Below are 57,671 nucleotides of genomic sequence, written 5' to 3' on the forward strand. Positions count from 1 at the left end.
TCGTTAGACAAATTTACTAGCAGTACTTTCACTTCGCCTCGATAGTCGGCGTCGATAGTGCCGGGGCTATTCAATACGGTAAGGCCGTGTTTGTAGGCTAATCCGCTACGGGGGCGCACCTGAGCTTCGTAGCCCACCGGAAGTTCCATGAAAAACCCAGTGCTGATTAACGCTCTTTCTAGCGATTGTAGCGTGACCGGAGCGTCGATGGCCGCGTGTACATCCATACCGGCAGCATGTTCGGTCTGGTAAGCGGGGAGGGGATGTTCAGATTTATTGACAATTTTTACTTGAATCATAGGTGGTTAGGCTTTACTGTAGGTCTGTAGGCTCTTCTTTTCTCGCAAGAAAACGATTAGGGTAAATAACAGGGTTAGTCCAATATTCAAACCGTTTTCCCCGAGAACTGACGTTAAATCTACGGCAAATGATAGATAAATCAAGCCAATACCAGCAATTAGGTAAGTCAGTGACGGGCCAAAGAAGTAGGGAATAGGGTAGTACTTTCGTCCGTAGTAGTAACACACGGAGCACATTATAAAATAGCAAGAAATACTGGCTACGGCACAACCCAAGTAACCCAGTACGGGAATGAGACCGATATTGACTACTAAAGTAACTACCGCACCCACGCTGGCGATGATTGTTCCGAAAATAGGTCGATCAGTGATTTTAAACCATACCGAAAGATTGATGTATATACCGTAAAGCATTTTTCCAAACAGCAGAAACGGGACGACATACAGTGCGTCCCTGAAACCTTCACTTCGCAGAAAAATAGTCCCGATAAGCTCTACATTAATACTTACGGCTACCAGAATAAGGATACTGAAGACCGTAAAATAGTGCATTACTTGGGCAAAGAGTGAGGGTGCATTTTTGTCTTCAGCTCCCGAAAAAAAGAAAGGTTCACCCGCGTAGCGAAAGGCTTGTACCGCCAGCAGCATGAAGATACTTAGCTTCACACTGGCTCCGTACGTACCTAAAGCTTGTAGTGAAGTTTTATCCGGGTAGAAATTTTCCGGTAGTAGATCGGCGAACAAAATAATATCAATCCGCTCGTTAATCATACCGGCTAAGCCCATGAGCAGAATAGGAGAAGCGTAGGCAAGCATAGGCTTAATAAAGCGATGATCCCAAACCGGCCGAAATTTGATCAGCCATTGCCACAAAAAAAGTGGGGTTACTAAGCTAGCGATTAGGTTGGCCAGAAATACGTAACTCACGCTGATTACTCCTTCTTCGCTGGCAAACCAAACCGAAGGGTTCATAAGTTGGGGTAGCAGCAGCAGAAAGAATAACTGAAGCCCGATCTGCAAACCAAGATTGGACAGCTTGGTAATAACAAACCATTTTGCCTTGTTCTCCAAGCGTAGTTGGGCAAACGGAATAGCGACAAACGCATCTAGCAGCATAATGATGGCTAGCCATCGAACAATGTGAGCATCCTCCGGGTAACCTAGCCACTGGGCAATAGTGGGTGCCTGCCAGAATAGCAAAGCTGATACTGTAAAGCTAATTAATAAGACCCAGGTAAGTGCTGATCGGAAGATTGTGATTTGGTCGGACTGATACTTTTTCTGAGAGGCAAAGCGAAAATAGGCGGTTTCCATGCCGAAAGTATACAGTATATTAAATAGAGCTACGTAGGCGTACAGTTCGCTCATCTTCCCGAATTGCGACTCGGTAAGTATACTAGTATGAATTGGAACAAGAGCATAGTTAAGAACCCGCCCCAGAATGGTGCTAACCCCGTAAAGGGCGGTTTGTCCGGCTAATTTTTTGAGTGGATTCATACGGTGGTGTTCTCAGCCAGCAGGCAGCAATGATCGTACCGAGTAGATCGGGTTGCGTAAACCGAATTAGGTGAACTCCACTGAGCAATCCGTAGGGGAAATCCGCAATTTGCTATTCGCCGGTAAATTGGGGAGCGCGCTTCTCTAAGAAGGCTTGGGTTCCCTCCACAAAGTCGCGCGACTTGCAGCAGGCGGCAAAGCTATTGGCTTCGGTTTGATAGCCGTTCTCTTCGGCTTCGTAGGCAGCGTTTACACAGTCTACCACCATACCAATTGCTAGTGGAGCTTTAGAAGTGATTTTTTTCAGTAAACGCTCGCAGTAGTCTACCAACGCGGCTTTATCTTCTACCAGTTGATTAACCAAACCAATTTCGTAGGCCCGCTCCGCTGAGATTGTATCGCCGGTCATCATTATTTCCAAAGCTCGCCCTCGGCCCACCAAGTTCGGCAGCCGTTGGGTTCCCCCGAATCCGGGAATCAGACCTAAATTAACTTCTGGCTGACCGAAAACAGCACTTCGGGAAGCAATCCGGATGTGGCAGGCCATCGCCAACTCACAGCCTCCGCCTAAGGCAAATCCGTGAACCGCAGCCACCACCGGTTTATCACATTTCTCGATAGAAGCAAATACTTCTTGCCCCACCTCGGCAAATTTGCGTCCGTTTACTTCATTGAGTTCAGAGACTTCTGCAATATCGGCTCCGGCTACAAAGGCTCGCTCGCCCGATCCGATAATAACCACCGCTTTTACATCGCTATCGTCGTAAATTTCCTGAAAAGCTTCGCCTATTTCTTCTAGCGTTGCCTTATTCAATGCATTCAGCTTATCTTCCCGATCGATGGTAAGCGTTAAGATACCATCCTTCACCTCGGTGTCGATATATTTATAATTTGCCATACTACCTTATTAAAACGTAAACTGTGTGCCCGCAACCGTAAAGCCAGTCAGGGACATTTATAAGAAGCTCTGTTTGAGCGTTCGCGCTTTTGAGGTGCAAATATAACAGGTGGGGTAGTATTCTCAAAAACCTGGAATATGTGCAGTTTTTTTACTATAAAATGCAGCTAAACTGCTTTAGTAATTTGAAACAAACATCTTGATTGCTAACGACGTTAACCATTCTTATTACATTCAGTTCAGCAAACTCAAAGCTGGATATAAATACTCATATTTCTTATTCATAAAGCACACACTATGTCAGAAAAACGGAAGATTACAGTTGCTCACGGCGACGGAATTGGCCCAGAAATTATGAAAGCCACTTTGGCCATTTTAGAGGCTGCGGGAGCAGCCATAGAACCGGAGGTGATTGAAATTGGGGAGCAGGTCTACCATCGGGGCGTGAGTTCAGGTATTGAACCTTCCTCCTGGGATTCGTTACGAAGTACCCAAGTTTTTCTGAAAGCACCTATCACCACTCCACAAGGAGGAGGTTTTAAATCGTTGAACGTAACTACCCGGAAAACACTGGGGTTGTACGCCAATGTACGTCCCTGCCGATCGTATAATCCGTATGTACCTACCCGCCACGATGAAATTGATATGGTGATTGTGCGGGAAAACGAGGAAGATTTGTACGCAGGTATTGAGCATCAGCAGACTGAGGAGGTAGTGCAGTGCCTGAAATTGGTGAGTCGCCCCGGATGCGAGAAAATAATTCGCTATGCCTTCGAGTATGCCGAAGCCTACGACCGCAAGAAAGTGACTTGCTTCTCTAAAGATAATATTATGAAGCTGACCGATGGCTTGTTTCACCGAACATTTGATGAGATAGCCAAGGAGTACCCCGATATTGAGAATGACCACATGATTATTGATATTGGCTCAGCTATTCTGGCGGATAAACCCGAGACGCTAGACGTTGTTGTTACCCTTAACCTCTACGGCGATATTATTTCTGATATTGCAGCTCAGATTGCCGGATCAGTAGGCTTGGGTGGCTCGGCGAATATTGGCGAGAGCTGCGCAATGTTTGAAGCTATTCATGGTTCAGCCCCGACCATTGCCGGAAAAGATGTTGCTAATCCTTCGGGATTAATTAACGCGGCTATTATGATGCTAGTTCATATTGAGCAACCAGAAGTTGCAACGCACATTAATAACGCTTGGCTCTACACCTTAGAATCAGGAGTGCATACGGCAGATATCTACCGAATTGGTAGGAGTAAGGAACTGGTAGGCACGCAGGCTTTTGCCGAAGAAATAATTAAAAATTTAGGTAAAACTCCCAAACGTCTGCATCCGGCTGATTACCACCAGATAAAAGGAAGAAAATTGCATTACAGTACGCCACCTAATCCTGACCGCCAGAAAGATTTGGTTGGGGTAGATGTATTCATCGACTGGAACGAAAGTGACCGTAATCCCAACGTTATTGGCGAAGGGCTATCAGCGATTAGCGGTGATGATTTTACGCTGCGAGTAATCACTAACCGCGGGGTAAAGGTATATCCTGATGGTTTGCCCGAAACGTTTTGCACTGACCACTGGCGTTGCCGATTTGTGGCGGAGGAAGGTAAAACTGTTTCTCACCAGCAAATCATTAGGTTGCTGAACCGCCTAGACGAGAACAACTTCGATTTTATTAAGACAGAGCAGTTGTATAACATTGATGGCCAGCGAGCGTACTCATTAGCGCAAGGGCAATAAATGAAATGATGACTAATGATTAATGACGGATGAATGGTGACAGATGATTTGTTTATCATTCATTTATCATTAGTCATTCTCTTCTGGGGTGGTTGGCTCCGGGGCTACTTCAACTTCCTCTGAATCTCCCTTTTCTTTTTCTTGGAGCTCATCTGGTGGTTGAACAGCCTCTGGGGCGTATTTCAGTAGTATGCTGTACCAGTTAACGAGCTTTTTCATGTCCGAGACGTATACGCGACTTTCGTCGTACTCGGGTACTACGTGTTTGAGGAACGCCTTCAGTTCTTCACCGTCCGAGGTATCTACGCCGGGGTCGTCGCCAAATTCTTCGTGAATCTTTTGAAATACATCTTCCAACGGAACGGCACCCTCGGCATCAGTAGTGTAGATAGATACTTCTTTGAGCACTGAGACCCGCTGGTTCATATTCACCATCATTTTCTTCTTCTGCTCGTCCAGTGATTCTACAATCATACCGGAACGGGAAGGCTTTAGTACGTGAAATAATCCGCCTTTCCCCGCAATTGCAGCAATTTCGCTTAAATCCATAATTTAGTGTTCTGTAATTAACGTTTAGGTAACGGGCACACCGCTTTTCTGTTACAAATAGAAGGCAAATATAAAGGTAATGTGTTATAGTGCGAAGTGTTATGGTACTGGGTGTTGAATTGTTCTGGATTTAGAGTTTAAAGTTCACGCTAATAGCACTTAAAGCTTATGACTCTGAATTTTAGAACATTATAACACGCAAACGCTATAGCACCAACAAACCACCTAAATACTCTAGAATATCCTCCCGTCCGGCTTTAGTTACAGATGAACTGGTTAGCATGGGGGGAAGTTCTTCCCAGGTTTCGCGCATCGCTTCTTGAAAGGCTCGGATAGATTTTCGGGTCTTCTTCTCGTTCTGCTTGTCAGCCTTCGTAAAAATAATAGTAAAAGGAATAGCGTGTTGACCGAGCCAATCAATAAAAGACAGGTCAATATTTTGGGGTGGAATGCGGGAGTCAATCAATACGAACAGGTTGACCAGTTGCTGGCGATTGAGTAAATAATTTTCAATCATCTTTCCCCAGTCATCTCGGGTAGTTTTACTTACTTTAGCGTAGCCGTAACCGGGTAGGTCTACCAAGTACCATTGCTGATTAATCAGAAAGTGATTGATAGTTTGGGTTTTACCGGGAGTATTGGAGGTTTTCGCTAGCTTCCTTCGCTCGGTTAGCATGTTGATAAGCGAAGATTTTCCTACGTTGGAGCGTCCTATAAAAGCAAACTCCGGCAATGTTCCTTCCGGACACTGATCGAGCTCCACACTACTCTTTACGAACTCCGACTGCTTAATCTTCATTGCTTTTCTGGTTCCTGGTTGGCCGGTGGATCACTCACTAGCTTAAACATCGGCCGTTTAATCACTGGGCGGTCGGTGCTATCTAATGACGACATCAGTTCTTTATTTTCTTCAATAAAACGATTGAAGGCTTGGCTTACATTGTCGTAGTGCAATCGGTACAGTACTACTCCGCTGTTTTCGCTCACAATCTTATCCGTTAGGTACAGCAAACGGGGGTTATCGGTCACTTCAATAATCCGGTCGGTGAGCGACAGCAGCGAATCACTTAGCTGTCCGGTAAGGCTATCGTATTGATAAATTTGGCGGGTATTGGCCATCGTGACCGAATCGAAGCGAGATGCCCGGAGCTTTTGCACCATTTGCTCTAGCAATGCCAGGGTATCAGAGCCAATCAACGATTTATGGGTTAATTCATCTAGAAGTTCATTAAGATACAGTAGTTTCTGCTCGTCGCTCTGCTTCACGGCAGTCCAGGCATAATTCAGGCTATCGTTCAGGTGATAGTATGTGCTGCGGAGTGAGTCGAACCGCTCAACCGATATTTGCTCCGCTTGCTGAGTAATTGCCGTACTACAACCCACTAGCCAGTAGCCCATTATAATCAAACCAAATTTGAGCAATACAGGCCGATAGCGCATAGAGAAGTATCAGTTTGTTTTATAGGGTAGAAACAAATACAATGATGGCTACGAATATAAGCCATTTGAGAAAGGAATTCGTACTTTGGCTGCAAATTGTTGTACACTGGTATGCCTGCTTCTGATAAAAAATATTTACAAAACGCCTACGAGTATTTTCATAGGCTGAATGTTACGTTCTATTTATTAATTGCCGGTCCGCTAGTAGGCTTTTGCTACGCCTATTTGCAACAAGAAGCCGCCGGTGGATTACAGCCTACGGTATATCTTTCGTGGGTACACTTGGCTTTAATGATAGGGGCAGCGTTGGTTATACTCTTAGGTTACCGCAACTATCAACGAGCATTACAAACCATAGATACAGATTGGTCTTTTCAAGAGAAACTGGCGTTTTTTTACCACAAAAGCCGGGAGCTACACCTGTATTTCATGCTAAGTAACGCCCTGGCAGCTTTAGGGTTGTACTTAACGGGCGAGCATTTATTCGCCGGGGTCTACGCTATTGTGCTAGTTGTGTTCTCGCTATTTCGCCCCACCCCTCGCCGAATTGTTCGTGACTTAAAATTGACCAAAGCTGAAAAAGAAAAACTAGTCGGTGGTCAAGATTATGGAGAGAGTAACCCAGAAGAGAGTTAAATTTGAATGTCAAAGAATACTCGCCGCAGCTAGTATTTCATAGGTGGGAATACTTATTAACTGCAACAATGTTAGCTGTAGCAAGCTTACACAGAATTGAGAATAGTGGTATTTTACTATTTTGTCTTTCCGCTTCATTTGTTGGTTATGTCTCAACCTTCTTCCTCTCAGATACAAGATTGGTTTCCCAACCTGTTTATCCCCGGAGCAGGTAGATCAGGTACTACTACTTTACACTACTGCCTTAATCAGCATCCGGAGATTTATATGGCGCAAGACAAAGAACCTCATTTTTTTAGTAATGATCGCACTTTTCAGTTATTACACGAATACTATGAGCCGTTATTCAGAAAAGGTATAGGATGTCGCTATCGAGGCGAAGCTAGCGTGGCCTATATGAGTAGCACAAAAGCTATTAAGCGAATAGCTGTATGGACTCAATACCCAAAGTTTATTTTCATACTTCGTAATCCTATTGATAGGGCTATCTCTCATTACTGTTATCGAGTAGGCCAAGGCTTTGAGAACAAAAGTTTTAAAGAAGCATTCAGCAGTAGCTCGACTATACAGAATAAAGAAAATATACATGCATCTTACTGTACGGAAGGATACTACGGGCAATGGCTAGAGCGCTACTATCATGCCTTTGGAAAAGATGCTATTCATGTTATTACCACTGAGGAGCTGTCTCGACACCCAGAAGAAGCAATAGCTTCTTGTTTCCTATTTTTAGGCTTACCCAGTTTAGTAGACGTAGTAATTCCCAAGTTAAACCCAAGTATACAGTTAAAAAAACCGCAGCTATACAAGAATATAGTGGAAATGATGTCTGAAAAAAGCGAGAGTTGGTGGAAAAAGAAGTATCAAGAATTAGTGCCTAGTCGTAGCAGAATTACTATCCGAAGAAGCGTAGTGCGTTTATTAGAATACAGTAAAAACAAAATGTTTGCTACTAAGGAACCGCCACTTTTTGATGAAGAAACAAGAGAATGGATAGCGAACTACTATCATTCAGATGTCAGCAACCTTAAAAAGGCTACGGGGCGACAGTTTAATGAGTGGAAAGAGTTTTTGGTTTAGTGATCATATTTTGTATGGTATTAAATAATAAAATACTAAATAAATAAGCTGTTTTCCAATGTTTCTTAAAGATAGCGGGCTTTAACTCAAAAAGTATTCTCATCAGTAGAGATCGACATTCCTGTGTAGTCTCAGTCATTTTCAAGGCTTTTCGGCAAACTAAATACGTTGAATGCAATTTCGGATCGCCGGGGTGGTATTGTTGAGCTGACATAGAATCTACGTGTTTACGCACCTGCGTAGTACATATGTCTAGGTAAGCATACTTCCACGTTCGGGCCGAACGCACCCAGAAGTCGAAATCTTCGTAAGCCAGTTGTTCGTCGTAGCCACCCAATTCGTCTAGCACCTGTTTTCTTATCATCATAGTCGGAGCCGAAATGAAATATTGAGCTAGTACGTCAGCGTACACATCACCTACCGGAATAGGGCGAACGTGCTTTAGGCGATCTTGGTAGTGGTACCAGAGGTGTCTTCCGCCTTCGTCTACATACTCGGCTTCGGTAAACACAACTCCGTAATCGTTTGATAAGCTTTCAAAGTACGCCACCTGCTGTTCAATCCGTTGGGGAAGCATGCTATCGTCGGTAGCAAAATCAATAATGTACTTACCGCTGGCTAAAGCTAGCCCTCGGTTAAAAGCGGTGCAGTTCCCTGCATTTTCGGACAAAAAAAGCGTCTTTATCGGGTAAGTAAATGGATTCTTTTCCAAGTATCTTTTTGCAAGGTTAACACTAGCATCAGTGCTGGCATCATCTACTAAAATAACCTCTATTGCCGAATATGTTTGTTGAGCTATTGAAGATAAGGCTTCTTCTAAGAATTGGGCGTGATTGTAGCAGAGGGCGATCACCGATACCAACGGTTGGCCTACCATTTTAGTAGATAGCTTTTTTTATAAGAAGCTACTCCGCCCATTCTTCTTTTGAAGTTCTGGATGGATTCAGATCCAATCCCCAAATCTAATAAGGCAAGCTCGTTAGACTGACAATAGCGGTAAATATGCGATAACAACAAGACAGTGGGACTATAAGAGCTATACGTAAGTAAAGCTGTATAGTAAAAGGTATACACGATGGAATGAGATACCTGTACGGCAATGCAGGAGGCAACCCGGTCTTGTGAACGACATACTGAAAAAAGCAGATAACGATCAGGAAAAGCCTCAGCGTACTTCTGTAAGTCGCGTAGAGGAATCGATAGTTTCCGTTGACGGGTTTGGTAGCTCATCTCTATGAATCGGTAAACCTCACACAGTTTCTCAACTGGTTCTTTAACAACAATAAATTCAGCTTTAATAGATTTTGCTAATCTTCCTTTTTGCCCAGCCTTCATCTTGAGCAGTAAGCTATAGCTATCAACTGAGATGTGGTAATTCACTTGTTCATCTTTCACAAGAAAACCCAATTCTTGCAATACCTGATAAAATATTTTGATATCAGTACGGTAAGACGGAATACAATCCCTAATTTCTATTGATCTGACCTGTTGCTGAGTTAATTGCTCGCGGACAAAGGCTAAAAAATCTGACAACTGCTCATTGGTAAGCGAAGTACTGTACTCCAGTGAGCCAAACGGAAGTTCCGGTAAGCTGATAGCTTGGAGTGTACCATCTTGTTGTTCTCGGATAGTGAAATGGATGCGGGCTTCAATACTACGCTTCTGATGATTGATAGCATAGAACGACTGAATTGGATAGTCTTTCAGTGCCAGAAATGCTTCCTGATTATACAAAAAAGGCTCAAAAGCTAGCAAGTACCCCGTAGGCCGTGATCCAATACTGTATTCTAACTTTGGTAGGGGCAAAATTATTAGAATATTATAGTTGTTACCATTTGTATGCTTAAAGGTAACGTAATTCTATAATAAACGGCAAACCTACAGTACTGTTGAACAACAGAGGTATATTCTTGAATAATCAATCTACTTAAAATAGCAAAAAAGAACGGCAGGTACTTCATTCAGCGAAGTGGTGCCGTTCTGTAATTAGAAGTAAAATAGGTAGTACTGGAAAGTAATGGAGAATGAATAATGGTTAATGAATGGTGAGTGATATTTGATTCATCATTAATCATCACTCACTAGTCATTGTGGCAAAGTGTGCTTTATCTCTACTGAGCCATGTAGCCACCGTCAAGTGGGTAGTAACTTCCGGTAGCAAAGGAGGCTTTTTCGCTGCTGAGCCAAATCACCATTTCAGCTACTTCTTCTGGGGTGCCTAACCGACCAATAGGATGTTTCTGGCGAAGTTGATCTACCGCTTCTTCGCCCAAAACATCTAACAGTGGGGTTTGAATAAAGGCCGGACCCAAAGCGTTAATTCGTATTCCTTGAGCGGCATACTCCAGAGCAGCACTTTTTGTAAGCCCGATGATACCGTGCTTAGAAGCCGAGTAGGCAGCAGCGTAGGGCATACCCAACTGCCCCATAACCGAAGTAATATTCACAATACTCCCTCCGGTTTTAAGCAGTTCGGGAATTTCGTACTTCATACTGTGAAAAATGCCCGACAAATTAATTTGGATAACGTGCTGCCAGTTTTCTTCAGTGCAGTCGGCCAGGGGCACCAGGTCACCGCTAACTCCGGCGTTATTACAGGCGTAGTCTAACTGCCCGTACTTTTCAACTACAAATTTAATCAGGCTTTCCACCTGATTCGCTTTTGAAATATCTACGGCATACGCGGCCGCCTCACCGCCTGCTTGGCGAATTTCAGCTACAGTTTCCTCGCCCTTCTCTTTACGTCGGTTGGCTACTACTACTTTGGCGCCCTGTTTAGCGTAGGCTAGGGCTACGGCTTTTCCAATTCCGGAAGATGCTCCGGTAACTAATGCTACTTTATTGTTCATTGGTATGTAATATTTACGCAACAAACAAGAAAGATGCAGAACAGTTTATAATTTATCTATAAATTATCAGTGATTTCTAGATTTGTTATTAGCATAATCAGCTAAGAAATCATCACAAGGATAGCACGATAGAAACTTAGTTTGCATTCACAGTAGGTCTGCGGATAGAGCAAATTTTAATGAGCGGGTGCTCACGACCTATCATACCATCCTTAGCTATTATTAAGAGACAACTGCCGACTTGCTTCGTTCAAACCAAGCCAGTGTGCCTTCTAAGTTGGGGAAGTTTTGTACGGGCAGATTAGCCTCATTAGCTGCTTTCTCCACACTATTCATACTTGCATTGGTAAAATGTTTCTCACCAACGATAATACCAACGTGTTTGACGGGAGTGGTAGTAAGCAGTTTAGGAACGAACTCTTCTTTAATCCAACTTTGATTTTCCGCAGAAAGCACCTCTAAGTTACGATGGTCAGACACCCAAAAGCGTAAGTCTTTCTGGCGAATAAGATCGTAGGCCATATTCATTGCTTCGGTGAGCGCTGCGTAGTTCTGAAACCCGCTCCAGGTGAGTAGCATCACCTGCTGTTCAGGCGAATACTCAATCTTGGCGTTCTTCTGTTCCCAGTGTGTAATTGTGTTCATATTGCTTTTGTTTAAATAGAAGATGATATAATCTAATACAAAAGTAGTGGGTTTGGGGAAGAGCAAAAGTGAGCCTTAATGATAAGCTTACCTGTGTAATATAGTATCCGGCTAACAAAAGAAAACCTTCTTCTTTAAACGTAAAACCGTCCTGATGCTGCTCATTCGTACCTTGGCGGTATAGTCAGCAGCAAAAGGCTCAATCGGGTGGTGCCTCCGATCGTATCAGGTATTTATCATTTTCGCCCAGAAACAAAGCAGTTGATCACCCTTTACTTACATCATTCGTTCCGTAGTGAGTCAACTGGATTGGCCACCGCTGCCCGAATAGACCGGAAACTGACTGTAACTAAAGCGATTAGCAGACCAACCAATGCCGCTATTAAAAACATCCACCAGGCTAGGTCAATTTTGTAGGTAAAATCAGCCAGCCACTGTTGCATAAAGTAGTAACCCAGTGGAGCGGCTACCACGAAGGCAATTCCCACCAGCAGTAGCAAATCTTTAGTGAACAGATATACAATGTGTAACACGGTAGCCCCTAGCACTTTTTGAATGCCCATCTCCTTAGTTCTCTGCGCGGTGATAAAACTAATGAGTCCGTATAACCCCAGACAGCCAATAAAAATGGCAATACCAGCGAAGAGAGAAAGTAAGCGGGAGGTTCGCTGCTCTTTTTCGTACAGCGTAGCCAGGTCTTCATCCAAAAACTGATAAGTGAAGTAGTACTCAGGAAAAATCTCTTTCCACTGCTGCTCAATATGGGCAATAGCTTCTGAGGCTTGTAGCATATTGATCTTGAAAGATGCTTGTTGAAACATATTGGGAAATCGCGCCATGACAACCGATGGAATCTCTTGCTGGAGCGAGAGCGAATGAAAGTCCTTAACCACCCCAGTAATCGGCGCTTTTAATCCGTAGAAGCTCACTATCGTACCCAAAGCATCTTGTGGATTCTGAATACCATTATCCTTTAGGAAGGTTTCATTCACTAATATTTGCGTAGAGTCACTACTTTGTAGGTTACGACCAGCCAACAACGGAATATTGTACAGATGTATATAATGTTCGTCAATAAGCTTTATCTCGGTTGACTGTTCTTCGTTCGGAGTTTTCTCAAAGGTGTAGCCTGTCCACCATTTGTTAATTGTAGCCGAAGGAGCGTTCAGGGAGAAACTAGTCGCTTCAATAGCCGAGTTCTGGGCGGTAGTATTTCGGAGGGCTTGCAACGTTGAGGGATTGCTTTCTGGGATTTCAACTACAACTACCGCCTCTTTGTCGAAGCCTAAAGCGGTGGTGTTGAAGTAGTGCATTTGACTGACTACTACAATGGTGCAAATAATAAGCATTTGCGATAGAGCAAACTGAAAAATAATGAGTCCGCGGCGTAAGTTCACCCCCCCAGTTTGCTGATTGGTCAGCGTATTTTTGAGCGTGGCTGCCGGACGAAACCGCGCCAGTACCACAGACGGATAAAAGCCAGCTAGTACGCCTACTGCGAGTGATATACCGAAAGCGATGAGTAAGGTCAACGGTTGATACAACCAGGATATGTCCAGTGTAACTCCTAATAAGTTAGGCAGGTAGGGAAAAACCATAACAACTATCAGATAGGCCAAAAGGAGGGCAATGAGAGTGAGCGTAAACGTTTCGCTCATAAACTGACCAATCATTTGATGGCGAGTGCTTCCTAACACTTTGCGTATGCCTACTTCTTTGGATCGCTTTACGGCTTGGGCAGTGGCTAAATTCACAAAGTTAATGCAAGCGGTTACCAGGAGAAAAAAGCCGATAAGAGATAAACTTGTAATAGTAGACTTACTAATAGAGCGTTTAGAGAAGTTCGTGCTACCTATATCGCCGTTATAGTGAATCTCAGACAGAGGCTGCAAAACATGAGTAGTTTTTTCATCGGCTACTTCCTGACTAACGTACTTGCTAATCGTGGCGTGAAACTGCGTTTCTACTTCGCTTGGATTAGTGCCTTCGTTGAGAAGTACGTAGGTGTGATGGTAAGAGTTAGTACTTAAGTCGTACTCAGCTTGGTAACCACCTTTTTGCTGAAAGGTAGCGTAAGAAACTGCTATCTCAATCGGCATGTCGGTGTTCAGTGGCGTATCTTGAATAATACCACTCACAATGAGATCGTATTCATTATTCAACTTCATTCGTTTTCCTAGCGCATCTCCGTCGAAGTACTTATCGGCTAAGGCCTCGCTAATGGCTACCTGCCCGGATTCCGATAGCGATTTTTTCGGGTCACCTACCTTCCAGGGGAAGTGAAAGATCTCAAAGAATGAAGGAGTTATAAAGTAGATATGCAACTCGCGGGTCAGCTCTTCGTTTATTTTAACCTGGGTTTGGGCCGGGTTTAGTCGGTAGGCTACGGCTACGTTCTCTATACCAGTGAATTCGTTTTCTATCACCGGCATCAGCCCGGTCGGCGTTCCGGTATCGCCCTCCTCCCGCACTTCATCAGGATTCCCCGTTAGCACTCGGTAAATGCGATCAGCCTGAGGATGAAAGGTATCGAAACTCAGCTCAAAGCTCACCAACAAAAAGATAACAAGTGCTCCGGCAATACCCAGCGTAAGTCCGGCAATATTGATCGCTGCAAAGCTTTGGTGCTTCTGAATATTTCTGAGAGCGATGGTAAAATAGTTTTTGAACATAGCGGTGTGATTTGTAGGATAGTATTTTCTTTTTCGGATATAATCAGGGTGCAGAAACATCAGTACATTGAACCAGTAAAGTAATTGAGCTCGTCGTAGCCATTTTGCTTCCACTCTCCGTCGGAACAACTCGTACAGATCGCCTTCTACCTCGTCCAGCAGTTCGGGGCGACAGTACCAGCGAAGGAAGCGGGTAGCCCAGAGAGGCGGGGATTTACTATCTTTACCACCCTTACTCATTGCGTAGAGAATCTACCGGATTGGCCAGAGCGGCTTTGATGGATTGGAAACTGACGGTTAGCATTGCAACGAATGTAGCTGTCAACCCAGCCAGCGCAAATACCCACCAAGGCATCGGCGTTCGATAGGCAAAGTCGGCTAGCCATTGCTGTAGCACGTACCACGCAATAGGAGTAGCAATGATGAAAGCAATGAGCACCAGCACCAAAAAGTCTTTGGATAACAAACGCACAATACTGCTTTCGGTGGCTCCTAACACTTTACGGATACCAATTTCTTTGGTACGTTGCACAATCGTATAAGAAATTAATCCCAGTAATCCGAGGCAAGCGATGAAAATAGCTAAACCCGCAAAGTAGACGAAAAGCTGCCCGAAACGAACTTCCGCCCGATACTGTCGGTCAAAAGCTTCATCAAGGAAGAAGTAGTTAAACGGACGCTGCGGAGCCAGGTCTTGCCATTGCTGTTCTAATTCAGATACTGTCGCAGACAAGTTTTCGCTACGTAGGTTGAGCGAAATATACTGAGAAACATAAGGTACCCAGCGAATAGTCATGGGCTTTACATTTTCTTGTAGTGAGCGGAAATGGTAGTCTTGTACTACTCCCACAATTTCTCCTTCTACTCCCCATTGCGAGAAACGCTTTCCGATAATATCTTCTGACTTAGCATAGCCGCAACTTTTTGCCAAAGCCTCATTTATGATCAATGTAGAGCTATCGGTTGCAAACTCCGGTGAGAAGTACCGACCCGCAGTAAGCTCTATTTCGTAATGACTGAGAAAGTTATGGTCTACGTAGAACTGGTTGACATTGGTGGCTTGCATGTCGCCATCAGGATTTTCTATTTCGGTAAACGCGTGGTTGTTGGCCCGGCCGGGCACACTGGATGAGGTAGATAGAGATTGCACGGACGGGTGTCCACTGAGCTGCTGTTTAATCGCTTCTATATTCTTTTGTACGGCTGGGTCACCTCGGAAATCAATCACTAACATCTGATCTTTTTTAAATCCTAGTGACTGGCTTTTCATGAAGTCTAATTGAGCGTATACTACCATTGTACCAGCAATTAGTACAATAGAAATGGCAAATTGGGCAACCACTAGCACTTTTCGTAGTACAATCCCTCGCTGACTGCTACTGAAACGTCCCTTCAAAATAGTAGCTGAACCGAAACCAGAAAGCACAAGTGCTGGATAGATACCGGCCAGTAAACCAATCATCAGTGTGAACACCGTAAAAATGGGTAGATAGTAGGTCTCCTGAAAAACACTATCGGCTACGGTCTTACCTGCTAACTGATTAAAAGTAGGCAGTAACACCTCACCTAAAAGTAGTGCTATTGCAAAAGCCGTCAGGCTAAGCAGCACCGACTCCAGGAGAAATTGCGTAGTTAGCTGACGACGAACCGCACCTGCTACTTTTCTAATACCCACTTCCTTAGCTCGCTCGGTAGCCCGGGACGTAGCCAGATTCATGAAATTAATACAGGCAATCAACAGGATGAAAACGGCAATCGCTGAGAATATTCTCACGTTGGTTAAACTACCGATGATAAATCCGCCCCGATCCGAGAAGTAAACTTTCGATAATGGTTCTAGAAACAATGTGTAGTTCATTCCATTATTAAGGTTATCCTCGCTGATGTACTTTGATAGAAAGTTGGGCAGTTTACTTTCTAGCACTTTCGGATCAGCTCCCTCAGATAATTGTACGTACGAAGTGTAGCCGAAATTACCCCACTGCTCCGATCGAGTAGGGTTAAGTTCTTCTAGCTCACTAGAGAGCGAAAGAAACACTTGAGCGTCAAAACTTGAGTTCTTGGGTATATCTCGCATCACTCCGGTTACAGTGCAATTATACTCTTGCTCTATCAGCAACTGTTGACCTAGTGGGTCTTCATTGCCAAAATACTTCTGAGCACCTTTTTCCGTTAGCACGATGCTAAATGGCTCTTTTAATGCAGTTTTCGGATTGCCTTGTAGTAATGTGAAGCTAAAAACATCAAAAAAGGTAGAGTCCACCAGCATCGCTTCATCTTCCTCAAACGTTTTATCATCCGTTTGCAAAAGAAATGCAGCGTCATCTATGCGCACCATATTTTCTACTTCGGGAAAGTCAGTCTTCATATAAGCTGCCATAGGAGATGAAGTACCTTTCTCGTAGATGATCTCTGTAGGAGTTTTAATATCAACCACGACTCGGTAGGTGCGATCCGCTTTAGAATGGAAGTTATCATAGCTTAATTCATGGTTGACATAGAGAAAGATCAGCAAGCAGCAGGTCATACCGATGGCTAAGCCTAACACGTTAATGGTTGCGTAAAATTTATGCTTCACCGCATTGCGGGCGGTAACTTTCAGATAGCTTCTAAACATGGCAGTGTGATTAATTGAGTTATATTGTTTTCGTTTTCGGATATAGTCAGGGTGAAAGAACATTAACACATTGAGCCAGTAGCGTAACTGCGCTCGTCGAAGTCCTTTCGCTTCTACTCGTCGCTGAAACAGCTCATACAAATCCCCTTCTATTTCATCTAGTAGCTCTGAGCGGCAGTACCAGCGGAGGAAGCGAGTAGCTAAGCGGGGTGGGGATTTACTATCTTTGCTGTCCTTACTCATTGCGCAGAGAATCTACCGGATTGGCCAAGGCGGCTTTGATGGATTGGAAGCTGATGGTAGCAATGGCGATCAACAATGCTGCTCCACTGGCCAGGACAAAAATCCACCAGCCCAACTCAGCCTGGTAGGCAAAGTCTTGCAGCCAGTGCCGGGCTGCCCACCAGGCTAAGGGCCAGGCAAACAGGTTGGCAATCATAATCAACCACAAAAAGTCTTTGGAAACCAACCTTACAATGCTACTGACCGAAGCACCTAATACCTTACGGATACTAATCTCTTTGACCCGTTGCTGTGCCGTAAAGGTAGCCAGTCCGAACAATCCCAGACAAGCGATAAAGATAGCCAGACCGGAGGCTGCCGTAAACACCTGCTGATATTGCTGCTCCGCCTGATATTGTTGGTTGTAGCGTTCATCGGCGAAAAAGAACTCAAAGGGGTTGCCCGGAAAATATTCTTCAAAGCGCTGTTCCAGTTCGCTAACCTTAGCCGGTAGCTGGTCTGTGGTGAGTCGCACCGTAAAGAATACGCCATTATTACGCGGCATGAAGATCATAGGAGTGATGGCCTTTTTGAGCGACTGATGGTTATAATCATGCACCACACCGATAATCTCTCGTTCTCTGCCGTACAGTATCTTTTGTCCAATGGCTTCCTGGGCGGAGGCAAAGCCAAGTTCCAGTGCCGCTTTTTCGTTTACCATCACCTGGTCTACCTGATCGGGCGGGCTTTCGCACATTTGTGGCGTAAAGTTTTTTCCGGCGATGAGCGTAATGTCGTAGGTATCTAAGTAACGATGATCAATATTCAGAAAATCATACACCTTCTTCTCATCTTCCGGTGCCGGATGAAGGCTAGTCACGCCCGACGTACTGAAGTTGTAATACATACCCGGTACGCTGCCGCTGTTGGTATAGTTCTGCACAAAAGACAATTGTTCCAGTTCGTTTTGGAAAGAGGCGGTTCGCTGCGCAAATGAATCGTCTTTGCCTACCGAAGGCGCATAAAAAGTAAGCAGTTGCTCCATGTCCATATGTAAATCGCGATTTTGCATAAACTGCAACTGACGAAACAGCACCAACGTACCGATCATAAGTATCACTGAAACCGAGAACTGGAAAACTACCAGTACCCGGCGAAGCAGCACCCCCTTGCCGGCTTGGCCCAGTGCGCCTTTCAGTACCCGGAGTGGCTTGAAGGAAGATAGTACAAAAGCAGTATAGCTGCCTGATGCCACAGAGCCGGCCAACAGCAACAAGACGCCTAACATCCAATCATGTTGCGGCGCCAGGCTGGCCAGCGAAAGCGTTTGCCCGGTGAGTTGGTTGAAATAATCCTGAACGAGCATAACAAGTAGCAAAGCCAGTCCGAACGCCAGGCTGTTCAATAGAAAAGATTCTCCCAAAAATTGCCCGATCAACTGCTTCCGCCGAGCTCCTACGACTTTGCGAACGCCTACTTCTTTGGCCCGCTTCATCGCACCAGCCGTAGAAAGATTGATATAGTTGAGCCAGGCAATGAGTAAGATCAACAAAGCAATACCGCTCAGCATATACACAAAGGGCAGCTTGCCAAACGTAGGATCGGCATCGCCCAGGGATTGAGCCAAATGGACATATCGGAAAGGCTGCAGGCGAATGAGATCCTCGTCATCCGGCTGTAAGGTCATTTTATAGTCGGTAAGTTGCCCTTGCAATGCTTTAGGGTCGGTGCCGTCTTGGAGAAGCAAATACGTGTATACATATTGCGCATCTACATTGTCTAACCTCGCCCAATCGTTGCCATTACGGTTAGCCGGGTTAGCCAATGTCTGCAAAGAAAAGAGCATATCATACCGGATATCGGAATTTTCGGGCATGTCCTGGTAGACGATGCCTACCGTATAAGCCGTATTGCCAAACATATTATTCAGCGTCAGCACCTTACCGATAGGCTCTTGGTCGCCAAAATATTTCTGGGCATACGATTGAGATAGGGCAATCGTATTGGGTGATTGCAGCGCGTTCGGGCTGCCTTGCAACACCGGAAACGAAAACATACGAAAGAAGCTACCGTCGGCATACGCGATAGGCTCCGCTTCCAAGTGCGATTGCAGGTACTGACCCAGGCTATCGTCGTAATACGTGACCGTCCCCCGGGCAACGCCTTGGGCGAGGCGGCAAAAGTCGGCTACCTCCGGAAAATTTTCTTGGCTGAAAGCAGCCACCCCGGGCGAGATGACCTCCATACTTGGCTGCCCTTCTTTCTGAAATAACACCCGGTACAGATTGGGCAGTTGCGTATGAAAGCGGTTGAAACTCTGCTGATAACCGACATATTCCAGGATCAGGATGAAAGCAGCCATACCCAAAGCCAGTCCTGACAGGTTAATCACCGAAAAAGCTTTGTGCTTTTGCAACTGGCGAAAAGTGATGTGGAAATAGTTTCTAAGCATAGCGGTATGATTGGTAGGGTAATATTTTCGTTTTCGGATATAATCAGGATGAAAGAACATCAATACGTTGAGCCAGTAGCGTAGCTGCGCTCGTTGTAACCCTTTCGTTTCCACTCGCCGTTGAAAGAGTTCGTACAAGTCCCCTTCTACTTCATCGAGCAACTCCGAGCGGCAGTACCAGCGCAGAAAAATGGTAGCAGCATGTGGGGGCCTCTTCACTACTCGTACTTTAATGATTTAGCCGGATCAACCGTAGATGCCTTGATGCTTTCGTAAGCTACGGTGAGCAGGGTGAGTCCTACGATGATGGCGACCGAAAGCGCGAAGATCATCCAACCCATATCGATCCGATAGACAAAGTTCTGAAGCCAGTCCTGCATCAGAAAGTACCCTAGTGGTAAAGCAATCAGGCAGGCGATCAGAATCATTTTTAGGAAGTTGTTCACCAGCATAACCAGGATTTGCGGCACAGTGGCTCCTAGCACCTTCCGAATGCCGATCTCCTTGGTCTTCTGTTCAGCAGTGTACGAGGCCAACCCATACAGTCCTAAGCAAGCAATGAATACCGCTAGTACCGAAAAGAGCCGGACGAGGTTGGCCATCTTAAGTTCGGCGTAATACATCCGACCAAATTCATCACTCAGAAACCAGTAGTCAAAGCCTACTCCGGGAAGCACTTCTTTCCAGGCAGCCTCTAGGTTGGCTAACTTTTCCGGTAGATCATCGGCAGGCAGCTTCACGTACAGAATCTGATTGCTGGGGTGCGGTTTTCCCAGAATAGCTACCGGCTTAATAGCAGTATGAATCGACTCGTAGGGAAAATCTTTTACCACTCCGACAATCTGACCGGTTTGGTTGGTCGCCGTATCCGATAGCGTAAGACCAATCAACTCCTCAGGAGTCTTGTTGAGACTGCGTGCTGCCGCTTCGTTAAGCATGTAATTGTTAGAATCAGCCACGTTTTGGCGATCAAAGCTTCGTCCGGCTACCAGTTCCAGATCGAACACTTCAGGAAAATCATAATCACCATTCAGTCGGTCCCATCGATATACCTGTTCGCCGCTTAGTTCGGGAACTGTAAAAAAAGCATCCAGTCCCATAAAACCTTGTCGCTGGGGCAAGTGACCCGCTAGCGTTACGTCCGTGATACCAGGATCAGCGAGTATCTCATTTCGGAGTGCCTCAAACCGTTCTATTGGAGCAATGCCTCCGCCGAAACGCACTGATACAATCCGGTCGGCTTGCTCGTACAACTTGGTGCTTTGCAGCATATTCATCTGCTGAAGTACAACCCCGGTGCTTACAATTAACAATACCGAAACAGCAAACTGAGAAATTACTAAGGCACGGCGGAAGTAGGTTGGTCCTTTGCTGAGCGTGAGTTTGCCCTTCAGCACCGCCACTGGTTTAAACCCCGATAGAAAGATAGCCGGATAGCTACCTGCCACAAAGGCCATGCTCAACCAGATAAGCACCAACCCGATCAGAATGTTAATCTGCCCCAGCGAAGCCACTGTGAACTGCTTGTCAGCTAGATTGTTAAAGGTTGGTAGAGCAAAGGCAACCAGCACCAAGGCAAGCAGCAGTGCTACCAGAGTAACAAGCAAAGATTCTTGTAGAAACTGCACCATCAGTGCGCGCCGACTGCTGCCCAGCGACTTACGTACGCCTACTTCCTTGGAGCGCATCATTGACTTAGCTGTGGCTAAGTTCATATAATTGATGCTGGCAATCAGCAGAATAAGCAGTCCAATAGAGCTAAAAATAATCACGTAGTCAATGTCGGCCGTAGCGTCCCACCACGACCAGTCGGTTTCGCTGTCAAAGTGAAAGTCGGTGATGTTTCGTAGAAAAGGGGCGTGTTGATGGGCCTGATCAGCCAGATGTTCGCGAACAATCCGGTCTAGCCCGGCCTGTACCTGGTTGACATCGACTCCTTCGGCCAGACGAATGTAGGTGGGTACGTAGTACTTATCCATTCCCGATAAGAACTCGCTCATGGGTATTCCGAAGGTTTCCTGAGCAATATTCATGATCTCGATAGGAATCAGGTAGTCAGGCTGCATCAGTACGTTACTAGGGTAGTCTTTCATTACCCCGGTGACGGTGAGTGTTACGTATTGGTCGGTAATGAAAATATGCTTCATCTCCAGATCATACCCTACCACGTCAGTATCGCCAAATAGGCGTTGGGCGGCTGTCTCGGACAGTACCACACTATTAGGTTGGGAGAAAACCTGGTCCTGGTCGCCTTGCAGCAGCGGAAAGTACATGACTTGAGGATACGATTGCTCTACCAAAAACACTTCGCCATCCTGCGTCAGCAACGTTTTGTCTTCCTCTGGATTTCTCATACTGTAGGGAAATCCCAGAGAAAGGTAACGAAACACATCGGTTACTTCGGGTATCTGCTCTTTTAGCAGTTGCGACCAGCCGGAGGGTACGGCACCGTAGATTGCTTTCTCCCCCTGCTCATTAGTAAATTCCTCTCCAATACCGAAGGTTAGGTCTGGGGCCGGGTGGATCGTATCGTAACTTAACTCGTCCTGCGTGTACAGGAAAATCAGAATGGCTGAAGCCAATCCGATAGCTAATCCAGTGGTGTTAAGTAGAGCGGAACCTTTCCGTTTGACAAATCCTCGCAGGGCGACTTTAAGATAATTTCTGAGCATAGCAATATGATTAGTAGGATACTGTTTTCGTTTTCGGATATAATCAGGATGCAGAAACATCAGTACATTGAGCCAGTAGAGCACTTGCGCTTTCCACATTCCTTTTGATTTCACTCTTCGCCGAAATAATTCGTACAAGTCGCCTTCCACTTCATCCAGTAGCTCCGGTCGGCAGTACCAACGCAAGAAGCGGGTGGCTCTCTTGGGAGGTAATGCGTCGTTTTCTGGGGTAATGTCGGAATGGCTCATGCAGTGGGCTACATCTGAAGTGCGTTGAATAGACTTCTATTCGTTGAAAGTATGTTACTGTAAAAGCCACCGAATCACCTCGGACATAAACTGCTGACTTGGATAATTCACTCCTTTCCACTCGGTCATGTATAGAGAAGCCATACCATCACCCATCACGATAATCTTTCCTCCACTCTCAGTGACTTTATAAGTGCCAAAAGCTTCGTCGGATTGTTGGTTAAAGCAGAAGGGAGTGCCCCCGTTCAGTAGCCTTCCCCCGTGGTAGATCACGTCCATTTTTTCGGAAACCACCACACTCGGAGTAGCGTATCCGCCAGATAGAGTATCCGAACTGTCTTCGCCAAACTGAATATCAAACGGCTTAATAATGTCATTGACGTTTGTTTGCTCGAGCGTAGACCAGTAATCAACATCTAATACCAAAAATAGTGAGCCACCCTGCTGGACGTATTGCTCAATGGTAGCAACCTCATTGTCGCTATACTGAGCAGAAGGAGAGTGAATGAACAGTAAATTGCTATTAGCTAGTACCTCAGGGGTGATTTCAGATTTAACATAGTTAACGGAAGCACTTAATGAAGAAGCGGTTGCTTTCAACTGGTTAGTCAGGTACTGCGCTCTTGCTGCATCTTCGCCCGCACTTTTCACCATATTGGCAGGATCGTTCCAGAACCTTTGTCCGTGGGCAATATCTACGAATACATTGAGGTTATTCACATCAGCCTGTGACCATACAATGGTTGGGCTAGCGATGATCAACGTTAAAATGAGGGTTAGGTGTTTCATAGTTTTAAATGTTACTTGTTACTCATTCTTAAGACACTGTACTGGATTTACTCTCGCGGCTTTAATAGTCTGAAATCCTACCGTAAACCAAGCAGTGAGTAACGCAATTAATCCGGCACCAGCGAAGTACCACCACCGTAAATCAATGCTAAAGGCAAAATCATTGAGCCATTGCTGAACGATGAAATAACTGATGGGTAAAGCAATGAGAATGGCAATTAGAACCATCTGGGTAAATTCAGCAGATAAGAGGCGAACAATACGAAAATTACTAGCTCCTAGTGCTTTGCGAATTCCAATTTCTTTCAGTCTCCTTTCGGCTGTAAAAGTGGCTAAACCAAACAAGCCTAAACATGAAATAATAATGGCAATACCGGCAAAGTACTTGGATAAGTTAGAGACGCGCTGCTCGGCAGCATAGAGTGCTTGGTAATCCTCATCCAAAAACTGGTAACTAAACGAGTATCTAGGATTGTAAGCCTGATAAAATTCTTGAAGGCGATCAATAGCTTCACGTTCCCTTCCGGCCTCAATCTTAGCTACTACTTGATGGGTCCACGATGGCCGCAAAACAAAAAATAATGGGCTAACCTCTTCGTGTAATGATCTAAAATGAAAATTCTTGGTGATCCCAATGATCTCTAGTTCGGTTTGCCCAATTCTAATAACTTCTCCGATAGGATCACTCAACCCCATCATATTAATAGCCGCTTGATTAAAGATGATTTTTGAACCTTCCGAACTGAATTCTGAGGAAAAAACTCGTCCGGTAGCCATCTCGACACCTAATGTTTCCAGTAAGTCATAGGTAACCGGACGCATCTCGAAGCTTGGGAAATTGACATCTTCTGGTTTCCCGGGCCAGTCGTCAATGGAAAAACTATTACTGCCATCGACAATACTCTGTCCAATACTGGCGGCATTCATCACGCCAGGTACACTTCTTAGTTCGGAAAGAAATGTTTCCAATTGTTCGCCTACTCTTCCTTCTATATCAAAGTAGAGAACGTTATCTTTTTCGTATCCCAGATTTTTTGTTTGCACAAAATCTATCTGTTGGTACACAACCACTACTGATACAATGAGCAGCACAGATAAGGCAAACTGAAATATAACTAGGCCTCTTCTGGCCCACTGCCCTTTTGCGGCGTTGCGAAGTGTCCCTAACGTGTGTCCCCGCATCATGGTCACCGAATCGAGTCCTGATAAGTAAAAGGCGGGGTAACTACCAGCTATCAGCCCCGTAGATAGGACGATGCCAACGATTGTTCCGACTAGGGCAACGTCTAAGTTAAGACTAAGTTGCTTTCCGGTAATCTCATTAAATTGGGGAAGAAATAGTAAGACCAGCAGTATAGCAATCAGTAGAGATGCTGAAGCCATCAATAGTGACTCGCTCAAGTATTGAAATATGAGTGTTTTCCGCTTAGCACCAATGGCTTTTTTTACTCCAATCTCCTTCAATCTTCGCGAAGCTTTAGCCGTGGCCAGATTCATGAAATTAATGCAGGCAATTAGGAGAATAAAAACGGCGATGATGGAAAATAGACGTACGTATTCTATTCGCCCCCTAATTTGCTTTCCGTTTTCATAGTTACCGTACAGATAACCATCCGAAAAAGGACGAGCCAATAAAGTGCTGTTAGAATTATTGCGCTTGTCTTTTAAAAAGCCAGCAATTTTGCTCCTAAATTCTTGAACGCTCGCTGTTTCTTGCAGCACCGTATACACCTTCGTGGTGTTGAAGTTCCAGTCTAGTGTATTAGGCTCAATTTCTTTGAATTTCTCAAACGATAAAACAAAGTCAAATTGGAGAGAAGAATTAGCCGGTACATCAGCAAACACTCCAGCAACCTGGAATGGCTGGTCATCCTGAAAGTTGACGGTTTTGCCAACGATATTTTCGGTCGTATTGAATAAATTTATCGCCAGTCTTTCCGAGATCACGACGGAATTTTTGTCGGCCAGCACCTGATCCCGATTGCCTTGCATCAAGTCAAAAGAGAATGTGTTGAAGAAGTCTTCACTAGCGAACAGAGCTGCAGCCCGTACGTATCTATCATCTATTGAGAGTATAACCCCTTTCTCTCGAAGGCGAGTAGCCACAGCATATTCTACCTCAGGTACTTCTTCGGCGAGAGTCTCAGCCATCAACCCTGAAGTATACTCTCCCACCCACACTCCTTCTGAATTTTTGCCCTGCTCCAGTAGTTGAAAGAGCTGAGCATCTTTTTCATGAAACTTATCGACGCCAATTTCATCGTTCACCCACATGAAGATAAGTAGCGCACAAGCCAAGCCGGATGAGAGGCCAACCAGATTAATAAAGAACGTACTTCGGTGACGTTGAAAATTTCTAAAGGCAATTAAAAAATTGTGTCGTAACATAGCAGTATGATTGGTATGATAACTCTTTCTTTTTTTGATATAGTCAGGATGAAAAAACATCAATACATTGAGCCAGTAGCGTAGCCTCGCTCGTTGCAGCCCCTCTGTTTCTATCCTTCGCTGAAAAAGTTCGTATAAGTCTCCTTCTACCTCGTCTACTAACTCAGGGCGGCAGTACCAGCGCAGAAAGCGGATAGCCAACTTCGGGGGCATTTTCTTAGTATAACTATTCCGCTTACTCATCTTTTAAATATTGCCTCCCTCCCACACAATGTGAGGAATTGCTTGCCATAGAGCATTACGCATCTGTCGGGCTTCTCGTAAGGCCTCTTTTCCCGAATTGGTAATGGTAAACAGCCGTTTCTTTCGTCCGCCCCGCTCTTCGCTAGCTCCCCCCATCTGTGAATGCAGGTAGCCCTTTTGCTCCAAGCGCATCAGCGTTTTATGCACCGAGCTTAGTGTAACTTTACGGCTGGTACGCTGCTCAATTTCATCAGTAATAGCTAAGCCGTAAGCATCGTCGTAGAGGATACCTACGGTTAGCAAAACGATTTCTTCAAATTCACCTAAATGGTTGCGTTGACTCATTTGTTTCACCTTTGTCTATTTTCCTTTGGCAAGCACGGTGCCAAAGCGATAGAATGAGGAAAATCAAAGGGGGAAAGAAAAATACTGTCCGGTTTCGTTCAGAAGTTGTTCGTTACTGAACAGGTAAGTAAGTCTCAGACAAATCCATTATTGCCACCTTTTCGCTAGTATTGTAATTGTGAATAATGGTCGAGCTACACTATTAGCTGAGATGTTACGTAAGCAGGATCAGCAAATGGAAGTACTGAGAGCTCAGAACATAACTTTTGATTACTGCTGAATTGAAGCCATCCGTGATAAATTCAGGCGGATGGATGAGTTTGAGCAGCGATTGAAAATTCTAGAACGAAAAGTGGGCTAATCGAAAAATTGCCACTTAATTCCTAAATCAATGGCGAAGGGTTGCCCCGGATAAAAAGGCGTAGCAAAATAGCCTTCCTCTTCAAATAGACTCTCAGTCACCTGAGGGATGCGTAAGAACAAGCGAGCCGTACGCACCTTGAGGTTAACAAATGCATCGGCAATCGGGAAGCTCTGGCCATTGGGAAGGGGTAACGGAAAATCTCCAATAAGGCCGAGGTTCTCCAATCCGTTGGGCTGTAAGAAAAACTGCTGGGTCGCTACATCGTAGTCGTAACCCAGGTACGAGCTGGTGTAGCGAATATCCGTTCCGATCTGCAACACAATTTTTCCATCCAGAAATATGTTCTCGTAGTACAACCGAGCAAACGCGGTAAGCTCGGGCACGGGATAAACATCAGCGGCTCGTCCGCTCGTTAAGGTGTAGATAGCTTGCCCTTGGAAGTGCATCTTCTTTAAAAAGTCAATCCGTACTTCGGCTCCGGGCGAGAGCACTTGCACCGCGCCACCGGCTTGTTCAGGGTAGGCCTGCCGACTGTTTAGCGTAGTATCTCGTCGATAATAAATGGGGCGATTAATGTTAGAAAGTGTAGCAAACGGACGCAAGTAAATATTGGGAAATGGATACTCCAGTGAGCCCGAAATTTGGTCGATAGCCGTGGGCTCGAAAGAGTTTCGCCAGTAGTTGTGGTTACCAATAAATTGCTGGTCGGTAAACGTGGGCACCACCCGTGCCCTAACCGCGTTTGCCTTCAGAATGGGGTTGTTAAAATTAGCTTCTATCCGGTAGCTTTCGGTATTCAGGTATTCTACTCCGCCACCTAAAAAAGTGCTGTCGCCCAGATCGAGCCGTAGGTCAAAACCAGCGTAGAGTTCAGTAAAGTCTTCTCCGTCTACCTGATTATCCCCATAAACCGGCAACGTTGGCACAGTATCCTGATTATAGTAAACAATCGGTCGGCGGATGCGGTAATGTACACTGTAAAATAAGTTGCCTAAACTGCCCTTCAGCCCTACTTCATTATCCCAGACATCGTACTCAATGCGGTCGTCGGTTTGTGCTGTGTCTAATAGCACCCGCGAGAAGTAACGGGTAGCCGAGTCAGTATCGATAGTTTCATTACCTAGTTGGTAGAAGAAAAAGTTATTTTGGTGCCGACGGGTAAACTGATGATACACCTGGAGCAGTTTGCTCAATTCAAACTGATGGTACAAATGATAGTTGAACCGAAATTCTTTCGCTTCAAACTCTCGTAGCCAGACCTGGGAAGCTTGTCCAAAAAAGAATTCTGATAACCCACTATCAGTAGCTGTATCTTCCACCACTCCCCCCGATTCATTCACCGTATGTCCGAAGCGAGTAGCATTCACCATTAATTGGTACCGCTCGTTTTCACTGCGGTAGTGCATAAATGCCGTGATATTGCTAGATCGTGGTACTACCTTATCGCCCTGTCGTCGGGCAGCGCCTAATTGCTTATCGATGCTGAGCGTTCGTACGTTCAAACCAAAATTTAGATTGGGGCCAATATTGCGAGAAAAAGTAACGTCTACCACATCTCGGCCTACTCCTCCAAACGTGATGAACATTTGGGTGAAAGGTGATTTGGTGTCGTAGTAGCGTACATCTTCGGGCTCAGTGACATAAATATCGTAGGCATCCAATCCAATGTCGGCACCAATGGTGGTAGGGGCTACCGGATAAATATTTCGGCTAGCCATACCAATTGCTCCAAGGTGCTGCTGGTAATTTAAAAAGTTTTCTATCCGGCTGTAGTTATGTACTCCCGTCAACACCGTATCTACCTGTTGGTAAATAACCCGGTTGTTTTGCAAGTCTGACTGATAAATATATTGGGAGGTTTCCGGGCCGTACTGCACGGTATCTTCCTCGGTCTGGCTGGTGGTATCGGTCGGAATATTTACCCGGCCCGGTCGCTGGGCCCACCCCTGGGAAAAACAAATAATCACTAGCATTCCCCCCATTAGTAACCTGGCGAATGACTTGTTTACGATATTTCTCAAGATACGGCCGGGGTTGGTATTTGCTGACGTAACCAGTCAGTAAAGGTGGTATTGTCTGGTAAAAAGTGCGTTTGAATGGGGATGTAAAAGAGCGGTAATTGTTGCCATTGCTGCGTGAGTGAACCGCTAATCATTTTTACCATATCCTTTTCGGTGGTCATAAAGCAAACGTTTTGGGCTTGAGCGCGCTTGCGAAGGTTTTCAATATCTTTTTCCGTATAACGGTGATGATCGGCAAAAGTAATATATTCTTGGGTAAGAAAATGATGTTGTACGTATTGTTGAAATAATTTGGGGCGAGCAATGCCGGAGAAAGCAATCACTTTTTCCTTCATCTCGCTTCCCTCAAACACAGGTTGTGGGTCGGCGTAGCGAATTCCGCTAAAAAAAATTGGAGTGTTTGGCTGGGTGTACCGTGAAATCTGAGTGGTGACCTCATCTCTTTGAGTAGAACTCAACTCATTCGGGCACTTCGTCACAATTACAGCATCAGCTCGCTTGGCCCCCGATCGCCCTTCCCGCAGTCTCCCGGCCGGAAGCACCCTGTCGTGATAAAATGGACGGTCAAAAGAGGTAAGCAGTAAATTTAGGTTGCGGGCGATAGACCGATGCTGGTAAGCATCATCCAGTAAGACTATCTCCGTTTCAGGGTGGTGGTGCATAATTTCGGGCACACCTAGCACTCGCTCTTCGGCAACCGCTACCACCGCGGGTTGCTGCTGGTATTTCCGATAAAACTGGTACGGTTCATCGCCCAGCGTTTCGGCTGAGTCTTCACCCGTAGCCAACCGCACTCCCCGGGTTTTCCGTCCGTAGCCCCGGCTCAGTATTGCCACAGCATAACTCTCTCGTAATAACCAATCGGTCAGAAACTCAATCATCGGTGATTTTCCGGTGCCACCTACACTCAGGTTGCCAACACTAATGATAAAGGGAGTAAAATCCAGCGTTTTCTTGTAATTGGTGTCGTACAGGTAGTTGCGAAAGCGGGTAATGCTTTTGTACAATACGGCAAACGGCCAAAGTAGAACTTGGCTAACAGTGAGAACAAATGGTTTGAAAGAATTTACCAAGGGTAGGGGATGATGCTAAACTTTGGGTTCTTTAAGAAAATTTATCGCCAGACGGTCAGATGAGAAACGACCTCGGCTACACTATGCAAATTCGGCGTAGGGCGGGTGAACGCTTCTTCTTCGCTAATCACACCAAGTTTTCGGCTAAAATTCGCTCCCATCCAGTTCTTGCCACCCTGAATATCCTTTAGTTGCTTGATTATGTCTTCGATGAGAACTTTCACTCCTACAAGAATCGTTAATTTTACGTGAAGTAAGCAAAAGCTGTTAGTAAAATCAATGACATCAGCTAGCAGAACTTGCTTTGTAAGTAGCTGATCTTACTGTAATGCGCCTGAGAAAAGTAAAATCTAACAGATTATGGGTACAGGAATGTTAATTTATTATGTGGTATTTGCTTCCCAAAGGATGAGTAATTCTACTACTCTGTTATCGAGTATCGGAGGACAGGAACCGAGCGTGAATAAGCAATGGGACTATATTTTTTCCGATCCTACGTATCTACTCATTGTAGTTGTAGCTGTTTTTTTGAATATAGTTCTACTGCGAAAACTCATCAGAAAGGAACTGTAAAATTCACTGTACTTATTATCTAGAAATCACTCTCTTTTAGAGGGAATGTTGCACAAAAAATTAAAACTTGGAATTAGTAACGATAAAAACTTTTGATAATCCAATTGAGGCTCATCTGATGAAGTCTAAGCTTGAGAACGAAAACATCACCTGTTTCTTATTCGATGAAAATATCGTTGGGCTAAATCCTCTGTACAACATTACTGTTGGGGGAGTAAAACTAAAAGTTAGTAAAATTGATCTTGACGAAGCAGCTACAATTATTGAGGAAACCATAAATTCTCCACTAACAAATGACCAAGGTGAGATTATTCAATGTCCCAATTGCCAGTCTGAAGATATTTATAGTGGATTTAAGTCTATGAAAGGAACAAAAGGGATTTTATCGGCAATAACCTCTTTTTTATTGATGGTTTTTCCTATTTACTACAAAACTGTCTACAAATGTAAATCGTGCGGAAATGAATTTAAATAGTTATAACGTATGGGAAGGGAAGTGTTTTTGTTAGGAGCTAAAGTTACTTCTTCCCGAAAAGCCCGCACCATCTTGAGCAAAGAAGGTAGATATTCTGCCGGAACTTGCTCCAGTTCACCGATGACCAGCGTATATATCGGATTCTTAAAACTTATGCTTTTGTTTTAACCGTTGATGTAAGAATCTGCAATAGAGGATATTCCGATAAACTTCTAAGGTTTGTGACATCATGAACCTCGGGGTAAATAATTATCAGAATAAGGTTTAATTAATGGATAAGGTTCAGGAGTACTAACCGGAGTTAGTACGATGGCTATTCTTCATTACACAACTTTTGTACCTTCGTTTTTCTCAAAACAGGCAAATTATGACCCAAATACGCGACGTAACCACCTATCTGGAAACTATCGCCCCGCGCAGCTACCAAGAATCGTATGATAATGCCGGACTGCTTACCGGAAATCCGCAAGCAGAAGTGCAAGGTGTTTTAGTCAGTCTGGATGCCATTGAGAGTGTGGTGGATGAAGCCATTGAGCAGAACTGTAATCTGATTGTTGCCCACCATCCTATTATTTTCCGAGGGCTGAAAAGCCTGACGGGGCGCAATTATATTGAGCGGACAATTATCAAAGCAATCAAGAATGATATTGCCATCTACGCTATCCACACCAATTTAGATAATGTATCCAACGGCGTGAATGCCAAGATTACTGAAAAGCTCGGGCTACAGCAAACTCGCGTACTGGTTCCCAAACCCCAAATCCTGCGGAAGCTTACCACCTTTGTGCCCCCCGAAAATGCGGAAGCAGTGCTCAATGCGCTTAGTGCAGCTGGGGCGGGCAATATTGGCAATTACCAAAACTGTAGCTTTCAGGTGAGCGGCATCGGAACGTTTCAGCCCAATGAGCAGGCCAATCCGCACATTGGTGAAGCGGGAAAGCTAGAGCGGGTGGACGAACAACGCATTGAGGTGATTTTACCGAACCATCTAACCAATCGTGTACTTCAAGCCTTGCGGAAAGTGCATCCTTACGAAGAAGTGGCGTATTATCTACACAATTTAGAAAATGAAAACCAGGAAGTAGGTTCGGGTATGATTGGGCAACTAGCGGAAGCGATGCCATCCGCTGACTTCCTGAAATATCTCAAAACTCAAATGAACTTGTCGGTTATTCGGCATACCGCAGTTCTTGATCGTCCGGTGCAAACGGTAGCGGTTTGCGGCGGAGCAGGGAGCTTTTTGCTACCGCAGGCTATCCGGCAGGGCGCTGATGTTTTTGTGACGGCTGATTTTAAGTATCACGAATTTTTTGATGCCGATGGCCACCTGATGATCGCTGATATTGGGCACTACGAAAGCGAGGTTTACACAAAAGAGCTGATCCAGGAATTTTTATGCAAAAAATTTGTTAATTTTGCAGTTCGTTTGGCGAAGGCCAACACCAATCCCGTTTTTTACACATAAAATTACGTATGGAAAGCACCACCACGCAGCAAAAAACCGTAGCCGAAAAGCTAGATATGCTGATGAAGCTACAGAATATTGACCTGGAGTTAGACGAGATCAAAAAGATACGAGGCGCACTGCCCGAAGAAGTGAGCGACTTGGAAGATGAGATTGCGGGTTATCAGACCCGGCACGATAAGTACGTAGGCGACGTAGAGCAGCTAGAGCAAGATATTGAGAACAACAAACTGGCAATTAAAGAGGCTGAGGGGCTGATTAAGAAGTACGAAGAGCAGCAGATGAACGTGCGGAACAACCGCGAGTACGATGCTATCACCAAGGAGATTGAACTACAGAATTTGGAAATTCAAATCTCGGAAAAGCGTACTAAAGAGGCGTACGCTAAAATTGATCAAACTAAGGAGCAGGTAGAAGATACCAAAGCACTAATTGATCAGCGCCAAAAAGATTTGGAAAGCAAGCGAAAAGAACTGGAAACTATTGTAGCTGAAAGCGAAGAAGACGAGAAGAAGCTGTTAGACGAGCGCGCTAAAGTGGCCGGAGAGATTAGTGAAATAGACCGCAAACTACTCAACTACTACGAAAAGCTACGGAACAGTCTGTCTAATGGCCTGGCCGTGGTAAAAGTAGTACGCGGTGCTGCCGAGGGTTGTAACATCATTATCCCTCCTCAGCGTATTGTGGAGATCAGAGAGCGCAAGCGCATTATCTTCGATGAATATTCAGGGCGCATTTTGGCTGATGTGGAAGAAGAAGTAGTAGTAGAAGAGCCTAAGCCTAAGCGAGGCCGTCGGAAATCTTCTTAAAATTGAGAATACACAAATACTGAAAAGGGAGCTTATAAGGCTGCCTTTTTTTGTTCGAGCTTACAGGTTCGCAGGGACTGACTACTATGTTTATGTGTTCTCTTATTCCGAGCATCTACAAATACTTGAACGCTAAAATATGTACGAAAACGGACAATTATGCTCGCTTTCGTACAATTTGCCGGAGTATTAGTACCTTTATTGAGATAAAAAACGCTTGGCATATAACTTGCACCATTGCTGAGCAACAGACCTACTCACAATATGCTCATAACTGGTACTGTACCAAACCATCTAGTGTGGCGAGTTTATTATTGGTTCATACGCAGCAAGCTGACAACCAATTTATCATCTACCTCAATTTCCCAATCAGTTGATTCCTCATCGCCAGAATCCTCAGTAGAAAAATACTTTCGTGTGTACTACGGCCCACTTTGCCAAACGGTATACAAAATGGTGCGAAGCTCCGCTGTTGCGGAGGATATCGTTCAGGATGTATTTTTAAAGGTGTGGAATAATCGTACTCAACTAGATGAGCAGAAGTCGGTGAAAGCCTATCTGTATCGAGCTGCTATCAATACTACGCTTAATTACCTGGAAAAAACAAAACCCCAAACTACCTTGGGTGATGAATACGAGAACCAAGTAGGCATCAATACTATTGATGAGTCCGTTGCCTATCAAGAGACCGAACAGCGTATTCGCGCAGCTATTGATACCTTGCCCCCGAAATGCAAAGTAGTGTTTACCCTAAGTCGCTTTGAAGAACAAAGCTACGCCGAGATTGCCCAAACGCTCAGCATCTCCGTAAAATCGGTGGAGAAGCACATGGGGAAAGCGCTTAAAATCTTGCGAGAGCAACTCAAAGATTACTTTCAATCAACTCTTTAAAAAAATTTTCGGCGAATAGGTAGGGTAGCCGTCTACTTGTCGGTAATAGTAATAGTTGGTACGATACATGGGAAAGCCCAATGACGATATCTGGACATTAGTTGCCAAGCAGGTTACGGGTGAGTTAACCAAAGAAGAGGCTGAGCAATTAGCTGACTGGCAGCAAAAGCGTCCGGAAAATGAAGCTACGGTTGAGCAGGTAAAAGAGCTTTGGCGTGAAAGTAAGCAAGGCGAACCTTTCTATGAACCAGATATAGAAGAAGGTTGGCAACGCTTTCTGTTTCGGAGCGAGCAGCAGACGGTAAGCTACTCTGCTGGCACGGGTACCACTCGTCAATCTAAATTGCGAAGCCTAGTTTGGTGGCCAGGGGTGGCGGCTTCAATCACACTGTTGCTCGCGCTAAGTTGGCTGTGGTATAACCGTAGCCCAGAAGCTAACTGGCAGGAGTTTGCGGTAGTCAACGGGGAAACTACCCAGCTAACGTTGCCCGATAGTAGTCAGGTTTGGTTGAATAGCAACAGCACTTTACGCTACGCCGATAATTTTAACGTAGAAAACCGCATAGTATACCTGGAGGGAGAAGCCTTCTTTGATGTAAAACAAGCCGAAGGAAGGCGGTTTACCATCTTCAGCGAAGGAGCTAAAACTGAGGTGATTGGCACTTCCTTTAATCTGGAAGCTTACCCCAAAATGCCCGTAGCCGTGCAGGTAGTGAGTGGGAGAGTAGCGTTCTCGTCCACCAATGAGGATGATGCGGTTTTTTTGGAACCTGGTGAAGAGGCCGTGCTAACTGAACATACGGCTATTGTTCAGAAGCGAGAAATCAGTAATCCTAACTTTCGTGCCTGGCAAAACAACGTACTAACATTCAATAATACCGATTTACAGCAAATTGCTCATCAGATGGAAGAGCACTTTGGAATTACCATTAATCTGGCTGAACCAGCCCTCGCTAACTGTCGCTACACGGCTACTTTCGAGGGAGCGACTCCCGAATCAGTACTAACCACTTTATCAGCCATTGGCAATTTATCGTACCAACAGCAAGGCAAGCAGTATACCCTGAGTGGGGCGGGCTGCCAAAAATGATCTTCAGCATTTAAACACTAAAAGTGATGACAACTTCATTATACTCCTTCGTGGGAGGACTGCTACTACTATGCATAAGCAGTTTTTACCCACCTCAAACTGATATTCTCCGACAAAAAGTATCAGCTACTTATCAGAATGCTACTTTGCAAGAGGTGCTGATTGACCTTCAGCAGCGGTATGGGCTAAAATTTGCCTATCTCAACAACGAGTTACCCAATGGATTATCCGTTACGTTAAACTTTGAAAATGTGCCTTTGGGCAAAGTGTTGGATACGGTTCTGAGCGATACTTCTCTTTCTTACCAGTTAGTAGATGATCAGATCGTACTAAAAAATATCCCGGAGAAGCAAGAAACCCGGACACCAGCTCCAGAGATAGAGAAAAACACTACTCCTAATCAATCCTCTAGCACCAGTACTGCTCCCACTAGTGCTTCTGATGCTGAGCTAACTACATCTACCGAAACGGACGTATCACCTCTCATAGAAGAGGAGTCATCTACCGAAGATAGTGTGCCTAATAGCCAATCACCAGATGAGGTTTTCTCAGGTAACAATGTCTCTAACGACCTTACTCAAGGAGAAGAAATTCTACAGGAGGAAACCACAAAAAAACCAACCGAAGAAACTACCGTTGCCAACCAACCAAATCCAGTTACTGAAGCCGACACTGTATCAGAAACTATAACGGAGAAAGTCCCTCTGGTTGAGAAAAAAGTGGAAAGCAATCAGCCGGAAAAGAATCAAGCTAGTGAGTCAGATAAAACGCCTGTCTCTGACAAAATCACTCGAGAAATTCGGCAAGGGATGAATCATGCGATTTTTAATAATTTGCCCGAAGAATCGTCTTACGAAACGAGACCGTTCCACGTTGGATTGATTTATCCGCTGAGTACCAACGGAATTAATGCTGGTCAGTATGTCAACCGGATATCGCTGCATGCCCTCATTGGCTACTCTGCCGGATTGAATGGCGTAGAAGCTTCTGGCTTTGGTAATATAGAAAATGATTTTGTGAGTGGAGTTCAGGCTGCCGGCTTTTTTAATTTGGTAAAGAACAGGGTAAACGGTGTACAGGCTGCCGGCTTTGCAAATCTGAATGGTGGTGTTCTGGAGGGGGGGCAGTTTACGGGGTTCCTGAATACAAACCTTGACTCCTTGGAAGGCGTACAAGGTGCAGGTTTCTTAAACCTATCAACGGGCTATACTGACGGAGTGCAAGGAGCCGGATTTGCCAATATTATAACTCAAGACGCTCACGCCGTACAAGCTGCTGGTTTTGCTAATATAGCAACTAGTCGCATGAAAGGGGGGCAGTTTGCCGGGTTTGGAAATTACGCTCACAGTGTAGACGGAGCGCAGATTGCCGGTTTCACCAATGTAGCTACCGGAGATGTGAATGGCTTTCAAGCAAGCGGGTTTCTCAATGTTGCGCGACATGTAAAAGGAGTACAGCTTAGTTTTCTCAATGTAGCGGATAGTATTGATGGGGTACCTATCGGCTTTTTGAGCATCGTTCGTAAAAATGGCTACCGCGCGCTAGAAGTTTGGGGAGGCGAAGCCCTGCACGCCAATGTGGCTTTTAAAATAGGAGTACGAAAGTTTTATAACATTTTCTCCTTTGGCTCGCAGTTTGCTGACACTGACTTTCGCTACGGATTGGGCTACGGAGTGGGGCATGTTACTGCACTCTCGCCTACCGTTGATCTCTCGCTCGATCTGCTATCTCAGCAAATTTACGAAGAAGATAATTGGATATTTAGTAACAATCAGAAACTCAATCTACTGAATACATTTAGAATCGGATTCTCTAAACAGCTCTCTCAGAACTTCGCCTTATTTGCTGCGCCTACATTCAATGTGCTGGTATCGGAAATTAGAAATGGAGACGGAACCATCGGTAGTAATCTAGCACCCTACAGATTGTTTAACCAAACCTACGATGGCAGAACGAACACACCAAGCATACCAGATATACCAGGAGAACCTACCAGATTTCAGCAAGGCCGAACTAATGTGCAAATGTGGGTAGGCTTTAACGTAGGCCTTCGCTTTTAATTATTCCACTTAATGTTCGCATTATCACTTTTCCACTTTCAATTCTCTGTTATTCATTTTCAATTGTTTTCATGAAAAAAAATTATACTGCCCTCCAGTTACTAAGGTTTATCCAACGTAGTTATGCTCAGGGCTGGGAAGATTCAGTACGGCGGTACGAAGAACTATACCCAAAGTCAGTAGCTACCAGACGTCGCCGATTTCAGGCTAAAAAAGTCGCCCTCACTTTCCTTTTGTTGTTCACAGTCAAGCTACTAGTTGCTCAGGAACTGACTCAAACCATTCGGGGAAGAGTGATCGACCAGCAATCGCAGGCGGTAGTTGTGGGAGCGAATATTATCGTTCAAAATTCTGACCCACTGCTCGGTAGCAGTACCGATGCTGACGGAAACTTTCGGATTGCTAACGTACCCATTGGTCGTCATACACTCACAGTAACCAGCATTGGCTACGAGAATGCGGTGATTCCCGAGCTGGTAATTGGTTCAGGAAAGGAAGTGATACTGACCATTCGCCTCACTGAGTCGTTAGTGCAAATGGAAGAGATTGTGATTTCAGCCGCTGATCAGGAAAAAGGAAAGCCTAGCAATGATTTAGCGTACATCAGTGCCCGTTCTTTCACCGTAGAAGAAACCAAACGCTATGCTGCCAGCGTGAACGATCCCGCCCGCATGGCACTTTCCTTTGCCGGAGTAGCTTCCAATGACGATGAGTCTAATAATATTGTAATCCGAGGAAACTCGCCCCGAGGCTTACTGTGGCGAATTGAAGGAGTAGAAGTTCCCAACCCCAACCACTTTGGTGATATAGGAGCTTCGGGTGGTGGCATCAGTATGCTAAGCGTAAATATGCTAGACAATTCCGATTTTTATACCGGCGCTTTTCCGGCGGAGTACGGTAATGCTTCCTCGGGAGTGTTCGATATCAAACTGCGTAAGGGTAATAACGAAAAACGGGAGTACGCTTTTCAGGCAGGTGTTCTGGGCGTAGACTTTGCCGCTGAAGGTCCGTTTAGCAAGAATAGTAAAGCTTCCTACCTAGTTAATTATCGCTACTCTACATTAGCTGTATTAAGCCAATTAGGTATTGAAGTGAATGGCGATGCCATTCCTAACTTTCAAGATGCGGCGTTTAAAGTTCATGTGCCCACCAAGAAAGCGGGTTCTTTCTCGCTGTGGGGCGTAGGCGGCTTAAGCCGACAGGAAATAGATGACCCTGAGGAAACCGAATCCTTCCGGTACAATATGGGCACGGCAGGTTTATCGCACGTATACTTCTTCGGCAAAAAAACGTACTTAGAATCTATTGTCTCTTACGCTCAGTCGCTCAACGCTTTTTCTGATGAAGAGCCTCCGTTCAGCTATAACTTTGAAGAGCGGTTTCGTAAGTCTTCCTTGCGAGGCTCGTTTTTGCTGAATCATAAATTCAGTGCCCGCCATACGCTTCGCACCGGCGTTATTGCCAGCCACCTGAATTTTGATTTATTGGCTCAGGGAGCGAGAGATACACTTTCGTTTACTGAAGTGGATAGCGACGGCAGCACCCAACTGTGGCAAGGTTACGCCCAGTGGCAATTTCGGGCTACTGAAGCCCTGACGTTTAATGCCGGGTTGCACCAAATGTACTTTCGGTTGAACGAACAGCAGAGTCTGGAACCCCGAATCGGGATGCGTTGGGCATTCGCTCCCAGACAAACCCTGAGTGCCGGATTTGGGGTTCACAGCCGGGTTGATCCACTGGTAAATTATTTTGCTACTTTTCGCCAAAATCCAGATGAGCCGTATACCCAGCCCAACCGTAATCTGGACTTAACCAAATCACGTCACTATGTGGTTGGCTACGAGCGCACTTTACGCGACGACTTGCGTTTGAAAGTAGAAGCTTATTATCAACAGCTTTACGATGTGCCCATCGGCTTATCGACTGGTTCCGACGTTCCTTGGTACGCAGCTTATTCGCTCATCAACTACCAGGAGGGAGTAGTAGATTTTCCGCTAGGTAATAACGGAACGGGACGCAACTATGGCTTAGAACTTACGCTGGAAAAATTCTTTACCCAGAACTACTATTTTATGCTCACCACCTCGCTGTTTGAGTCTAAGTATACCCCACTCAATGGTGAAGAATACAACACGCGCTTTAACGGAAATCACGTAGTCAATTTTCTGGGAGGTAAGGAATTTAAGGTGGGGAGAAATAAGAATAATGTACTAGGGCTTAACTTCCGCATAAGTTGGGTGGGTGGGAATCGCTACACTCCGGTAGATATTGCTGCTTCGCGGGAGGCGGGTCAAGCCATAGTACAGTGGGATCAACCCTACGCTGCTCAGGTTCCTGACTACTTCCGACCCGATGTTCGGGTAAGCTACCGCTGGAACCGAGCCAGGTACTCCAGTATACTTTCACTGGACGTCCAAAATGTAATCAATCGTTCAAATGTTTTTACCCGCTTTTACAGTGCATCCGAGGGGGATATGGTAGATTCTTTCCAGTTGGGGTTAATCCCGATCCTTAACTATCGTATCGAGTTTTAGAACAGAAGTCACGCTGCTGAGTTATTTAGTGGATGAATCCTTTTCACGGAAAAGTTGCGTTGGTTACCGGGGGGGCACAGGGCATTGGCAAAGCTATTGCGCAGGCTTTTTCGCACCACGAAGTACGGGTGGTAATTGCCGACCGGGATGAGGCAGCCGGGAAAGAATGCGAACAGTGGCTGCGATCTAAAGGAGGTGAGGCCACTTTTCTCTACTGCGATGTGGCGGATGCAGATTCTATTCAATCGCTAACCGAGCAGGTAATTGATCGCTACCAGCGACTGGATTTTCTGGTCAACAATGCTGGGGTATTCTGCTTCAAACCGATAGATGAATTATCGGTAGTAGAGTTTGATGAAATACTGGCGATTAATTTACGTTCAGCATTCGTGGCAGCTAAGTTTGCAGCACCGTACCTGAAACAACAGCGGGGTGCTATCATTAATATTGCTTCTACCCGCGCTCTGATGTCGGAACCCAATTCCGAAGCGTATGCGGCTAGCAAAGGAGGCTTGGTAGCGCTGACGCACGCTTTAGCTGTTAGCTTAAGCCCGGAAGTGCGGGTAAATACCATTAGTCCCGGCTGGATAGAAGTGCGAGATTGGCAGAAACGCTCGGAACGGCAGGAAGTACAGCATAGCGAGGCTGACCGAACTCAGCACTTGGTAGGCCGGGTGGGTACCCCCGAAGACGTAGGGCGAGCGGTGGTATTTCTTTGTTCCGGCGAAAGTGGATTTATCACCGGGCAAAACTTGGTTATTGACGGTGGTATGACTGCGAAAATGATTTACGAAGACTAATTTTTTTATACACACAATAAATTTTTTGAACAATGGAACATTACGTAATGATCTCACACTTTGAGAACGAACAAGACGACCAAGATTTTCGGGCGAAAGCGGTAACAAATTACCCTCGGCATAAAATTGAGGAACACGAAGATATTACCTACGTTGGCTTTGCTGCCCGTGAACAGGCCGAAGTTGAAGACTTTTTGGATAGCATTTTAAACCGCTTCGGTATCAGCGATAAAGACTTTGTAGCTCTGTACTACAGTCGCGACAACGAAACTATTCAGCGCAATATGGTGATGGGGCCTGATCGGCTAGTAGAAAACTTAACCGAAAAAGTGAGCCAAGATGAGCACGTAAATCGCTTAAGCCGTTTGTTGAACTACGATTACGTAGAGGCGATGCCTAATCCTTAAAGAAAAGCTAATGTTTTCTTGAGACTATGGTAGATAAAATGAAGGAAAAGGTACGTTGTGAGTTAAATATTACAATAACCTATTCCTTCTACTTAGCGAAGTAACTATGTTTTGTTTTAAAACGCTGAATATCAGAAAGTTATGAAGAAAATAGCTTGCCTAATGCCAGTCTAATATTTGTACTTATCAAATAATAAACTGCTATTTAGTAATAACTAAGCAGTGGATGCTACTGCCCTTGACTAATAATCTTACAACTAACGTACGATGGTATAAGCACACGAATAAGCGTAAAGCACAAGTGGGTATAGAAATTGAAATATTGCTACCAAGTAAATATTTTCATGATTTTTAAATTCGCTTTAAATGAATAATAATCGCAAAACCACAGAGTTCAGCACGCACCTTTCCCGCTCACGTATGCGTCGCTATCTACACGGTCAGTTAAGTGCAGAAGAAAGTCGGCAGGTAGAAGTACACCTAGCGAACTGCACTCATTGTTCGGCAGCGTTGGTGAACTATATTGAAATTGAGGAAGCCGATCAGTATAATGCCTACGCTAAGCAGCTATCAGGTAAATTGAAGGAACAAAAGATAGCAAAACGGTCTACCCTATCTTCTTTTCAGATTAAAGCCATTCGCACTGCGGCTGCGGTGGTAACTCTAATGATTTTTTCCTTTTTTGGGGTGAAGAATATTATCAATAAGGAAGTAGCCAATTATCAGTCAGATGAGGTGGGGTTACCGGTTAAGGGCAAGCCACTAGCCGCTAAAGCGGTTCCAGTAAACAAGGAAGTAGCAACCAAGCCTACTGAAAAGAAAGACGATAACCGACTGGCTGATAACCGTCCGGTTGAGAAGAAAATCGAGCGAGCAACCACTAATAAGCCTTCGGCGCCTGTTAAAAAGAAGCCGATAGCAAAGAAAGTAACACCAGCAGTGAAGAAAACTACTACTAAACCTCAGGTTAAAGCCGATAAACCAACTGCTCCAGTGGAGAAAAAAGTGGCAACAGCCGTTCCCAAGGAGAAAGAGCCAGAAAGGGAATCTAGTCCAGTAGAAAAAGTAGCCGATACTAACAAGGTCACCGAACCAATTGTCGAAAAGGTAGAAGCTGATTCGCAATTAGCTACTCAACCTGAAGTTAAACCAATTAAAAGTTTATCTACTGTTAAGAAAATGGATGTAGCTAAGCAGGTAGACATATCTACTCCCGTGGGAAGTACAGCTCCACCGGTAATTCCAGTGCCTGGTGGGGGACAACGTTAAACAGTAATCATTGATAGAACAAAAAAAGCCTCTGAAGAATACATCCTCAGGGGCTTTTTCTATGAAGTGATTTAAAGTTTTAGAAGTTGTTTTGTCAGAACCGCTTTGTTTTCAGCATCTTTAAGTCGCTTAAAGGATAGCCAAAATTCATATTGGAGATTTGAGTCAGATTTCCCTCCTAGAGCACTGAAAATCGCTATCAGTAACTCTGAAGCCTTGTAAAAACTTTAAATCGCTTCTTTCGTAACGCTACGTTGACACAAATAAATTTTCAGTAATTCATCGAGATTGAAAATCTTTGATACTATATCAGAATATTTAGACGTCCTTGAAATTGAGCATGGATCCGAAGCTGGCGATCTTTTTGTATTCAAGATTGAAGACTATTTTGGTGATAGGTCATTTGAGGTAGGACCCTACCGGCACAACTTCTTTGAGATCAGCTACGGACAGGGGCACGATGTGGACGTTCAGGTGGGCGATGCCTCATTCAACCCGAGCGATAAGATGCTGTCTTTCTCTACACCGTTCAATATTTCGTCGTGGCGCATCAATTCATTTCAGGACAATTCGCTGGGCTATATGCTGTTGTTCAAACCCGAAATTCTGAATAAAACCTACCATAGAATTGATCTCTACCGAAACTTCCAGTTTTTCAATATTAATACTTCCCCCGCACTCGCTCTTGCTGATGAGGAAAGCACGATGATCACCGGCCTAATGGGAACAATACTCCAAGAGTTTCAGGAAAGAACATCCACCAGTTCTTCTACTATTCTGAGTGCCTACCTGACTATTCTCCTTGAGAAAGCCAATAACCTCTACCAGCAACCTAATGCTCAACTCGTGTTTTCTAACCGAGCCGAAGAAATTGCCTTCTTATTCGAAAGTCTCCTAAAAGAAAAGGTCAGCTACCAACGTCACTTAGGCGACTACGCGGCTGAGCTGAATATCAGTACTTCGTACCTATCGGAGTCGGTGAAAAAAACGACGGGCAAATCGGCCAAGGCCGTAGCCAAAGAGTTTTTGATGCTCAATGCCAAAGCTGAGTTGTCGCAAAACAAAGATACGATTGCCACAGTAGCCGAGCGGTTGGGGTTCAACGACACCTCAAATTTTATTACGTTTTTTAGGACTGAGGCCGGGCTGACTCCCAATCAGTACCGAAAATCACCTTGATTTTTACCATTTTTACCTCTTTTTACATATAAAATTCCGGCTTTTTTCTATTGACCTTTGTCTTGTAGCTAAACAATACAGACAAACTAGTCAATATGAAAACATACTGTAGTACCCTACTTTTTCTTTTGGTAGGTTTCATCATACACGTACCACTGTACGGACAGACGGTGCTAGAAACTGCCGCAACGGACGAAAACCTTATCGTCGAAACGTGGTGGATCAAGCCTTTCGACGATGAATATAAGCTGAGCCTCTTCAGCCTGAATACGGCGGAGTATAATTATGACAGCGAAGAAAGTATCTTCATGTCGTACTCTTTGCTGAACTACAACTTATTCAAGAATTGGGGGCCAGCCGTAGGAACCCGCTTACTGCCGGATCGGGCGGTAGCCTTGAGTGGTGTTCAGTATAGCTTCTACCGAGAAGAATTTTTTGTCACGGCCAATGTAACCTCCGAAATTAAGCGCAGCCCCGACTTCGAGGTTTTCTCCATTGTGCAGTACCGCCCCCGCTTTTCCGAAAAGGTGAAAGGGTTTTTTCAGGGGCAATTCTCCTTCAATTTTAACGCTGAGACCCATCTGTTTAGCTTTCAACAGTTTCGCTTAGGGGGCGACTTCGGCTTAATACAAACCGGTATTGCCCTCAACAACTTTCAATTCGAAAACGATTGGGAGTATGATTTTCAGCCAGGGCTGTTTTTCCGCTTGGAGTTTCAATAAAAAATCAGAGTAAACCATAAAAAAAGAAAACAATGAAATACCTCATCTTCAATACATCTGAGAATTGGGCCTCTACTGTGCTACGCATCGTATTGGGCATCATCATCTTTATTCACGGAATAGGCAAATTAGGCGGAGAAGGATACAGCCAATTTATCTACTTCTTCACCGAATACCTGCGAATGCCCATCATCCTGGCTTGGCTTACCATTGCCGTTGAGACGATCGGTAGTCTGCTGCTGATTGTTGGTTTTGCTACCCGAATCAATGCCATTGCGCTTTTTGGTCTTTTTGTGGGCATGATCACCTTCGTGCACTGGGACATCGGCTTTTCTATGAACTGGTGGGGGCAGTTGGAAGCAGGACAAGAAGGTTTTGAATATCATCTTTTGGTGCTAGCCATGAGTGGCGCACTGGCTTTACTAGGAGGGGGTAAGCTCTCGGTCGATCTGCTGCTGTTCAACCCTCAGCCCGGCGCAAAAACCCTTTAATCTATGCCCGCAACGATCTACATTTTAGCGTTAGCCACTTTTGCGGTGGGCACCCAAAGCTACGTATTTACGGGGCTTTTATCAGACCTGGCCCATGACTTGGGAGTGAGTGTAGGGGTGGCTGGCCAGCTGGCTACTGCCTTTGCCATTACGAGTGGTATAGCAGCCCCCTTCGTGGTAAATTTCTTCAGTGGATACGAGCGGCGGCGCCTGCTGGTGAGCGCGTTGTTGTTGGTTGGGTTAATCAACCTGGGCACTGCCTTCTTACCTAGCTTCAACCTATTTGTTGCAGCACGCATTTTGGCTGCTTTGTGCGCTATTCTGGTCATTCCCACGGCGGGAGCCATCGCTGCTTCGCTGATGCCTAAAAACAAGCAGGGGCAAGCCCTCGGCCTCATTTTATCTGGACTTACGCTGGCACTGATGCTGGGTGTACCCTTAGGAACTGTCATTGGTGATCTTTTCGGCTGGCGCGCCACATTCGTCTTTGCCGGAATTATCGCGCTTATGGCTGTCCCGTTTGTTGCCAAGCTGGTTCCAGAATCACCCGGCACCGCCGAAGCTTCCTTCAGTAACTTTGAGGTAGTCAAGCTCCGGATAGTGAAGGTAAGTCTGCTATTGAGCATTGTATCCTTTGTGGCAGCCTACCCCATCTTTGCCTTTATCGGGCCCTTCATCGAAGAAGTCACTGGGCTAGAGGGAGGTTACCTGGGAGCCATGCAAGCTGCCATTGGTGTTGGATCCATCATAGGACTGGTGATTGGCGGCAAGATGGCCGATGGTCGTCCTTTCACCCAGAACATCAAAATTCTCTTCGGGGCATTTGTTGGGGTGCAAGCCTTGTACTCTGTCTGGTTCCTATTTCCCGAACTGCTGGGCACCAGTCAGATGATTGCCCCAATGGCTCTGAGCATTATCGGATCATCTGCCATTTTATTTGCCACGGGCCCCGTGATTGAAAAAGCACTGGTCAATGCCAATCCGCCGCAAGCTGCTCTCACGTTGGCCATGAACACCTCGATGATCTATACGGGGCAGGGAATCGGGGCTGCGTTGGGAGGAATAGTGATTGCCCGTCAGGGCTACGAGGCAGTAGGCGGAGTGAGTGCAATAATCGCCACCGTTGCCTTGGCGATTGCACTGATGTTCAAACCGAAACCCACGAGGCAGGTGCAAGACCATAAGCCAGCTACACCTTAACAGTTTTTATTATTTAACCGAAAAGAAAAAGTCATGACTAAAACAAAAAAAATCTATGATCGTCCGATTGTTGTTACCGGATCCACCGGAAAGCAGGGGGGCGCCGTTGCTCGGCACCTCTTAGCCAGTGGCCATAGCGTGCGAGCTCTCACCCGCAACCCCGACAAACCGGCCGCCCAGGCACTCAAAGAGGCGGGGGCAGCGGTTGTTCAGGCAAACCTGGAAGACCGCTCTTCTATCGATGCCGCCCTCAAAGGAGCAGCCGGGCTGTATTCGGTACAAGACTTTTTAGAGGCTGGTGTGGAAGCCGAACAGCGTCAAGGCTTGAACCTAACCGCCGCACTTTCGGATTCTGACGTGGAACACGTGGTGTATACCGGAGCCTCTACCATGGATCGCAACACGGGCGTACCCCACTTGGATAGCAAGTGGAACGTTGAAATGTCGCTGAGGAACTCGGGTAAGACCTGGACCGTGTTTCGCCCCGCCGCCTTCATGGATAACTGGGAGTGGGATCGCGAAAATATCATGGAAACGGGCGTAGTGCGCTACCCTATGCATCCGGAAATGCCCTACGCGCAGATTGCCTGCGATGATATTGGCCGAATGGTGGCGCAAGCCTTCGAGCAGCCCGAATTATGGGCTAACAAAGCTTCCCCGATTACCAGCGATATCTCGACGATGAAAGAAATCACCGCCATCCTAGCCAACGTGTTGGGGCGTGATGTACGATACCAGCAACTCACCTGGGACGAAGTACAGGCTGAACAAGGGGAGGAACTAATGCTGATGTACCGCTCCTTCGATACCATTGGTATGGATGGCTCACCCTACTTCTTACAGCGTTGGCTCGGAAAAACTACTGATTTTGAAAGCTATCTGCTACAAGCAGGTTGGAATCAGTAGGATAAACCATAGGGCACCCCTGGCTCGTATTGCATGAGAGTTGGGGGTGACCCAACAGTCAACAATATTCATTGGACCAACAGTTCTTCAATTTTTATGCGATAGATTAAACTATAGTAATCATCCCCACTTGCAGCGTTATGCTAAACTTGGTACATCCAATGTGTAACCGAACTGCTTAAATATCAATACTTGAAATGCTAACGAGTTGAGATGGCTATCTACAAGAGCTTCATTGCCAGCTCTTATCCACCGTAGTGCATATCGGTTTCCCACTCAACTAGCGGAACAGCATCAGTGTCAAGAGTTTCACCACCCACTACTTCACCAAGATATACGCTATGGTCACCGTCTGATAAATCGTCTATCACTTTACATTCGAAGTAGGCCGGAACATCCTGTAGAACAGGCGACCCGGTTTTACCATCTTTGAAAGAGAAGCCGTTGATGGTATCTTCCTCAATGATACTTTTTTCAGAAAATGGTTTTAGCATATCTTGCTCGTTTTTTCCAACAATATTTACGGCAAAGACCCGGCTTTTCTCGATAGTCTCGTGCAAATCAGTATGTTTCTGAACGGCAATAGTGACCATCGGTGGGTTAAACGATGCCTGGCTAACCCAGCTAACTGTAGCTGCTGCTACGTAGTCTTTATCCCGCGTAGACATTTCTTCACTGGGTTTACGAGTAGTTACAATGTAAAATCCGTAGGTGATTTTCTTTAGTGCTTGCGAAACTTCTTGCTCCTTCATATCAAAAAAAATTATGTGATCTAAAAAATAATTTCACTAATGTAACTGCTTCTGGGGAGAGTTGTTTTTCGGTGGATAATACGGGTTAGGCAATAAGCATTGGACTTACGATTGTTATTTGTAGATTCTCAGAGGTAACTCTGTAGGACATTAAGCAAAAAAGGGTAGAAGCACTGAATAATATCAGTAATTTCACCTTCTTCCCATTAACAGTGTTAACTTATTTGTTTACTATAAAATACTGCCCTGCTTGGGAGAAACCGTATACTGAGTATTCTTTCTCTCCTATCAGTAAATTCTCAATATTACCTCGGTACAGATCAATTCGTATCTTAGCACTATCTGGTAACACTTCCATGAAGTGTATCGGCAAAGAATACGACCCAATATCATCCACCACCTCAATTATTTTAGGCGTAGAATCTGTTGTTTGGGTAGAAGTGCGGGCATGACTTTCTACTACCACAATTACCCCATTTTTATTCTGAGCATCAGCATTCCATTGGAAGGTAAACGCATTATTGCTACCATCTACGTGGGGAAGGGTGAATTCTTCTCTTACAATATTCTCAAATTGTAACTCGTGCGGGATGTACATACTATGCACCGCAGCTTCCTGACGGGCTACGGCTTCTTCCTTTCCTATCCGAAACGTAATGATATTACCAAACAGGCTTTTGATCTTTTCTTCTTCTGCTTTCCGATCTAGCCCACTAATATAAAGGTAACCTCGTTCTGGTCGGGAGATCATTTCTACATCCGCAATTTGTGCCGGGCCAATCTCTGAGTACAAAGCATTATAGGGCGCTTCAGCGCTAGGTCTATTCTTACGCACTATATCAAAGAAACCTTTGATACGGTACGAACCGCCCTCATGGGCAAAGTATAACCCACCTTGGTTGTGATTGAAATATTTATTGTACACCGATTCTTCGCTGTTGAGCATTAAGCGTCCATTAGGCGGAATTCCTACCCCGGAATTTTTACCAATCGGAAGATTTTCCTGGCACCCCCACATAACCACAAAAGGGGCGAGTAAGAAGATGAGTGGTTTAAATTGTTTCATGATGGATATTTTTGCGTGAGACTAAGAGCACGATGGGTAAACCGTGCGAAATCTATTCTAAAAAGCTGGCTTCTGTTGAGCTTGGAGAACGACTACAGAACTTTGGTAGTATTCATTATTACTCCTAAATGCTGATGTCGCCTTCGGTACAGTTCGTAGCCAAGCCAACCTAGCACTACGCTGTATTCTAACGATACTAGCCAAAGATTTTCCTGGAAACCATCAATGGTGTATCCCGCGTAGGTGAGAAAAATAAAGTACGTCCAGACGACCGCGTAGCGGTAGGGAGTAAGCACAGTTAAGGCTAGCAAAGGCAAAACATACCAGGGGTGTACGGTCAGGGCAAATAGCAGATAAATCAGCCAAACCCAACCAAAAGAATCTATGATACGCCGCTTCCGCTCCAAAAGGGTGTAGAATATGATTAGCAGAAAAGCCGTAATGGCTAACTGCGAACCCGCCGTCTGAATAATATTGTATCCTTTTCGGTAATAACCAATCTCCCGGACGATGTAATATAGGCTGGCGTTAAACTCAAACTTTTGAAAATACAAGCCGATGCTACCTTGCAGTCCCGCAATCAATTCGGAAGAAAGTAGTGGTAAAAATAATAGTAGTGTTGCTACCCCAACTACAGTGTAAAACATCAAAGCTTTCTGCCAACCCAAACGACGAAGGTAAAGCGGGAGAAACATTAATGGAAGCAGCTTAGTACATACCGCTAAAGCGAACAGCAATGCCGAGGCAATCCATTTTTGCTTTTCAAGTAAATAAACGCTGCCTAGCAAAAAGAAGATCATCAGGGCTTCAAAGTGTAGGTTTCCGGTCATCTCCAGAATGACCAGCGGGTTCAGGGCGTACCAGAGTATCTGCTTGGGGGGAATACGGTACTGTTTAGCTAGTTGAAGTAATAACCACAGTGTGCCCAACTCAGCCAACAGCAGAATTGCCCGAATTACCCAAGTGCTTCCAGTTAAAGAATTAGGAAACAGCTTCACCGCCAGGGTAAAAACGGCTTGATTGATGGGTGGGTAAATAGTGTAATAATCGGGAGAGTTGAGTGATGCGTAGAGTTCAGGGTCAATATCGATTCCCAAACTGTCTGCTTTGCCATTCGCTAATTCTGAAGGTAAATAGGCGAAGGGATTCACGTTTTGCTGAAGCAAGCGACCATCCCACACGAAGCGGTAAATATCATCCGATAAATTGGGCTGAGCGGGCAGCAAAATTAAGCGACCTACTACGGCAACACCTATTAAAAGATAAATTGATCGTTTAGAATCAGTCAGTAATGCACAGCCTACGTACGCTATAAAAGCTAGCGTGTAAACCGAAAGTAACTCAGTAGTTTCGTAGCGTTGGAGCGAGTAAGTGATGAAGAAAATACTGCTCAGGAGAGTGATTGAGCTAATACCTAGGACAATTGAGCGGAGTGTAGACATTTCAAGGCTCTTTCGTAAAAAGGGATATAATGCTTAAGATGGGCATTCTTTCTCGTTCATTTTTGTCTTGACTGGGCCACGGCGGCACAAAAACGAATCGCGCCACGATGGCCAAAAAAGTCAAGCCGACGCGGCGCGGAAAGTTCAAAGCGGGGCTTCCCAAGCTTCCTCGCTAAGGGCCTACGCACACCCCGCTGAACTTTCGGGTCAGCGCACCGAGAATCATAATTTTACGGACGATTCAATTTTTACGAAAACACCTTATCAGGCATGTTTTACTTGGCGGAAAGAATAATAAGCCACGGCAGCAAATCCAGTTGTTAGCATTCCGTGAAATAGGAGTAAACCAAAATCACCCAGCCGAATTCCGGTGTAGATACCGTAGGCAAAATAAAGAGCTAAAGCGGCTTCCAGCAGAACCATCGGACTGAGTTTGCCTTTGACATATACATTGCTACTCCACTTCTCCTTAGCATTGGTTACGTTGAATTTGGGCGTTCGCAGAAAAGGTGATTTAAAACCTAACAATCCTTCTGCCACGGCAATGGCGTTGTGCAGTGATAACCCCATCGTGATGATGAGAAACAGTGGATAATGCACCAAGTAATACCGCCAGGGCTGTTTGGCATGAAGCCGACGAGTAGCGATCCAGTAGAAGAGACCGATAGAGAAAAAACCAAGAATGAATATGCCACCGAGGTTGAAAATCCACTGATACTCTGGATGGGCATCTTTGACAAAAAGCATAGGAACACTCAGTAAGGCGGCCAATAGCAACGACAGAAATACGGAAGAGTTAAATAAGTGAAAGAAAGCATGGAGGCGGTTTACCCACCGGAACGGACGAGCGACACGCTTGTAGGCTAATCGGCTGGCGTGTTTGCGGGCACACTCGGCAGCTCCCTTGTTCCAGCGAAATTGCTGGGATTTGATGGCGGGCATTAAAATGGGTAGCTCGGCGGGGGCTTCCACATCTTCGCGGTAGACAAACTCCCAGCCTTTGGCTTGGGCGCGGTAGCTCAAGTCCAAGTCTTCGGTCAGCGTATCATCCGACCACCCTCCGGCATCTGCAATACAGGTCTTGCGCCAAACTCCACCTGTTCCGTTAAAATTGATGAAGCTTCCGGCGTGTTTACGGCCTCCCTGCTCAATGGTAAAGTGTCCGTCCAGCCCAAAGGCTTGCAGACGGGTAAGCAAAGAATAATCCTGATTAATATGTCCCCAGCGGGTTTGTACCACACCTACTTGCTCATGCGTAAAGTGAGGCAACGTACGCTTCAGAAAATCAGGAGACGGTAAAAAGTCAGCATCGAAGATGGCGATGTATTCGCCCTCCGCTATTTCTAAGCCATAAGCCAGTGCTCCGGCTTTAAATCCACTTCGGTCGGTTCGGCGTACCTGCTGAATATTTATTCCCTGATTTTGGTAGTCAGCTATCTTTTCGGCAATAATATCTACGGTTTCATCCGTAGAATCATCCAAAACCTGAATTTCTAACCGATCAGCCGGATAATCAAAGGCGCAGATGGCATCAATCAAACGTTCAACCACATAACGTTCGTTGTAAATTGGTAGCTGAACCGTGACCTTCGGCCAACCTACGATAGTTTTAGGAGGTTGGGCTTTCTCTCGCAAGCTTCGTAGGTAGTGCCACGTAAGATGGAGCTGCGCCACGCTAAACATGAAAATGAACAGCAGTGAGAGAATATACGCTATAACGATGATGATTTCCACAGTGAATTAGTCCACAGTCGATAGTCCACAGTAAATAAATCGAGCTGTAGACTGTCGACCGTGGACTGATTACTATAAATATTTTAAAATTGTCCCAATAATTTTGTAGCCCGCCATAATTGTTCCTTTAACGGTTCCTGATACTTTCGATACTCCAATACGTTGCCGGTAGCGAACGGGCACTTCTATCCATCGTAGCTTTTGTTGCGCGGCTTTCACTTGCATCTCTACCGTCCAACCGTAGGTGCGATCTTTCATCTCCAGTGCCATCAGCGAATCGTAGCGAATTGCCCGAAACGGTCCCAGATCGGTAAAGTGAGCACCGTACAACCAACGAAGCAGTCTCGTAGCCAACCAATTGCCAAATATCTGCTGAGGAGTCATTGAACCTCTTTCCCGCTGGCCTAGTGCCCGGGAGCCAATTACCATATCCACTTTTTCATCCATAATTGGCTGAACCAACTGCGGTAATTCTTCGGGGTAATCAGAGTAGTCGGCGTCCATAAACACCACAATGTGGGGTTTCTCAATTTGCTGGCTAATATACGCTATTCCTTTCAAACAGGCATTGCCGTAGCCCTGCTCGGGCTCTTCTAAAACAGTAGCTCCTGCTTCCTTAGCAACGCGTACCGTATCGTCGTTAGAATTGTTATTGACTACCACAATCTCGCTCACCCATTCTTTAGGAATATCCCGAATCACTTTTCCCACCGAATTTTGTTCGTTGAAAGCCGGAATAATAACTTTACTAATATTTTGCATAAAAAGCTGAGGGCGAATCTCTGGGGATAGGGAATTGTCAGATGTACGACATTAGAATGATTAATGACTGATGAATAATGATTAATGAATAGTATGCTAATTATTCATCAATCATCCTTCATTAATCATTATAGTACTGGTTACTTCTTCAGAAACGGGGAGTAAAAACCAGAAAGTAGTACCTTTTCCTACTACACTTTCTACTTGTAATTCACTTCCGTGCAATTCTACAATTTTTTTTGCGATTGCCAGTCCTAACCCTAAACCACTCTGCGACTTGGCGCGAACGTTACTGCTGCGGTAGAAGCGATCAAAAACATAACGAAGGTCTTCCTCGGTAATGCCTTGTCCGGTATCAGAAACGCAAACCTTCACTTCTTTACCCGCTGGCTTATCTACGATGACAGTTACTTTTCCCTGTTCAGGAGTATATTGAATAGCATTCTCCATTAAGTTTTGCAGTACCCGAGCAATCAAACTCACATCGGCGTAAGCTAAAGGAATATCTTTGGTAAAATCACTTTTAAGTGTCACCTTATTTTCTTGCGCTTTAGGCGTAAGCTGAAGTAAAATATCGTGCGCGAGTTCTACCAAAGAAAATGTCTCGGGTTGAGGCTGCGTTTGCTGCGCTTCCAATTTAGATAGTGCAAATAGGTCGGCTACTAAGCGAGTTAGTCGTCGGGTATTCTTTAAGATTGTTTCCAAGTAGCCCTGCTGCTCGGCATCACTCAGTAAGTGCTTTTTCAATAGAATCGTTTCTACGTAGCCTTCTACTGATGCCAGCGGAGTTCGTAAATCGTGGGAAACATTGGCGATCAGTTCGCGACGCAGCTCATCATTTTGCTTAAGCTGGTTCATGGCAGACTGAATCTCACTGGCCATGGTGTTGAAAGCAACCGCCAAGTCATTTAATTCATCGGAAGAACTCGCTTGCACCCGCACGCTATAATCACCCTGTTCCATCTGTTGTACCGCTTCCGCAACCTTTTTTAAATCTCTCGTCAACCAAAGTACCAGCAGTAGACCGATAATCAATGTAACGACCAGTGCTACCAGCAAGGCTCTGCCCAGTACCATAAGAATGTAGCTGTGCCGAATAGAGGCCGCATCGGTTTCATGCTCGCTACCGAGGGTAATGTATAAATAGCAGTGTAGTGAGCCATCTTGACTCAATAGCTGAGTAGCTGAAAATACTCTAGGTTCTGCGGGAAACCGAGGGTCATCCCCGTAGATCGGCATAGAGTCTGTTTGGTGAATGAAGGCTTCTATTTGATCTACATCGATCTCCTGCATCTTTATTTCGCCAGGGTTGGCTGATGCGGTCAGTATCTCTCCATCATGCCCCACCATATACAATTTGATGTTGGGGTTGATAATCATGGCAGCATGAAAAAGATTTTCTAATTCTTTCCCCGGAATTTCATTCGTAGCCGAGTCAATTTTAAGTTCTTTCGCAATAGATGCTGCTAAATCTATGTTGCGCTTCTGCATCATCTCGGCTAGATAATCGGCTGAAGAAGTAGACATCAGGTAGAAGTACACTGCACTTACCGACACCAGCAGTATCGCAAACACCAGCGAAAGCCGAAAGCGCAGACTGCCCCAACGAATACCATCGCCGCGGTGGCGGTCGCGATTTTCTTTTTTACTATTTTGCTTACTAGATGAGTCCATCATTGAATTTATAACCAACTCCCCACACCGTCAAAATATAGGTAGGGTTGGCCGGGTCTTGTTCTATTTTTAACCGAAGACGATTGATGTGAGAATTCACGGTATGTTCGTAGCCACCGTAGGAATAGCCCCACACCTTACTTAGCAATTCTTCGCGGGTAAAGGTACGTCCTACCTCCTGCATGAACAGTTTTAGTAGATCAAATTCCTTTGCGGTCAGTTCTACTACTTCTCCATTCAGAAGAACTTTATGCTTGAGAATATCAAGCGTAAGTCCTCCCTGCTGAAGCCGATCAGCGGCCACTTCCTCTGGCCCTTGCTCAAATTTGTAGCGACGAATGCGGGCTTTCACCCGGGCTACCAGCTCGCGAACACTGAAGGGCTTGGTCATATAATCGTCCGCTCCCAAATTCAACCCTAGTACTTTATCAATTTCCTCAGCTTTAGAGGTAAGCATAATGATGGGGGTATCAATCCGCTCCTGCCGAATACGCTGACAAACTTCCATGCCATCCATACTGGGTAACATAATATCCAGAATGATAATATCGTACGGTTCGTGAATAGCCTGATACAGACCGTCAATACCGTTGCCAACAATCTCAGCTTCGCAGTCAATATCCCGAAGGTTTACCTGAATCAGATTAGCAATGTCCTGATCGTCTTCAATAATGAGGGCTCGCTTGTGCATAGTTGCCAGTAAAGAGTCTATTGATATTTCGTCTTCTCCTTCTCCTAAATAATCCATGTAAGTTACGTTAAATCTTAAAAATAAGCGACACAGCTAAGTCCTTAGGCCACTGCGTAGGCGGGAGTGTATATTGACTTCGTTTTATCATCTTGCTGCTTTAGCACTTCAATTACCTCAGATATATCGGCTCGTTGAGTATAATCTTCGGCCACAAAAGCGTAACGAATCGTGCAATTGGTATCAATCACGTAAGTAGCGGGCATCGGTAATCGGGCTATCGTATCCTGGTGGCGGATTAGTAAGTTTAATCCCAGGCTGCGGTAAAATGCAGCTAAATAATCTGAGAGCGCAATAGATACTTTGAATAGGCGAGCTACTTCACTGCCTTTATCCTGTAGAATCGAGAAGTCTAACTTATTTTTTTGCACGGTGCGCCGAACATGCTCTCCGGCTTCTGGAGTAACGGCCAGTAGTTGGGCACCCTGAAACTCTATTTCGGGTAACGCATGACGCCAAGCTTGTAGAGTAAGGTTACAAAACGGACACCAGCCGCCCCGAAAGAATACCAGCACTATTGGTCCTTTCTTTAGTTGATCATACAGATGAATAACCCGTTGATTTTGGTCTTTAAGGGCAAAATCGCTGGCTACATCCCCTACCTTTAAACTACGTTGGGAGGCGTGCTGTCGCTGAAGGCTGTTTACAAATTCCCGCAGTACCTGCCGTAGTTGGGGCGCGGTTTGTTGATCTATTTCTTCGGACAAGGCCTCTAGTTCTGTTGGTAAATTGGTCATGATGCTTATCAATTAAAATTTCTTTTCAACCATAAGTACGTGACTATGAGACGCTTATTTATCACAGAAGTATCACATGTTTATGAAATTTAGAAAATACATTTTTTTTGAAACAAAGTATAGACAATTAATGTATATACAAGTATTAAAAATGAATTACTATATTTATCTATCTTAATCTTTACTAAAAATGAAAAAAATATCTCTAAATGCGCTCGTACTAACTGTTTTGGCAGTAGTAGCTTCAGCATTTACCCTACCTGAAAAAGAGGCAGTAACGTATACTGTTGATGTTCAGCAAAGCGAGGTTACCTGGAAAGGGGAGAAAGTAACCGGAAACCACGTAGGCACTATCCAGCTTCAGCAAGGCAGTTTAGCCCTGGAAGACGGAAAGCTGATAGGCGGAAACTTTACGATTGATATGAGTACTCTCAGCAACACTGACTTGGAAGGTGAGCAGAAAGGAAAACTAGAGGGACATCTTAAATCGGATGACTTTTTCGGGGTAGCTACTCACCCTACCGCAACGCTTACTATTACCAAGGTTAAGCCTCAAGCCAACAATACTTACCAAGTTACGGGTAAACTGACGATCAAGGATAAAACCAACCAGATTCAGTTTCCAGCTACGGTTACCACCGAAGGAAGTCAAGTAACCGCCAACGCTTCTATTGCGGTAGACCGCTCCGAGTACGATGTGCGCTACGGTTCCGATAGCTTCTTTGATAACTTGGGCGACAAAGTAATTTACGACGATTTCCACCTAGAAGTATCGCTAGTAGCTAACGCCCCCATGATGGAAAAAGCCATGAAATAATACTTTCTTATTCGTGAGTTTAGTAGAAAAGTGGTGGAGTTAGGTCTTCATTGCTTTTTTTGGTTTATTTAAAGTGAACTGTTCATCAGTTTCCTCGTACTATCTGAGTAATTAAACCGTACAATATAACATGGCATCAATTGATACTTATCAACTTTCCCCGGATAAAATGCGCGAAGCTTTGCAGCAAGTATTATCAGGCGAAGAAGTATTGGTTTACGAGAACGGGAAACTCCTATTTAAAATTACGGAGGTAGAAAAGGTGGCCGAACGTACCTCGGGTAAGAAACGACAATTTGGTTTTCGGAAAGGAGCACTCAAGTACATGGCGTCTGACTTTAACGAACCACTAGATGACTTCAAAGACTATATGCCTGAATAGTACCTTAGCAAATGAGCCATTTACTAGACACCAGCACTTTTATATGGTTTGTGCAAGGTGATGCCCGACTTTCCCGTACAGCGCAAGCCCAAATTGAGGAACCGGAAAACACTATATTCGTCAGCATTATTAGCTTGTGGGAAATTGTGATTAGACAGCGTTTGAACAAGTTGGATTTTGAGGCGGATGTCCCACAAATGATTAGCGATATTCAAACAATGGATGCTCGTTTACTCAACTTATCACCACACCACTTGCAAGTGCTGGAAGGATTGGACTATAACCCTGACCATAAAGACCCTTTTGACCGCCTGCTAGTTAGTCAAGCCATAGCTGATAATTTATCTATTATCACCAATGGTGGGAAATTTCCTACCTATTCAATAGACTTGGTTTGGTGAAATAAAATTCCCCAGAAGTATAGTTACAAGCGATAGGGCAGTAGTTCTATCGCTTTTTTTATGTTAATACTTTTAGTTCTACTCCTACGGAATAACAGTGAAAGGTGGCGTCACGATACTAAAGGCATTAACATTCCCTTGGCAAGGTTTAGCGTAGAGACTTATGGTTCCAGTACCTACCCCAGCGGGCACTTCTACTTGCACTGAGTCAGAGGAAACAAACAATGGCTCTGCCAAAAATGAAACCGATAACGGTTCACCCGTCGGACTAGCAAACGTTATTAAATTTAAACTGTCCTTTAAAGTTTCATCCAAATTACGACCGTAAATCGTGACGAGAGTTCCAATTGGGCCGCTTTCAGGAGCAATACCAGTAATAGCAGGCGAAGGAGTTTCCCGAATGACTATTGACTTAATAGCCTCCTGGTAACCATCACGCGCGACTCTTACATCTACCCCACACCAGGGAACACCCGCCGGAACGATGGTTTGAAGCATAGTATCAGCAGCAGTAACAACCGAAGTAGGTATAC

General features: G+C 45.0%; 50 protein-coding genes (2 of these 50 running past the window's edge). 21 read left to right on the top strand and 29 right to left on the bottom strand.

Annotated features, from left to right (window positions below; translation table 11 throughout):
- The 3 genes from dut to P0M28_RS20745 all read right to left on the bottom strand — a co-directional run.
- On the bottom strand, positions 1-296 hold the 5' portion of the coding sequence (gene dut / locus P0M28_RS20735; RefSeq protein ID WP_302210927.1) for a dUTP diphosphatase. 157 nt of this gene lie to the left of the window's left edge; the window shows 296 of its 453 coding nt (coding positions 1-296); the start codon lies at positions 294-296; its stop codon lies beyond the left edge, outside the window.
- Between the two features lie 9 nt (positions 297-305).
- The gene (locus P0M28_RS20740; RefSeq protein ID WP_302204777.1) at positions 306-1,796 is read right to left on the bottom strand and encodes an oligosaccharide flippase family protein; all 1,491 of its coding nucleotides are present in this window, start codon (positions 1,794-1,796) and stop codon (positions 306-308) included.
- A 112-nt stretch (positions 1,797-1,908) separates the two neighbouring features.
- A complete protein-coding gene (locus P0M28_RS20745) occupies positions 1,909-2,694 on the bottom strand; it encodes an enoyl-CoA hydratase/isomerase family protein (protein ID WP_302204778.1) in 786 nt (261 codons plus the stop codon).
- Positions 2,695-2,991: 297 nt separating this feature from the next.
- On the opposite strand from P0M28_RS20745, the gene P0M28_RS20750 reads away from it, so the two are divergent.
- Positions 2,992-4,446, top strand: a complete 1,455-nt coding sequence (locus P0M28_RS20750; RefSeq protein ID WP_302204779.1) for an NADP-dependent isocitrate dehydrogenase — start codon at positions 2,992-2,994, stop codon at positions 4,444-4,446.
- A gap of 69 nt (positions 4,447-4,515) precedes the next feature.
- Here P0M28_RS20750 and P0M28_RS20755 read toward each other — a convergent pair whose 3' ends face one another.
- The 3 genes from P0M28_RS20755 to P0M28_RS20765 form a co-directional block, all read right to left on the bottom strand.
- Positions 4,516-4,995 carry a DUF5606 family protein gene (locus tag P0M28_RS20755; RefSeq protein WP_302204780.1) on the bottom strand — a complete coding sequence of 160 codons (480 nt, stop codon included), beginning with the start codon at positions 4,993-4,995 and terminating at the stop codon, positions 4,516-4,518.
- A gap of 205 nt (positions 4,996-5,200) precedes the next feature.
- Entirely contained in the window at positions 5,201-5,794 is a 594-nt protein-coding gene (gene yihA, locus P0M28_RS20760) for a ribosome biogenesis GTP-binding protein YihA/YsxC (RefSeq protein ID WP_302204781.1), read from the bottom strand.
- Positions 5,791-6,435, bottom strand: coding sequence for a hypothetical protein (locus tag P0M28_RS20765; protein WP_302204783.1), 645 nt, complete (start codon positions 6,433-6,435; stop codon positions 5,791-5,793). Before P0M28_RS20765 ends, yihA begins: the two co-directional genes overlap by 4 nt.
- Before the next feature lie 111 nt (positions 6,436-6,546).
- Between P0M28_RS20765 and P0M28_RS20770 the strand changes: the two genes are divergently transcribed.
- Complete coding sequence (locus P0M28_RS20770; RefSeq protein ID WP_302204785.1) at positions 6,547-7,071, top strand: hypothetical protein; 525 nt, start codon at positions 6,547-6,549, stop codon at positions 7,069-7,071.
- Positions 7,072-7,218: 147 nt separating this feature from the next.
- Complete coding sequence (locus tag P0M28_RS20775) at positions 7,219-8,151, top strand: sulfotransferase family protein (RefSeq protein WP_302204787.1); 933 nt, start codon at positions 7,219-7,221, stop codon at positions 8,149-8,151.
- Here P0M28_RS20775 and P0M28_RS20780 read toward each other — a convergent pair.
- From P0M28_RS20780 to P0M28_RS20845, 14 genes are all read right to left on the bottom strand, one after another.
- The gene (locus P0M28_RS20780) at positions 8,123-9,028 is read right to left on the bottom strand and encodes a glycosyltransferase family 2 protein (RefSeq protein WP_302204789.1); all 906 of its coding nucleotides are present in this window, start codon (positions 9,026-9,028) and stop codon (positions 8,123-8,125) included. The two genes, P0M28_RS20775 and P0M28_RS20780, sit on opposite strands and share 29 nt — an antisense overlap.
- Positions 9,022-9,957: a GNAT family N-acetyltransferase gene (locus P0M28_RS20785; RefSeq protein ID WP_302204791.1), complete on the bottom strand. Its 936-nt coding sequence runs from the start codon at positions 9,955-9,957 to the stop codon at positions 9,022-9,024. The genes P0M28_RS20780 and P0M28_RS20785 overlap by 7 nt, the downstream gene beginning before the upstream one ends.
- 305 nt (positions 9,958-10,262) lie before the next feature.
- Positions 10,263-11,000: an SDR family NAD(P)-dependent oxidoreductase gene (locus P0M28_RS20790; protein ID WP_302204792.1), complete on the bottom strand. Its 738-nt coding sequence runs from the start codon at positions 10,998-11,000 to the stop codon at positions 10,263-10,265.
- A gap of 222 nt (positions 11,001-11,222) precedes the next feature.
- Positions 11,223-11,645, bottom strand: a complete 423-nt coding sequence (locus P0M28_RS20795; RefSeq protein ID WP_302204793.1) for a hypothetical protein — start codon at positions 11,643-11,645, stop codon at positions 11,223-11,225.
- Positions 11,646-11,926: 281 nt separating this feature from the next.
- Complete coding sequence (locus P0M28_RS20800) at positions 11,927-14,557, bottom strand: ABC transporter permease (protein WP_302204794.1); 2,631 nt, start codon at positions 14,555-14,557, stop codon at positions 11,927-11,929.
- Positions 14,550-17,177, bottom strand: a complete 2,628-nt coding sequence (locus tag P0M28_RS20805) for an ABC transporter permease (protein WP_302204796.1) — start codon at positions 17,175-17,177, stop codon at positions 14,550-14,552. The genes P0M28_RS20800 and P0M28_RS20805 overlap by 8 nt, the downstream gene beginning before the upstream one ends.
- Positions 17,170-19,827, bottom strand: a complete 2,658-nt coding sequence (locus P0M28_RS20810) for an ABC transporter permease (RefSeq protein ID WP_302204797.1) — start codon at positions 19,825-19,827, stop codon at positions 17,170-17,172. The genes P0M28_RS20805 and P0M28_RS20810 overlap by 8 nt, the downstream gene beginning before the upstream one ends.
- Positions 19,827-22,529, bottom strand: a complete 2,703-nt coding sequence (locus tag P0M28_RS20815; protein WP_302204798.1) for an ABC transporter permease — start codon at positions 22,527-22,529, stop codon at positions 19,827-19,829. The genes P0M28_RS20810 and P0M28_RS20815 overlap by 1 nt, the downstream gene beginning before the upstream one ends.
- Before the next feature lie 54 nt (positions 22,530-22,583).
- Positions 22,584-23,318: a hypothetical protein gene (locus tag P0M28_RS20820; RefSeq protein WP_302204823.1), complete on the bottom strand. Its 735-nt coding sequence runs from the start codon at positions 23,316-23,318 to the stop codon at positions 22,584-22,586.
- A gap of 18 nt (positions 23,319-23,336) precedes the next feature.
- Complete coding sequence (locus P0M28_RS20825; RefSeq protein ID WP_302204824.1) at positions 23,337-25,949, bottom strand: FtsX-like permease family protein; 2,613 nt, start codon at positions 25,947-25,949, stop codon at positions 23,337-23,339.
- A 3-nt stretch (positions 25,950-25,952) separates the two neighbouring features.
- Positions 25,953-26,294, bottom strand: coding sequence for a PadR family transcriptional regulator (locus P0M28_RS20830; RefSeq protein WP_302204826.1), 342 nt, complete (start codon positions 26,292-26,294; stop codon positions 25,953-25,955).
- Positions 26,295-26,651: 357 nt separating this feature from the next.
- Positions 26,652-28,679, bottom strand: a complete 2,028-nt coding sequence (locus tag P0M28_RS20835) for a putative porin (RefSeq protein ID WP_302204827.1) — start codon at positions 28,677-28,679, stop codon at positions 26,652-26,654.
- The gene (gene lpxK, locus P0M28_RS20840) at positions 28,676-29,752 is read right to left on the bottom strand and encodes a tetraacyldisaccharide 4'-kinase (RefSeq protein ID WP_302204828.1); all 1,077 of its coding nucleotides are present in this window, start codon (positions 29,750-29,752) and stop codon (positions 28,676-28,678) included. The genes P0M28_RS20835 and lpxK overlap by 4 nt, the downstream gene beginning before the upstream one ends.
- 41 nt (positions 29,753-29,793) lie before the next feature.
- Positions 29,794-29,976, bottom strand: coding sequence for a hypothetical protein (locus tag P0M28_RS20845; protein ID WP_302204829.1), 183 nt, complete (start codon positions 29,974-29,976; stop codon positions 29,794-29,796).
- A 416-nt stretch (positions 29,977-30,392) separates the two neighbouring features.
- On the opposite strand from P0M28_RS20845, the gene P0M28_RS20850 reads away from it, so the two are divergent.
- The 15 genes from P0M28_RS20850 to P0M28_RS20920 all read left to right on the top strand — a co-directional run bounded on the left by P0M28_RS20850 (position 30,393) and on the right by P0M28_RS20920 (position 46,623).
- Entirely contained in the window at positions 30,393-30,800 is a 408-nt protein-coding gene (locus P0M28_RS20850; protein ID WP_302204830.1) for a putative signal transducing protein, read from the top strand.
- Between the two features lie 367 nt (positions 30,801-31,167).
- Positions 31,168-32,265, top strand: a complete 1,098-nt coding sequence (locus P0M28_RS20855) for a Nif3-like dinuclear metal center hexameric protein (protein ID WP_302204832.1) — start codon at positions 31,168-31,170, stop codon at positions 32,263-32,265.
- 8 nt (positions 32,266-32,273) lie between these two features.
- On the top strand, positions 32,274-33,074 hold the full coding sequence (locus P0M28_RS20860) for a zinc ribbon domain-containing protein (RefSeq protein ID WP_302204833.1): 801 nt from the start codon (positions 32,274-32,276) through the stop codon (positions 33,072-33,074).
- A 264-nt stretch (positions 33,075-33,338) separates the two neighbouring features.
- Positions 33,339-33,965, top strand: coding sequence for an RNA polymerase sigma-70 factor (locus tag P0M28_RS20865; protein ID WP_302204835.1), 627 nt, complete (start codon positions 33,339-33,341; stop codon positions 33,963-33,965).
- Positions 33,966-34,032: 67 nt separating this feature from the next.
- On the top strand, positions 34,033-35,055 hold the full coding sequence (locus P0M28_RS20870) for a FecR family protein (protein WP_302204836.1): 1,023 nt from the start codon (positions 34,033-34,035) through the stop codon (positions 35,053-35,055).
- Between the two features lie 26 nt (positions 35,056-35,081).
- Positions 35,082-37,115: an STN domain-containing protein gene (locus P0M28_RS20875; RefSeq protein WP_302204837.1), complete on the top strand. Its 2,034-nt coding sequence runs from the start codon at positions 35,082-35,084 to the stop codon at positions 37,113-37,115.
- 71 nt (positions 37,116-37,186) lie between these two features.
- Positions 37,187-39,649 (top strand): TonB-dependent receptor, encoded by a 2,463-nt coding sequence (locus tag P0M28_RS20880; RefSeq protein WP_302204838.1) that lies wholly within the window; start codon positions 37,187-37,189, stop codon positions 39,647-39,649.
- A 32-nt stretch (positions 39,650-39,681) separates the two neighbouring features.
- A complete protein-coding gene (locus P0M28_RS20885) occupies positions 39,682-40,449 on the top strand; it encodes an SDR family NAD(P)-dependent oxidoreductase (RefSeq protein WP_302204839.1) in 768 nt (255 codons plus the stop codon).
- A 32-nt stretch (positions 40,450-40,481) separates the two neighbouring features.
- Entirely contained in the window at positions 40,482-40,856 is a 375-nt protein-coding gene (locus P0M28_RS20890) for a hypothetical protein (protein ID WP_302204841.1), read from the top strand.
- Between the two features lie 366 nt (positions 40,857-41,222).
- Positions 41,223-42,125, top strand: a complete 903-nt coding sequence (locus P0M28_RS20895; protein ID WP_302204842.1) for a zf-HC2 domain-containing protein — start codon at positions 41,223-41,225, stop codon at positions 42,123-42,125.
- A 288-nt stretch (positions 42,126-42,413) separates the two neighbouring features.
- Positions 42,414-43,304, top strand: coding sequence for a helix-turn-helix domain-containing protein (locus P0M28_RS20900; RefSeq protein ID WP_302204844.1), 891 nt, complete (start codon positions 42,414-42,416; stop codon positions 43,302-43,304).
- Positions 43,305-43,399: 95 nt separating this feature from the next.
- On the top strand, positions 43,400-44,026 hold the full coding sequence (locus tag P0M28_RS20905; RefSeq protein WP_302204846.1) for a hypothetical protein: 627 nt from the start codon (positions 43,400-43,402) through the stop codon (positions 44,024-44,026).
- Positions 44,027-44,058: 32 nt separating this feature from the next.
- Complete coding sequence (locus tag P0M28_RS20910) at positions 44,059-44,517, top strand: DoxX family protein (RefSeq protein WP_302204847.1); 459 nt, start codon at positions 44,059-44,061, stop codon at positions 44,515-44,517.
- Positions 44,518-44,520: 3 nt separating this feature from the next.
- On the top strand, positions 44,521-45,717 hold the full coding sequence (locus P0M28_RS20915; RefSeq protein ID WP_302204848.1) for an MFS transporter: 1,197 nt from the start codon (positions 44,521-44,523) through the stop codon (positions 45,715-45,717).
- Positions 45,718-45,750: 33 nt separating this feature from the next.
- Positions 45,751-46,623 (top strand): NmrA/HSCARG family protein, encoded by an 873-nt coding sequence (locus tag P0M28_RS20920; RefSeq protein WP_302204849.1) that lies wholly within the window; start codon positions 45,751-45,753, stop codon positions 46,621-46,623.
- A 245-nt stretch (positions 46,624-46,868) separates the two neighbouring features.
- Here P0M28_RS20920 and P0M28_RS20925 read toward each other — a convergent pair whose 3' ends face one another.
- The 8 genes from P0M28_RS20925 to P0M28_RS20960 all read right to left on the bottom strand — a co-directional run bounded on the left by P0M28_RS20925 (position 46,869) and on the right by P0M28_RS20960 (position 55,538).
- The gene (locus tag P0M28_RS20925) at positions 46,869-47,375 is read right to left on the bottom strand and encodes a flavin reductase family protein (RefSeq protein WP_302204850.1); all 507 of its coding nucleotides are present in this window, start codon (positions 47,373-47,375) and stop codon (positions 46,869-46,871) included.
- Positions 47,376-47,595: 220 nt separating this feature from the next.
- Entirely contained in the window at positions 47,596-48,441 is an 846-nt protein-coding gene (locus P0M28_RS20930; RefSeq protein ID WP_302204851.1) for a hypothetical protein, read from the bottom strand.
- Positions 48,442-48,533: 92 nt separating this feature from the next.
- Entirely contained in the window at positions 48,534-49,883 is a 1,350-nt protein-coding gene (gene mptB, locus P0M28_RS20935; RefSeq protein ID WP_302204852.1) for a polyprenol phosphomannose-dependent alpha 1,6 mannosyltransferase MptB, read from the bottom strand.
- 264 nt (positions 49,884-50,147) lie between these two features.
- Positions 50,148-51,617, bottom strand: coding sequence for a cellulose synthase family protein (locus tag P0M28_RS20940; protein WP_302204853.1), 1,470 nt, complete (start codon positions 51,615-51,617; stop codon positions 50,148-50,150).
- A gap of 72 nt (positions 51,618-51,689) precedes the next feature.
- Positions 51,690-52,379, bottom strand: a complete 690-nt coding sequence (locus tag P0M28_RS20945) for a glycosyltransferase family 2 protein (protein WP_302204854.1) — start codon at positions 52,377-52,379, stop codon at positions 51,690-51,692.
- Between the two features lie 111 nt (positions 52,380-52,490).
- Complete coding sequence (locus P0M28_RS20950; RefSeq protein WP_302204855.1) at positions 52,491-54,056, bottom strand: sensor histidine kinase; 1,566 nt, start codon at positions 54,054-54,056, stop codon at positions 52,491-52,493.
- The gene (locus P0M28_RS20955) at positions 54,040-54,801 is read right to left on the bottom strand and encodes a response regulator transcription factor (protein WP_302204856.1); all 762 of its coding nucleotides are present in this window, start codon (positions 54,799-54,801) and stop codon (positions 54,040-54,042) included. Before P0M28_RS20955 ends, P0M28_RS20950 begins: the two co-directional genes overlap by 17 nt.
- A 44-nt stretch (positions 54,802-54,845) precedes the next feature.
- Positions 54,846-55,538, bottom strand: coding sequence for a peroxiredoxin-like family protein (locus P0M28_RS20960; protein WP_302204858.1), 693 nt, complete (start codon positions 55,536-55,538; stop codon positions 54,846-54,848).
- A 190-nt stretch (positions 55,539-55,728) separates the two neighbouring features.
- On the opposite strand from P0M28_RS20960, the gene P0M28_RS20965 reads away from it, so the two are divergent.
- From P0M28_RS20965 to P0M28_RS20975, 3 genes are all read left to right on the top strand, one after another.
- Positions 55,729-56,355, top strand: coding sequence for a YceI family protein (locus P0M28_RS20965; protein ID WP_302204859.1), 627 nt, complete (start codon positions 55,729-55,731; stop codon positions 56,353-56,355).
- 130 nt (positions 56,356-56,485) lie between these two features.
- Complete coding sequence (locus P0M28_RS20970; protein ID WP_302204861.1) at positions 56,486-56,737, top strand: type II toxin-antitoxin system Phd/YefM family antitoxin; 252 nt, start codon at positions 56,486-56,488, stop codon at positions 56,735-56,737.
- A gap of 11 nt (positions 56,738-56,748) precedes the next feature.
- Positions 56,749-57,138, top strand: coding sequence for a type II toxin-antitoxin system VapC family toxin (locus P0M28_RS20975; protein WP_302204863.1), 390 nt, complete (start codon positions 56,749-56,751; stop codon positions 57,136-57,138).
- Between the two features lie 84 nt (positions 57,139-57,222).
- Here the strand turns inward: P0M28_RS20975 and P0M28_RS20980 are convergent, their stop codons facing one another.
- Positions 57,223-57,671, bottom strand: partial view of an IPT/TIG domain-containing protein gene (locus P0M28_RS20980; RefSeq protein WP_302204865.1) — the 3' portion only. Its footprint extends 226 nt past the window's final position; 449 of the gene's 675 nt are visible here — the last part of the coding sequence; the start codon falls outside the window, past its right edge; it ends in the stop codon at positions 57,223-57,225.

Origin of the sequence: Tunicatimonas pelagia (assembly GCF_030506325.1) — a bacterium.
Lineage (GTDB): Bacteria > Bacteroidota > Bacteroidia > Cytophagales > Cyclobacteriaceae > Tunicatimonas > Tunicatimonas pelagia.

What these genes read in the sequence shown, in the direction of transcription:
- P0M28_RS20740 (WP_302204777.1), bottom strand. Translation starts at nt 1,796, where the DNA reads ATGAATCCACTCAAAAAATTAGCCGGACAAACCGCCCTTTACGGGGTT.
- P0M28_RS20745 (WP_302204778.1), bottom strand. Translation starts at nt 2,694, where the DNA reads ATGGCAAATTATAAATATATCGACACCGAGGTGAAGGATGGTATCTTA.
- P0M28_RS20750 (WP_302204779.1), top strand. Translation starts at nt 2,992, where the DNA reads ATGTCAGAAAAACGGAAGATTACAGTTGCTCACGGCGACGGAATTGGC.
- P0M28_RS20755 (WP_302204780.1), bottom strand. Translation starts at nt 4,995, where the DNA reads ATGGATTTAAGCGAAATTGCTGCAATTGCGGGGAAAGGCGGATTATTT.
- yihA (WP_302204781.1), bottom strand. Translation starts at nt 5,794, where the DNA reads ATGAAGATTAAGCAGTCGGAGTTCGTAAAGAGTAGTGTGGAGCTCGAT.
- P0M28_RS20765 (WP_302204783.1), bottom strand. Translation starts at nt 6,435, where the DNA reads ATGCGCTATCGGCCTGTATTGCTCAAATTTGGTTTGATTATAATGGGC.
- P0M28_RS20770 (WP_302204785.1), top strand. Translation starts at nt 6,547, where the DNA reads ATGCCTGCTTCTGATAAAAAATATTTACAAAACGCCTACGAGTATTTT.
- P0M28_RS20775 (WP_302204787.1), top strand. Translation starts at nt 7,219, where the DNA reads ATGTCTCAACCTTCTTCCTCTCAGATACAAGATTGGTTTCCCAACCTG.
- P0M28_RS20780 (WP_302204789.1), bottom strand. Translation starts at nt 9,028, where the DNA reads ATGGTAGGCCAACCGTTGGTATCGGTGATCGCCCTCTGCTACAATCAC.
- P0M28_RS20790 (WP_302204792.1), bottom strand. Translation starts at nt 11,000, where the DNA reads ATGAACAATAAAGTAGCATTAGTTACCGGAGCATCTTCCGGAATTGGA.
- P0M28_RS20795 (WP_302204793.1), bottom strand. Translation starts at nt 11,645, where the DNA reads ATGAACACAATTACACACTGGGAACAGAAGAACGCCAAGATTGAGTAT.
- P0M28_RS20800 (WP_302204794.1), bottom strand. Translation starts at nt 14,557, where the DNA reads ATGAGTAAGGGTGGTAAAGATAGTAAATCCCCGCCTCTCTGGGCTACC.
- P0M28_RS20805 (WP_302204796.1), bottom strand. Translation starts at nt 17,177, where the DNA reads ATGAGTAAGGACAGCAAAGATAGTAAATCCCCACCCCGCTTAGCTACT.
- P0M28_RS20815 (WP_302204798.1), bottom strand. Translation starts at nt 22,529, where the DNA reads ATGAGCCATTCCGACATTACCCCAGAAAACGACGCATTACCTCCCAAG.
- P0M28_RS20820 (WP_302204823.1), bottom strand. Translation starts at nt 23,318, where the DNA reads ATGAAACACCTAACCCTCATTTTAACGTTGATCATCGCTAGCCCAACC.
- P0M28_RS20825 (WP_302204824.1), bottom strand. Translation starts at nt 25,949, where the DNA reads ATGAGTAAGCGGAATAGTTATACTAAGAAAATGCCCCCGAAGTTGGCT.
- P0M28_RS20830 (WP_302204826.1), bottom strand. Translation starts at nt 26,294, where the DNA reads ATGAGTCAACGCAACCATTTAGGTGAATTTGAAGAAATCGTTTTGCTA.
- P0M28_RS20855 (WP_302204832.1), top strand. Translation starts at nt 31,168, where the DNA reads ATGACCCAAATACGCGACGTAACCACCTATCTGGAAACTATCGCCCCG.
- P0M28_RS20860 (WP_302204833.1), top strand. Translation starts at nt 32,274, where the DNA reads ATGGAAAGCACCACCACGCAGCAAAAAACCGTAGCCGAAAAGCTAGAT.
- P0M28_RS20865 (WP_302204835.1), top strand. Translation starts at nt 33,339, where the DNA reads ATGCTCATAACTGGTACTGTACCAAACCATCTAGTGTGGCGAGTTTAT.
- P0M28_RS20870 (WP_302204836.1), top strand. Translation starts at nt 34,033, where the DNA reads ATGGGAAAGCCCAATGACGATATCTGGACATTAGTTGCCAAGCAGGTT.
- P0M28_RS20875 (WP_302204837.1), top strand. Translation starts at nt 35,082, where the DNA reads ATGACAACTTCATTATACTCCTTCGTGGGAGGACTGCTACTACTATGC.
- P0M28_RS20880 (WP_302204838.1), top strand. Translation starts at nt 37,187, where the DNA reads ATGAAAAAAAATTATACTGCCCTCCAGTTACTAAGGTTTATCCAACGT.
- P0M28_RS20885 (WP_302204839.1), top strand. Translation starts at nt 39,682, where the DNA reads ATGAATCCTTTTCACGGAAAAGTTGCGTTGGTTACCGGGGGGGCACAG.
- P0M28_RS20890 (WP_302204841.1), top strand. Translation starts at nt 40,482, where the DNA reads ATGGAACATTACGTAATGATCTCACACTTTGAGAACGAACAAGACGAC.
- P0M28_RS20895 (WP_302204842.1), top strand. Translation starts at nt 41,223, where the DNA reads ATGAATAATAATCGCAAAACCACAGAGTTCAGCACGCACCTTTCCCGC.
- P0M28_RS20905 (WP_302204846.1), top strand. Translation starts at nt 43,400, where the DNA reads ATGAAAACATACTGTAGTACCCTACTTTTTCTTTTGGTAGGTTTCATC.
- P0M28_RS20910 (WP_302204847.1), top strand. Translation starts at nt 44,059, where the DNA reads ATGAAATACCTCATCTTCAATACATCTGAGAATTGGGCCTCTACTGTG.
- P0M28_RS20915 (WP_302204848.1), top strand. Translation starts at nt 44,521, where the DNA reads ATGCCCGCAACGATCTACATTTTAGCGTTAGCCACTTTTGCGGTGGGC.
- P0M28_RS20920 (WP_302204849.1), top strand. Translation starts at nt 45,751, where the DNA reads ATGACTAAAACAAAAAAAATCTATGATCGTCCGATTGTTGTTACCGGA.
- P0M28_RS20925 (WP_302204850.1), bottom strand. Translation starts at nt 47,375, where the DNA reads ATGAAGGAGCAAGAAGTTTCGCAAGCACTAAAGAAAATCACCTACGGA.
- P0M28_RS20930 (WP_302204851.1), bottom strand. Translation starts at nt 48,441, where the DNA reads ATGAAACAATTTAAACCACTCATCTTCTTACTCGCCCCTTTTGTGGTT.
- mptB (WP_302204852.1), bottom strand. Translation starts at nt 49,883, where the DNA reads ATGTCTACACTCCGCTCAATTGTCCTAGGTATTAGCTCAATCACTCTC.
- P0M28_RS20945 (WP_302204854.1), bottom strand. Translation starts at nt 52,379, where the DNA reads ATGCAAAATATTAGTAAAGTTATTATTCCGGCTTTCAACGAACAAAAT.
- P0M28_RS20950 (WP_302204855.1), bottom strand. Translation starts at nt 54,056, where the DNA reads ATGATGGACTCATCTAGTAAGCAAAATAGTAAAAAAGAAAATCGCGAC.
- P0M28_RS20955 (WP_302204856.1), bottom strand. Translation starts at nt 54,801, where the DNA reads ATGGATTATTTAGGAGAAGGAGAAGACGAAATATCAATAGACTCTTTA.
- P0M28_RS20960 (WP_302204858.1), bottom strand. Translation starts at nt 55,538, where the DNA reads ATGACCAATTTACCAACAGAACTAGAGGCCTTGTCCGAAGAAATAGAT.
- P0M28_RS20965 (WP_302204859.1), top strand. Translation starts at nt 55,729, where the DNA reads ATGAAAAAAATATCTCTAAATGCGCTCGTACTAACTGTTTTGGCAGTA.
- P0M28_RS20970 (WP_302204861.1), top strand. Translation starts at nt 56,486, where the DNA reads ATGGCATCAATTGATACTTATCAACTTTCCCCGGATAAAATGCGCGAA.
- P0M28_RS20975 (WP_302204863.1), top strand. Translation starts at nt 56,749, where the DNA reads ATGAGCCATTTACTAGACACCAGCACTTTTATATGGTTTGTGCAAGGT.